Source organism: Paenibacillus periandrae (assembly GCF_022458865.1).
GTDB lineage: Bacteria > Bacillota > Bacilli > Paenibacillales > NBRC-103111 > Paenibacillus_S > Paenibacillus_S periandrae.
This window is the reverse complement of record NZ_JAJNMU010000020.1, coordinates 113,844-171,514: the sequence shown is the minus strand read 5'-3', so window position 1 is coordinate 171,514 and position 57,671 is coordinate 113,844. Positions and strand designations below refer to the sequence as shown.

Sequence of the window (57,671 nt, the reverse complement as noted above, 5' to 3'; positions counted from 1 at the left end):
TAATCCAACCGTTTAACATACCCATATCCCTTGTAAAGCTCATTGAATTTCCTGTTAGAAATTCTTCTTCATGCCCACCAATGTAAGCCTTTTCAGGGAAAGAAATGATCTTTTGATTTTGATCGACTATAAAATTGAACCCATTTTTCTGTTTAACATTTTCTAGGGTACCGTAGACCCCATTGAACGCATCCGATAAAAGCTGTTCTTTTAAACTTATAACAATGACACCAAGAGTAGTTTTATCTAGTCTTTCTATATCAAACATTCTTTTTGCCATATGAAATAAATAAAGTGCCTTATCTTCGTACTGATCTGCAAATGAGGTTGGAATCAGTACTGTGTGGTCTGTTTTTTCTGCTTCCAAGTAAAAATCCGTTTTTGTTATGTCATTATATTTAATCCAAAAGTGCTGAGTCGCCAAACCTGTAACTTTGTCATAGCTAACAACCAGTCCATTTGGACATAAGATCGAGATACCCGATATTCCTTCTTTTGAATTGGCCAAAGTACCAAGCTTTTCCCGAAGCGTTCCAAAAGCGGAAACTTGTTCATCAGCGGAACCCTTGTTCAACTTTTTCGTCAGTTCAACAATTTCGTTATCTGATAATATTTGTAGTAATAAATCATTATATGATTCAATTGTCATGTCTACATTTTTAGCAGTCTGCAGCAGATTAATCTTCAACAGATCATCCACATTATTCTGCATGGTTAGTGTCGTGTTCAAATAGAAGACAAATTGTACAAGCATTAAAGGAATTATAGCCGCAAAAAGAAAAGAAAAAATGAGTCTGACTTTTAAACTCATTTTGTGATTGGTTGACTTAAACAATCCCCTATTCATAAATATTCCAAATAACTTAGTTACTTTTTTAGACTCCGTATCCATACATTGCACCCAGTTTTTACGTATATTTTCTTAAATAAGACTATGTACATAATAGAGTTATGCACATAGTCCCTTATCTTCGTCGAGGTAAGCCTTTAGTTGATTTTCTCCAAATAGAATCTTTGGTTATCGCCGCTCGCTTCGGTATACTGAGTTAATTTAGCTGAATTATTCAAAGAAACCCCTTCAATATCCCATGCCATTCCCGAATGCTTAAAGTACATCTTGAAGCTTCCATCTTGCTGTGGAACAAGTCTTACTTTTTGGTTGTCTCCGTTTAGGTAATCCCACAGATGGGTTCTATGACCTGCGTCCATTGAGACATCAGCCACATCGATTACCTTAGAAGGAGCATTCAAGTAGGTTACCTTGTACCACCCGTCTTCAACGCTTTCGAAACGCCATTTGAACCAATTACTAGTCTCAAAAGACCATTGAATTACCGGAGTATCATTCGCAGTACCAGCACCACCGCCATTTAAATATTTACCGCTGTGTTTCGCCTGTAAATAATAATCACCTTGGGGTTGTAGTCTCCAATACTGACCGTTTACACCTGTCCAATCCCACTGTTGCATTTTGGCATTGTCCACTATAGAATTTTGATCCACATCAAGGAATTTACCGCTTCTCACATTAACAATCTTAAACCATCCATTCCCAGCATCGACAAGGTCCCATTGCTGAGATGTATTTCCTTCTTGATAAGAAGAACTAACAAGCTGAGCTCCGTTTGTAAGCGAATTCCCTTGAATGGTAGCACTTTTGCCGCTTACTACATTAACAATCCTAAAATGTCCGTCTCCTGTGGGAATAATAGACCATCTCTGATTGGATCCATTATAGTCATATGACCATTGGTTAACAATCGCGCCTTCCGCTTGGTTTCCAGCTATCAAATCCATTGATTTTCCATTTTTATTGACCAACATAAAAAGATTTCCATTATACATGTTGTTGGAGGCAAGAATGTCAGTGGTCCCAAATTTAACATCACTTTTACCTGAAGAATTCTTAACTGAAGCAATGATACCTATTGTTGAGTCTCCCATAGGAATTAAAGCTCTACTGTATCCTGTAGGAATAACACAGTCTTGAACCGTCCAATGACCCTGACCATAATTATAATTTAAGAATATTTTATCAGAACGTCCGCCAGAAATAATAACAGTTCCATTTGGACTTCCACCAGGAACCCAAGTTACATATGGTTGTGAGCCCGGAGTTTGCCCCTGATAATAATTCACCTTAATTCCTGGATCTGAAGCGTTTCCCCAATTCTCGGGATCCGAGGATATTTTATAGTGAATTTGATCTTCTTGAAAATTAACCATTTCATAAACAAGCATATACTTTCCATTGCCCATTTTTGTAACAGTAGGCATACCTGGCCTTAATTCACCCAGTGCTACATCTGCTTTCGTATTGCTCCAATCGATCCCATTTGCTGAGGTCCTATGGACTACCATTTGGTTATTATTAGGATCCTGTTCATCCGCATAATAGCAAATAAGCTTATTGTTTGCAACTAACAGGAAGGGCTCCCATATTCCCTGACTTTGCCAATTCATACCTCCTCCATATGCCCCCCCTGTTGCTATAGTAGATACATAAGTCCAACTTCTGCCTAGATCATTGCTTTTATAGAGCTCAATATTATGTATTAGCTCTTCAGCTGGAAATGCATTGACAGCTAGTAGCATAGTTCCTGCCGGCATATTTCCTACCTGCTGCGGAAGTTCGAATAGAAATCCCTGTTCCCTTAGCCCCTCACCTGAATGTACGTCGGCAACATCTGCAATTTTGCTCCATGTTTGTCCTCCATTTGTGCTTTCATAAATCGGAAAAGCTGGTCCGGCTGGATGTGGAGTTTGATTCTCCGTCCATACTTCATGCGTTGCATACATCTTTCCATTGTTAGCACCACTGTACTGGAGCATTAGAGCACGAGCATAACTTGCACTTTTTGTCGATGTGCTAGAAAATACTGTTACCGGACCAAAAGCATACGTACTGGTAACAAGGCATACTAACAATGACATTAAAACAAACGATAGTAAAGTAACTCTTCTAGCGGTCTTCATAATTTTTACCTCCTATTAATTTAATTTTGTAAGCACTTTCATTATAAATGTGGATATTTCCTTGTACTACTCAAATAATTTAATACAGGTGTAAATTTTTAAGAAATTTTTACTCGATTACAATAATCGTTTACTTACGAATAGAGAATAAAAAAGATGACCCCTGTGTAGTACAGAAATCATCCATCACGATATCATCAACCCTTCACAGCGCCGTTAGTCAACCCACTAATAATATATCTCTGCAAGAAAACAAATAGGAGAATAACAGGTATTACTGAAACAACACCAAAAGCCATAACATTATTCCATTGGGTTCCATAGCGCTGCATAAAATTAAAAACTCCGGAAGTCACCGGCCACATATCTTGGTTATTAATGAATGTTAATGCAAAAATCAAATCTGACCATGCAAATAATAGAGAAAATACAATACTTACAATTACGCCTGGAAGGGCCATTGGAACCATTATCCTTATGAAGGATGTGAACGAATTACAGCCATCGATTCTTGAAGCATCGTCCAATTCCTTAGGAATTGTAATAAAATATGTCCTCAGGATCAGTACAGAAAAAGGTATTGCAATTGTAGCATCAGCTATGGCAGGTGCCATATAAGTATTGTAAAGATTCAAACTTTTAAAAATGATAAATAGCGGAGTCAGTATGAGGGATGTCGGCAGCATTTGGGTAATTAAAAAGGACAGAATGAACAGCTTTCTTCCTTTGAATTTGAATCGTGCTAAGGCATATGCTGCCGGAATGCTTAAAGCGACTGATATTAGCGTCGAACTCAGAGAAATAATAATACTGTTTGAGAAGTTTCTGAAAATGTTGTAATCATCTCTTACTTGTTCAGAATATGCATTGAATGTTATTTCATGAGGAATATAGGAAATAGGCGTCTTAAATATTTCCAATTCGTTCTTAAGAGACGAACTAATCATCCAATATAGAGGGAAAAGAAAAATGATACACAAGATAATTGCAGATATATTGAATATGGTATTTTCCTTGTTGCTTTTTATTTCATTCATTCTTACATTACCTCGTCTTCCTTGATCAGCTTTAAATAACCCAAACTGACTAAAAATAAGATCACAAAAAGAATATTAGCAACCGCAGCACCTGTGCTGAAATTAAACTCTGTAAAAGATAATCTGTAGGAAAGTGTCGAGAGAGTTTCTGTTGAATCAACAGGCCCTCCTTTTGTCATAACATAGACTAAATCGAACACCTTAAATGTTGCAATGAATCCCAAGATTAGGACAGCTTCGATCGCTGGCTTTATCATCGGAAGAGTAATATGTATCAGCTTATTCCACCAGTTTGCTCCATCAATATCCGTACTTTCATAGATTTCGTTAGGAATAGTAGTTAAACCGGTTAAAAGCATGATCATTGTAAAGGGAATACCGATCCATGAGTTTGTAATTATTAACGACCACATTGCACTTGTTGGGTGTGTCAGCCATTCTACAGGCTGGCTGGTGATATGCAGGTTCATTAGAATTTGATCTATAATTCCGCCTGTAGCACTGAACATATACTTAAATATAAGTGCAGTGATCGTAGCAGGAATCATCCATGGTATGAGGATCAAACCTCTGATATTTTTCGAAAGTCCAAAATTTTTATAAAAAAATAGAGCTAGCAAAAAACCAAAAATAAACTGAATACATATACTAGCGACTGTATAATATAACGTATTCAAAAGTGACACTCTCAAAATTGAATCTTTTATAAGGCCAATGTAATTGGCCATTCCTATAAATTCTTTATGAGGTAGGTTTACTGTCATTACATTGACATCTTGAAAACTCATGACAATGTTATTGATTATTGGGTATCCAGTAAATACCAACATAAAGATAGTAGCAGGTAACACAAAGATAAAACCAATATTATCTCCTCGAAATAATTTACTTATCACTCTCATAAGATTAACCACCTTTTATTAATAAAAGAGAGTATATAGTCATACCATACACTCTCATAATACAGCTCAATTTTCCTTCTGATTTATTTCATCAACTTATCCACTGTAGCTTGTGCTTCTTTTAGCGCATTCTCAGTTGATTTCGTACCTGTAACGACTGCCTGAACTGAAGCTGATAATGCTGTTGACAACTCAGGCCATTTGGGATGAGGTCCTCTAGGCATAGCAAACTGCATCTGTTCCATCCAAACCTTGAGGGAAGGGTCATCCGTATAAGTTTTGTCAGCTGCAACGTCTTTTCTTGGAGGGAAAGCACCGGAAGCCTTAGTATATGTCCTTATTGCATCTGCACTGCCTGCCCATGAAAGGAACTTCCATGCAGCATCTGCATTCTTACCCTTTACTATGCCAATATCTTCTCCGCCTAGAACAGATCCGCCTTTTTGCCCTTTAGGGATTAAAGCTATATTAAACTTAAGATTTGGGTTATCTTTTTGGATAGACGAAGTCTGCCAAGGCCCATTAATCATCATGGCAACCTTACCTGCCGCGAATTGTTTTTCAATATCAGACATACCCACATTAATGACTTCCCTACTCATCGATCCTTCCTTTATCAAGCCGGAAAGCAAATTAACTGCATTTACTGCTTCTGCACTATCCAGTTTGTTTGGATCTCCACCTGCAGTCATCAACCAGGGATAGAAATTAAATGTACCTTCTTCACCTTTTGCAAGGGAAGTAGCAAAACCAGAAACTCCATCTTTGGTAAGCAGCTTTGCAGTAGTCTTTAATTCATCCCAAGTTTGCGGCGGCTTAACACCCGCTTTATCTAAGAGCTCAGTATTATAAAACATAGCGAGGCAATTGCTTACGAAAGGTAAAGCATAGTTTTTACCCTGATATGTACCGGATTTCATCGGTCCTTCAAAGAACTGGTCTTTATCAGCCCACGTTGAGACTTTATCGGTAATATCCTCCAAAAGGCCCATGGCCGCAAAAGCCGCTACATCCGGGTTATCCATCAAAACTAAGTCTGGAAGATTTCCTGCAGACAACCCTATGGTCAACTGCTTCTTAAAATCACTAAATGGGACAAACTTTGGTGCGACTTCAACTTCATTCTGTGACTCGTTAAATTTTTTAACATGATCTTGTATGTCTTTTTCATAATAATGCCATAAAGTTAATTGAACTTTTTTTGTATTTGCTGTATTTACCGCTGTATTTTTGGATTCTGCAGGTGTTGTACTAGGTTTCTGTGAAGCTTCATTTGTAGCGTTATTTGAACCACACCCTGCTAAAACGCTTACAATCGATAAACTAGTTACGAGAACAGCAATTCCTTTTTTCAAAAGTATCCATCCTTTCATATCAAAAAAATTATTATGTATTGACGCGTCTCAATAATTAGATATTAAAGTAAAAAGGCAGTCTATTAAACTCTAAAATATAAATGGAGGTGTAAAAAATTAATATATAATTTTGGAATGATTTCCCACGTTTCAGTGGAGCACACTAGAAATAGATCAAGGATTCTAAATTACGTTGCGCATATAAAGGAACAGCGTGGTTGCGAGCAAGCTTCCGCGGGTAATGGATCCTCTTCGGTCCCTGGCTCCTGTCAGGGAGCATGGTGCTGCAAGTGAACAAGTACTTCCACTGCCTGTAGGTGACGCATAATAAACAACTTGTAATCCTGCTTCGGCAACCGGAGCAGGCATAAGAAAAACCGAGTAAAACTGCTGCGTTCTTAAGAACTTTCCACATCATAATTAGGGCTTGCTGAACGAAACATTACAGAGCAAAGAGTCTGTAGACGGTACGATTCAGCAACACATTGAGAATGAAGACGAAAAAAAGCCGCAAGCGGCGTTCCAAGTTCATCACGAGGAACTGCAGGGCGATGACGGCCCCGCTCGTTTGCTCGAGTCGCGCCCGGATTCGATTTAGTCCATATTTTCGTTTTCCTTCGCCAAACTTGCCCTCGATCGCATTGCGTTCGCCTGCATCCAGCTTGGCGATTCGTTTCATCTCTGCCGTGTCTGCTTGTTTTGAAGGTCGTCCGAGCGGAGGTCCGCTGAGCCGAATTCCACGCTCCTTGCAGTACGCGCGGTTCTCACGGTTTCGGTAGATTTGATCGGCCATCTTGAAAGTACGCTTACTTACTCGACCAGTCGACATGATAACTTGCGAGTGAGCCTCTTTCTGAATGTGGTTTTCCATCCCCGCTATAGAATTTGCCAAGAGTCGTGAAGCTGACAAGATAGTCTGATCGCTTCATTGCGCTTGGCATGACTGTTTAAAATTCTGTTCCTTTCATAATGCAATATATGATGGCGTTAGCTTGGACTCGAGTGCCTTGCTCCTTAGGCGCAAATTGTCCACCTTCCAACCCGTTAATAACACATGTCTGGGATAATTGAATGTCACACCCTCTGCATAACGAGCTATATCGGCTCGATCCGTGAACGAGGCGGATTCCCTACCATTGGCTTGTGTCAGATCGGCCTTCAAATATCTCCTTCGGATGCAGGAATGAAATTGTCCGCAGGAGATGCGGTAAGCACCAATGCATTAACCGAAGCAGTAATGATGCACAGCTCAAGGTTTTCTGTACTGCCGGCAATGTAATCACAAATGCCTCCACCATTATTGCCGTCAGCTCTCTCGCTTACTGCAAGACTCACGGTACCGGGACGCAAGACCGATGTGTCCGATGCTGAATGGATTGCCAAACTGCTTCGTCACGGTTTAATCGAGCCGAGCTTTGTCCCTCAGGCAGACCTTCGCGAACTCCGCGAGCTTACGCATCTACGTAAAAAGCAAGTTGGCGAACTGACAGCAAAGAGGAACAGGCTTCAAAAGGTTCTGGAATGCGCCAACATTAAACTCGGAACGGTCATTAGCGATGTTTTTGGCGTTTCGGGTCGTAATCTACGTAAGCGATTAATGGAATAAGGATTTATTGATCCCAGTGACATTGAAGAACGAGTTAAAGGCAACGTGAAGAAAAAAATTCCTGCTTTGGCAGACTCCCTATTCGGTACACTCGATGAGCACCAACTATTTATGATCCGCTTTCTTTGGAACGAAATTGCATTTTACGAAGAATCAATTCGCCAGTTGGATGAGCGAATTGATGAGTATCTTGCCAGCTACAAGGAAGAAATGGAGATCATACAAACGATGCCTGGCGTTAAACGAACAACAGCCGCCAGCATACTCGCGGAGATGGGGAATAACATGGATCAATTCCCAACGGCAGCTCACCTCACTTCTTGGGCTGGTGTAGCGCCAGGAAATCACGAAAGCGCTATCAAAAAAAAGTACCCGTACGGTAAAAGGAAATCCCCATATCAAAACACCCTTGTGCGAAGCTGCTTGGGCAGCCTCCAAAACCCGTAACGCCCGGTTGTCTGCTAAATTTTGGTCTTTAGCTTCTCGACGAGGTAAGAAAAAAGCACTTGTTGCACTCGCGAAAAAGATGCTCGTTATTCTCTATCAAATGATCATATTCAACCGCCTGCTCGGAGGCAGCCGGTGTACTGTGCAACACCGCATTGCCGTCATATGTCTTCGTCACGCGGCCGGTCGCCAGCTCATACGTGTAGCGCTGCTCGATCGTTTTCGGCGCGTTGTTTACCATCAGGTGCTGCTGGATGTTTGTCGGATACGCGACTTTGTAGGCTGCATCGTAAGTGATGTCCGTCTGCTGCGTGCTCGTTCCCTCCAGCTGCCGGCTGACCTGGGTGACATTGCCGTAGCTGTCATGCGTATAAGTCACCTGTTCGGTCGCCGGCTGGTTGGCCGTCTCCACATACGATTGCGTCACCTGATTGGTATGCGGCTTTGTAGTGTCGACGGTGTATGCAAAATCGTTCACCAACACTCCGGATACCGTGGTCTTAGCCGTGACCGGCAGGCTGGGGAACGTCGAAGAATAGGTGTATTCGCGCAGATGACCGACCGGATTGGTCGTGCTCAGCACGTTGCCGTAGTTGTCATAGGTGTAAGAGGTTGTGTTCGTTCCCGCATCAACCGGCGTGGCAGTGTAATCTGTGTTCGTCTCGGTGATGCCAGTCGCCATTTTTTTCGTCGTATCATAGGTGGTCGCGATCTCCCGCTTGTATTCGCCTGTTTTCTCAGCGGTTGTGTTCGTCAACAGATGCTGGTTGTTCAGCGTACTTGTGACGACGATTTTCTCATCGACCGGGGCGCTGCCCGCATTCGGGTTGCTGATCATCGTGCGCTTCGTCGAATAGTTGGTAAGCGACGGATTCGTAAAATCCGTATTGCCGGTGTAATCGAACACCGTTTTGTTCTTCACGCTGCTGCTTACTTCATCGTAGCGGCTCGCTATCCGGTAATACGTCAGGCTGCCGCTTGGGCCCAGGCGCTTGGAAACCGGGGATGTGGTGTACGTATAGACGGTCCGTGGTCCGGTCGGGTAGGTCACCCGCGTCAAGTCTATTACCGGAACGGCAGCCGCGCTCGGGCCGGAAGTGGTGCCTAAGTCGTAGGAGGCGGCGTGCTTGTCGTATTGATAGCTGATCGTTTCGCCATTCTCGTTCTCGATCGAGGCCAAGTAGTGTTCCTTTTGTTCATTTGAAACCAGCGCTTTGTTGTAGACAATCTGTTTGCCCGGCGCGTAAGTCACGGTCACGTCATCAACCGTATACGCAAACGTAATCTCGCGGTTGAGCGTATCGATGATCTTGCTGATCACCGGGTAGGATGTGCCGTCGAAGATCGGCTGGCTCGCATACTGGATGAGCACGACATTGCCGTAGGCATCCTTCGTCCCAATCCATTGGCCGGTGCTATTGAAGAACTTGACCGTGCCGACGGTGTTGGTCAGCTTGTACGCTGCCGTAGCGGATACACTCGCCCCCCCTGCATCCAGGGTGCTGATCGTTTCGGTTGTCGCCGCAAACGTCAGATCCTGCAGCGGATAACCTTCCAGACCGTTGCCGGTACCGGTCGTGCGGTACACGGTACCTCTGGACAAATGAAGGAACGACTCGCTGCCACGCTGCTCCACGGACGGGCAAAAGCACTCTATTTTTCTAAAAACATTATTTCCGGGGAGATAGGAGTCTCAAAAGGCTTCTATTTGTAAACCGCCTGCATATGGCGGTAGGCGGTACAAGCCATCGCAAAAAACAGGGTCAGTGAAACTGACTTCTGATCCGCCCCGCTGCTTCCCTGCAAAAGCAGGTACACAAAAAGGCTGGATAGAAAACTTTACGTCTTCTCGCCCAGCCTTTTTGAACGCTACAGAAAGTTTAACTTCGCTAAAGTGCTAAAGCGAAGAGCGACTTTCTGTACCAAGAAAAGCCACCGCTTACGCAGGGTCATTCATCGTGGAAAGGGATTCGTTTAGAAGCTTTTCTTATTTTGGGAACTTATTGGAGAGCCCGGAGCAGGTTATTCACTTTTTAACTTCCAATTGCTTGAAGTAATAGGCGGCGCCTGAATTAAAACCGAGCCCGAAGCCTACGAGGTCTCCGCCAAGCTTCACCTCTTTGCCTAATTGAACCTCTTCGAAATACTTAGCTAAATGATCGAAGTTGGCATCGCTCAGCTTCACCTTGAGGGGAGACATGCTGTACTCCAATTTAGCCAAATCCTTATTGCTCATCATATCGCTCAAGAAGGTGCCGATTGCAGCTGTATACGCTTTTGCCGCCTGCACAATCTGATTGTAATCATCCATGATGAGTGAAAAGGCGCTTACGCTCCAGACGGAGGAGTCTATGCCGATAAATGCGCCTGCAAGGAATCCCAGATAATCGTCTCCGGTCGGTGCTACAGGCTCCAAAGCCATCAAATATTCGGCCATGCCGCCATGCTCGCCGGTATCCATGACCGCAATCGTCTCGAAGGTCATCGGATCGACTTCCAGCCAGATCCAGCGGTCTTCTCCATAGATTCTTGTCGGTTTATTGGGGATCAACATCGCCTTCTTGGAATCAGTAACCCTCCGAATCAGAAAATCCGGGTATCCCTGCTGCTTCATATAAGAAAGATCGCCTTTGCGATTATCGGTAACGCTTATGAATAATTTGGTGTCCTCCGGACTTCTCGACCACACCTCCACGAAATCCGCCTTATCCCCGGGCAAGACGGTCCCTTCGAGCCGTGAAGCATAAAGTCCGCTCGCAATGTTGAAGGCACGAACAGCCTCCGGCACGCCGCGATGCAACTGGTTGGCGGATTGCATCAGGTCGATACTGGTACGCAGTGGTGATGCGGAATCTTTGCGCCGCACGGTGACAACCAGGACGCGACTTTGCTCGGTGCGCCCCGCCGTAACATCAAGCGTTTCCGCAAGCTGCTTCTCGTAGGTCGTTTGATTGACAACAAAACGGTAAAGGATGTTCCGGGTATACCAGGCAAGCGTCGATTGCACATCCGGTCTTACTGCCGATCGATAGACGCGATCCGCTGCCTGCTGCAAGGAAGCCGTCGCTTCCGCCGACAGATCCGGAAGGTTGACGGTAAGCGTATGGAACACCCCCGTACTATCTTCCCCTTCCTGCAAAGCGGTTTCGTGCACCAACTTTTTGTCCGGCAATTGCACCTCTAGGCGGACACTCGCGATGTTAAACTTGGAAAGGTTCACGCTGCCATTGCCGACGATTTGGATCGTCTGATTTTCCAGAACCGCTGTATATAAACCATTTTTCCCGCCAATGCGGATATCCACGGCCTCATTGCCCAATTGGTCCATCGGGAGCTTGCTGTCGAGCATGAGAATTTCCTGGATGTCGGGGCCGCTCGTGCCCGTATCGCCAGCTAAAGCGTCGGAAACCACTCCCGCAGCGGAACCAACATTCTTATTGCCTTTCGCTTTAACCTTGAAATACACTTTGACCACGCCCGATTCGGCGGTCAAGCTTCGGACTTCCTGACCGCCGGGCAGGTAGACTAAACCGCTTAATTCCGAGAGATCCTTCATAAAAGGCACAACAAACAATTTGGATGTCCCCTGCTCGCCTGTGTACGCCCAGGCCGGCAGCGAAGCCGTTTTCGCTTCCGCCACATTCCCCAGCTTTTTCAAAGCTTCTCTACCCTTATTGGTCACCGTTACCACTCTTAGCGCAGGGCTATAACCCAGATTCGCCAGCATCCCTCCCGTCAGATGAGCCAGATCCCCCTCCGTTCCCCAGCCTTGGGTCAATACGGATTCCGGCGAATAGCGATAGCTGCTCCAACTATTTTTTAACGAAGGCAGCCATTGAAGTTTCCCGATCACCGTCTGAAAGTCCGCCCAGGTTTTGACGGTTTTCAGCTGCGCTAAACCGTATAAGGTCGGCAGCGGCGCAGGAATGTTATTTTTCGTCTGCTTGCCGGCATCGAGATCGTCTTTCGGCATAGTGTTCGGTGCCGTATTCATCGCGGATACGGCTTTATACTGGTTAATGACGCGTATAAGCGCCTCCGCCAGTTGGTTATCGAACTTCTTGTCGACATCGGGCGAGACCTGTTTGACCAAGAGCCCCTCTTCCGCATAATTCCCTTGACCGACAGCCAGATGCAAGTCGCCGAAAAGGGAAGACTGCAAAACCCAATTCCCACCGGCTTGTTTGGACGGTATGTTAAAGACGAGAAGTCCGCGCCGCGAAGTACCGTCAAACACAGGCCAGTCATTAGCAATGCCCAACAGCAAATCGTCGGTTACCGGGTCTGGCCGCAATTCGGAACGCTCCTGCCCGGAATCGGCATTGCCCGAGGTTAGGGTGAAGGACTGGCGAAAACCCGAGACGCCCGCCCCGTCTTTCGTATCCGAGAAGGTAATGTCCGCAATGACGTAATCGCTGCTTTTTTTCTCAATCGATTTTACTCTTGCAAGCGCATTAACCGTCATCGACACTCCATCCCCTTGGTACGAGGAGCCGCTTCCCGCATGATCTACCGCTTCGCTGCGAACGGGCAAAAGCATCGCCCCGTCTCTCAGATCACCGTACAGTTCCATCGGCGAGTCCTTTAACACATTCGGCGTTTGGAAAGCCAACCTTACTGTATTGGAAGTGCCAGGCCCAATGGCGACAGGCCTCAAAAAGCCATAAGGCAGCAGCGCCGTGGTGGTGTTAACGGGAATCAGGAACGGACCGTTCGTTGTCCCGACTTTTAGAAAAAACCGTTCTTGCGGGTTCACATTCAGCAATGTCTGAACGTTGGAATTCAACCGGGCTTCGATCACTTTAAACACGCTTTTTTCCGAAGAACTGACCCGATGGATTGTATTCATATCGCCATTAGCCGTCAACGTCATGCTGAACGTATCGGAAAGCTTGCCCGTCACCGTCTTCGGCAAGGAAGCCAGCGGGAGGTCGCCCATCTTCCCGGCCTCTCCGATGAGAGATAACGCGATATGACCGTTCTCCGTGTCGTAAAAATTTAGCGAAGCTCTCTCCGTATCTTCGTCAGCCACAAGGAAAACCAGCACCCCTCGAACCGTTTCATCGCGTTTAATCGCCAGTTCGCTTTTCCCGGGCGGAACCAGCGGCGATTCCGCCAGCCATGTCGCTGTCGAAGCGGGATAAGCTCCCGATTGGTTCATGTCGATGAAGAAATGGGAGGCAAAATCCGGAATCAGGTACGTTGCCCCTTCGGGATGAATGTTTTTCATTTCCACATCGACGGCCATGAAGCTTTTTCTATCCGGCGCTGTGACTCCTCCGAGACTTTTCAGGAAAAATAGGTCTTTTGCCTTCCATTCCACGGCCTTGTTTTTCCCCTTGACGTTCAACGGCAGCCGTTTATAGATTTTCACATCGGTGCCGGGCAAATCACGGCCGTACAGCAGCGAAGCCGTCGCCGCCTCATATTGGGCAATAGGCGTTCCCGTGCGGTAACTGATCGTATTCAGCGCTACCTTCTCGGTCGAGCTCTGCAAAGCATGAAAATTCGTCAACTGATTGACTGTATATTGGCGAGCCTTGCCTTCGACCTCATCGTTGTTGATGGAAAAGGTCACCGCCACCTTGTCGGGCTCTTTGGCCTGCATGCTGTCCAATGCATCCTGGAGCGCTTTGGCCAGCATTCCCGGGTCTTCGGAGATGATATATTTGCCTCCCGATTTTTCCGCTGCCCATTTGAAAGCCGCTTCGGCCTTTTCCGTTCCCAGGCCGACCCAGAGGGAGACAATGCCTTCCTCTTTAATCCCGGTCAGTATTTTCTCAAAATCCGCTTTACGAGAGGCATCCACATCCAGAGCAGCGTCTGTTAAATACACGATAACTCGCTTGCTGGAGGGAATGGCCCTTAGCGATCGCAAGGTTCTCTCGGCGGAATCGATAATATTGGTTCCCCCTTCCGCGGCAAGCTGGCCCAGCGCCTGAATGATCTCGGTCTTGCGCTTGGTGAACACCTGCTCGACGGTGACATTCGCCGAGAAGCTCATAAGCTGCATCAGACTATCGTCCGGAATTTTCTTGATAAACTCGTGGTACAGCTTTTTCACCTTATCCAACCGGTAGTCGCCGTTGCCAGAGGAGGGATTGATGTCCATCGACCCGCTGACGTCCATTGTCAGGGCAATGACCGGTACATCCGAAGGCACCGCTTCGCGGGGCCGTTCGTAAACGACCTCAAAGTGATTGCCGAGCCGCTCGTTGATGGATGCGAATACACGTTGCACAGCTTCCGCATCCATTGCCGAATAATAGGTTCCTTCCGACATGCCGGCCAGTTCAAGCAGGGTTGCCGCATCATGACCCTCGCTGAAGCCAATCGTGAACACGGGGATGCCGGCATCCGCGACAGCCTTCCCCACCTCTTGCTTCGTCGCCTTGCTCCCCGAGCCGTTGCCTTCTGTACTGCTGTCGACTCCATCGGTAAATATAAGCAGCGTCGGGCGTTCCAGCCCTTTGAGCAGATCAAGCCCCTGAACGATGGAATCGTATAAGGTTGTTGCCCCTTCCGCCTTGACCTGACTGAGACTTTGGAGAACTTCGTCCTTGCCGGTCCCCTCCAGCAGCCGGATTTTCGAGTCGAAGTCAATGACCTGAATATGCGTTCTGTCCGGAAGCCCTTGAATAAAGCCGCGTGCCGCCTCCAGCACCTGGTCCATAGAATCCGCCATAGAGCCGGAAGAATCGAGGGCAAGCACAATGCTCGGCGGTGTCTGAAGCCGATCAAGCTTGACGATTTTTCCTTCCTGCCCGCCTTCCCGTATTTGCGTATTGGAGAGGGTAGGCGTGAACCGGGGGGACTCGGAATCCAGCAGCATAAACGAAATCTTCACTCGATCCCCGTCTTCGCTCAAGTCCGTAATCGATAGTTCGCTTTCCGAACCGTTCGTTTTCCCCATTTCCTTGTTCAAGTAAGAGCGATTGACAACAGGATCGATGTCCAGCGTCGTCATTTCTCCTGTGCGGACGGGGATTAATCTCGCATTCAGATCGGATGTGTACGCCTTGTCGCTGCCGGGCTGAATGACGACATTCCAGTAGCCGGATGGAAGCCAGAACAAAATATCCCCTTCGGGAGTCAGATTGCCTTTCAAGCTCAGTTCAGGGTGCCGAACCGTAATCCCGGATGGCGCCTTTACAGTGACATGTCCCATGGGGACCCCATGCACCTTCAAAGCCCCCAATCGTTCCCCGTCGGCAAGCGGGGTGATCTCCTCCAACTCATCAAGCGTTAAGGAAATCTCTTTCGGTTCGGTGCCCTTTCTCCAATTCACTTCCCACAAAATGGGCGTCGAAGTATCCTGCGGGATGTCATCCAACGCGTAATGTTCCGTTTTATAGGCGTACAAATATTTCACGTAACTAAGTTGTCTGGCATATTGCCCTTGCGAATAAGCTCCTTTACCGACAATCTGCGCCTCGCCTTTATTCATCGCAGCCTGGATGCTCTGATAGCGATGTCCGTCATTTTCGGTCATAAAATAGACGACTTGGTTTTTGTAATCTTTGGTATGGAATACGACGGTTTCTCCAGCGCGAAGGCGCAGTTCCTGGTAAACGGTGAGCAAGTAGCCGCCGTTTTTTTTGGCGGCAGTCCCCCACCAATCGTTCCCGTCGCTGTCCATCGCATGAAAAACCCAGCTATCTTCTCCGGGGCCGCGGAAATATTCGCCGCCAAGCTCGGAAACGTACTGCAACAGATCGGCGAAAGGATCAAGCGCCGGATCTTTCCAGCTCACAGTCAGCTTCCATTCGTTCCCGGCCGTATCTCTGGAGGTTTCCCTGTTGTCCTTTGTAATGTAGGAAAGCTTCGCATACTTGTTGGCGGCAAACTCGACAGATTGATAGTTGCCCTGAGAACCGAAAGGGTTCAAGTAGGGAATGTCCGTATTCCATTTGCCCACGGGATACGTTTTTCGTTTGGGCGCCGCTTGAACCGTTTCGAGGACATCAAGCGACGATGGAGATTGAATTTGCGTGCCTTGAGCGTTCTCAACGGGAGGCTTCTGGTTATGTTGGCTAAAAGACAGAACAACAGCGCCGCCCGCCACCCCTACACCAAGCATCACCATCAAGAGAATCTTGGTATTGATTTTGGCTAACCAACCTTTCATTACATTCAACATCCTTTCTACGAAATCGGGCCGATCGACCGCAAAGGGCCACTCAAAAAGCAAAACCCTTCCTGAGAAGAGTTTGCTTGAGAGTATACGATTAATGTGGAAAAGCTTGCGCGGACGAAGCCTTGGACTTCTTGCAATGCAGGCTCCGATAGCTTACGGCAGCTTCAGTTCGATCTCGATACGGTAGAAGGCTCCTATAATATTCTCAAAATCGGTTACAAGCGACGCAGCATATTCACCTTTGTCCAGGGTTCGGACCAGCAAATTTTGCGCAGGCTTCCCTTTGGGCAACAGCCGGGCCGTGATCTTGTACCGGCCAATCGGCACCCATTTTATTCCGAAGCCGTTATCGGTTACCTCGCCGTGCCGGACGTACGTATGATCCGTGCCTCCAGCCGATTCGCCAACCAGCTCCAACGTCAGTTCGACATCTTCCCGGTTTGGAGGGGGGAGCGTGATATCAGCCGGGTCCCATAAGTCGCCCATATGGAATATGACCGAACCGGTGGCCGTTTTCATCACAAAGTTGCGGATGGCGCCTGTATTGCCCGCGAACGGATCATCGTTGTCCGGTGTCAGTTCGACCGTGGACGATACCCCGTTTAATTCGATCGTCGCTTCCCCGCTGGCGCTCCAGGTTGTCGCCATCCGGCTCAGCTCGATCCGATAGCGGCCATTCGCGTCGGTAACGGCAATCTCGTTGCTGTTGTAAAGCAGCTGATTGTCGGCATAGATCGTAGCTTTGCGAATCGGGCGGCCGGCCGAATCGACGGCAACTCCTTTCAGCACATAAGGCTCGGCCATGTCGTTCCCGTAGTTAGAGGCTGTTCCATTTTCTTTCACCGCATCGTTCTTGTCGGAAATGCGAATCACGATTTTATCGTTGTTATCGGCATAAGCTACCTCATACCCGCTCTCCTCCGATACGAATCGCAGCGGAACCATTGTCCGCCCATCCACAATCTGCGCAGGCACATCAAGCTCCACCTTGCGTCCATTGACAAGCGCGGTTTTATGATCGATCGTCAGTTCGATTACGAGTCCTTCTTTCGTGCCGGTCGCTTTCGATACCCCATCGGCGCTCCTCCAGCCCACCTCGAAGCCTAGCGTCTCCAGCAAAGAACGGAACGGCACGAGCGTCCTGCCGTCCAGGAGGATCGGCGGAGCTTCCTGAAACGTCACCAATTGGTCCTTGTAATATATGCTTATCTCCTTCGGGGCCGCCGATGCTCCTGTTTGAAACATAATCGCGATCACTAGCGATAAGACGGTCATCAGACTAGCCGCCTTAGCCGATAGACGATATCCGACATCTGATGTTCTGAACAAGCTAAACAGTCCTTTCCATGTTGATTTTCGACCGCCAATTCATGGCCGTTTCTTCTTAGCCAGTGTAGCATCACGGATTTCATTCCGATATTATACGATCGTATACTCTTGAATCATTTCAACGCTGCCCCCTACCGAGTGTCATGCTTGATCGGTGTTCGCATGAGAGAGCTTCGAGCGCTCGGTGCCGGGATTGGCGTGTTTCGTCATGCCCCAGAGCATGGGAAATGTCCCGGAAAGCAAACAACCCTCCCTGCTTCCTACTTGGAAAGCAAGTCCGGAGGGCCTGGTTTGTATAAGAAAACCCCCAGTTCGACTGGGGGTTCAGGAAAGCTTATAGCTATGAGTGGTCCATCTGCACGCGCTTATGGTATTCTGGACGAAGCTACAGGCTCTGCGCACCGTGGGCTGTTCATCATTTATCCAGAGGGTGTGCTGCGTTATCAAGTCGTCACCGATATGAACGTGGGCCTCAGTGTCGAGGAAACGCTTCGTATCCTGCAAGCTCTGCAGGCAGACGGCTTATGCCCGGCCAACTGGAAGCCGGGACAGAAGCTGTTAGGCTAAACTGCAGGTCCGAAAGGGCTTGCGATCGTTTAATCAGATAAAAGCAGAAGACCGCCGACACCCTAATGTTTGGGAAGTCGGCGGTCTTTGCATTTATAACAATGATCTTACGGTGAACCGTTATACAGACGATACAACGCGCTGTGATCCTCCGAACCGTAGCCCTGTTCGCTTAACGTCTGAAGCTGCTCCGCCATCAGGAGGGTAAGCTGCATCTCAGCGTCCACGCCCAGACCTACCGCAAGCGCGTTGCGCAAATCCTTTCGATGCAAATCGATTCGGAAGCCTGGCTTAAACGAGCCTTCAATCATATTGTTTTTCTTCGTCTCCAGCACCCGGCTTCCAGCCAAGCCGTCTTTGATTGCCTGATAAGCCAATTCCGGATCAACCCCTGCCTTTCGCCCAAAAGCAAAAGCTTCGGATAAAGCTGCGATATGGATGGCCACGATCATCTGGTTCATCAGCTTGACCGTATTGCCGGCGCCGGCAGCTCCGACACGGATTACGGATTTGCCCATCGTTTGCAGCAGCGGCAGCTGCTGCAGGAAGATGTCCTCATCACCGCCGACCATAATCGACAGCTTGCCTTCGATAGCGCCGATCTCGCCGCCGCTGACCGGAGCGTCGAGCATCGCTGCTCCTTTGGCTGCCGCGATATCCGCGATGCTTCGGGCCACGCTCGGATCAATCGAGCTCATATCAATGACGACCTTGCCGGGCTTCAGCCCTTCCGCCAAGCCGCCGGGTCCCGTGATAACCTCGAGCACCTGCGGGGAATCCGGCAGCATGGTGATGATAACGTCCGATTGCTCGGCGATTTCCCGGGGGGACGCAAGCGATGCTGTGCCGAGCGAGACCAGCTCATCAACAGCGGCATGACTGCGATTGAAGACATTCAAGCGGTAGCCCGCTTGTAAAATATGTTTGGCCATCGGCTTTCCCATAATGCCCAGACCAATAAATCCAATACTCATTCTAAACGATTCCTCCTTAAGGCCTTTAAGCCTTCTCTCTGATTAGGTCGGTCAGCCTAATCGGGAGCGCTTGCCGCAAGCCATGTGAAGCGCTGCGGCAAGCCGCTTATTTTCCGGGCGTCTCCACTTGCACAACGAATGCGGCAAAATCGCGGAGCTCCGGCAGCGTAATCATTACATCGCCGGTTGTCTGGGCGGCTTCCGGTTGCCCCGCTGTATTCGTATGGGCTGATGGGGGGCCAATCACGGCGCTCGATTCGGACGCAAGCACCTTCAGCGAGGCAGCTTCACCTATTCCGCGCAGCGTGATTTGAATACCGTGAACCGGAACCGGCTCGAAATACGTAATCCCGTTAAAGCCGGACAAATTAAGCAAATGAACGATATGCGTCCGCTCATCAAGCCGGTGAACGAACAGCTCCACATTGTGCGGAGCATTGGTAATAGCTTTCGGACCGTTCGTCATCAGCTGCTCCAGCAGATCGAGCACGATATGCTTATGATCTTCATAACCGTAGCGGTAGTACAACTCGCCCGGCGACCAGGGCACATAAACCGAAGCACGGGGGCCATCCGTGCAGATGGAAGCGCCGAAGCGTTCCGTCGACAGACGGTGTCCGAATGCGCGCTCCGGCGGGCCGAACGTGGACGGCTCAACGAAAGGTAACTGAGCCTTCGCATTCGAACCGATCGACATCTCCATGAATGTCCCCTTGACGATTACCCAGTCCCGTTCAGGGAAATGGCGGAATACGGTTTTATCCGCAGTTTGAAAATAAGCGGCTTCCCGTTCGAACGTATGCCGGCTTCCCGCCCGAATATCGAACACGCGCTCCAGAAAATCGCGGTTCTCTCCTTCCGCCGTCAAGGCGCTGCCCGTTGCAAGCAGGCGTACGCCCTGCCGGTATGCTTCCTCAAGCGCCCGCAGCTGATCTTCCGTCAGCTCCTCGATGGCAGGCACGATAATCGCCTGATAGTTGCCGAGCCGTTTGGCTTGATCGGCCAGCGCATTTTGATGAAGCACATCAAACAGCAGATGGTGCTCCTTCAACGCCTTGTACCATCCCGAATATTCCTTCATCCCGCTCGCAATCGGTCCGCCCGGCTTGATCAGCGCTATATCGGCGGCAGATAGAAAACGGCCGTAATACGCTTCGTTCCTGCGGTGATAATTGAATACTTCAGCCACCGTTGGCAAATTTTCGCGATCGGGGTACCCGTCGAATACGCCGATGATGCAAAAGTCGAGTCCCGAGCCGCTCGCTATATTTTGCTTGAGCCGGATATTCACTTCATGACTCGACACGCCGGTGAAGCGGTGAATCAGATCAATCGCGTTGATGCTGCAGTTGCTGACCAGCTTATCGTCCCACGAATCCTCCAGTGACTGAATATTCTCGGAGGCGGAATACAGCCATACCGGGTGGGGGCGGATCGGATCGGTATTCGATTCCTTGCGAACGATATCGACTTTATGCTCATTGTATGTGGAAATGGCGATATCCTTAGGTCTGCTTTTCACCAGCGTATGAATACGGTCGAGCATTTCGCGCGTCGTTGCCTGTTGAAACTGCTTGTAGGAGCGGTAGGTCGGGTCGAGCAGGCTTTCCGTTTCGGGCAGCTCCAGTCCGCCGCTCCAATCGCGGAAGCGGGTCCGGCAGCTGTCGCAGCAGCAAATGCCGTAATCGTGACCGCTGTAATCCTGTGTCTGGTAGCCGAACATATTGAAGAAGATGCCGTCTACATCGTAATTGGAAATCACTTCGTCGATCAGCTTGAGCGAATACTCTCGCTGGTATTCCCCGTTGATGCATGTATGAACGATGCCGTGGTAATTAACCGCTTCCCCCTTTCGGGTCCGGTAAAACCATTCCGGCTTCCTGGCATAGATGCTTTCGTGAGCCTTGCTGAAATCGAACCGGGCGATCAGCTTCATCCCGGCCTTATGAGCCTTCTCGATCGCTTCGGCGAGCAAATCCTTCTGCTGTCCGGCAGCCCGGTAATGATATTCGAGCTGTGTCGGATAAAATGCTACGATGCCTCCTGCATTGATCATCAGCACGTTCGTGGACAGCCGCTGAAGCTCGCTGATCAGCAGGTCTACATCCAGATTGGCATCGCTCTCCCGCAAATTATTTTGAATCAGACGCAGGTTATTTCGTTCCCACCATGCCATTAATCGGTTCCTCCCTTAAAATGCCTCGAACGGCTCATCGTGTCCGGGGATCACGATATCCGCCAGCGTTTTGATCTCATCGATCGTTTGTTTGGCAAGCTCCTGATCCTCGGAAATGACATGTACCTCGCGGTGCTCATAATATTCCTTGACCAATACTGCATCGGCAGCTACCAGCACCCGCCGTCCGTCATGCCGGAACAGCACGGACGTGTGCGCAAGCGTATGTCCCGGAGTCTGCACGATGTTCAGCCCGCTGACAATCTCGTCCTCAACCGGCTCCAGCCGCTCAAGGATATCCCGGTCCGCCTCGGGGATTTTGACGCGCCAGTTGTCGATTTCCCGGGGGCTGGCCAGCCAGCGGGCACCGGGAAACAGACGGATCGAACGAATATGATCGGCGTGCATATGGGTCACATACACAATGTCTATTTGCTCCGGCGCCACCTGGGCTTCCCGCAGGCTGGCGAGCAGCGGCTCGTCGCGCCAGCCCGGATCGATGATCACATTCAAGCCGTGTCCGCTGAGCAGCGTCGTCGTGCAGATGACTTCCTTTTTCTCATTCGGATAACGGTATTTGTTGGTGGACAGCTGTCCGGTAATCAATATCCGGTAATCAAATTCCCGCATGGTGCGTCCGCCTTTCGCGTTTTATTTTTTGGCTGCAGATTTAACCCGTTCCTGATACGCCTCGTTCATTTCGGTAATGATCTTCTGGTATTCGGTATCTTCCTTCAGCTTGGCCACATAAGCGTCCCAGGCTTCAAGCGGTTCCTTGCCCATGATGACCTTTGTTTTCAGATCGTCGATCTTTTTCTTATATTCCGTCCCGACGCGCGTTTCCGTTGCCGATACGAGTCCGATCGATACGTCCGGAGTGCTGATTTTTGCTTTTTCGTCAATAATCTTTTTGTTGCGCTCGAACACCTCGCGACTCATGCCTGGCGCATAAGCATACAAGTATTTATCATAGCGCTCAAAAATTTTGCCGAAGGAGCTGACGGAAATGCTGTCCGTATCGGCCTGCTTCGTACCGACCTTGAAGCCGTCGACTTCCTTGTAGTGAACGTCCTTGATGCCGTTGATCGCCAGATTAAAGCCTTCTTCAGTAGCCCCGAAATCCATCAGCGCCAAAATCTTCTTCACTTTCGCTTCCGGCACTTTTTTCGGAATCAGGTACACCCCCAAAAAACCTGCGGATTGCGGCGAGAAGCCATCAAGCGAGGTCATCGCCATAAAATCGGCCTTAGGATCGGTTTTCATCGGGTTCTCAATCTGACGCCACAGGCCCAGCATCCCATCCGTCGTAAGCCCGGCCCGGTTTGACGTGGCCAGCTCCTCCAGCTGCGAAGTTTTCATGACCATATAATCCTGCGGGATTAGCCCCTCCTTGTACGCATTGTTGAACCAGACGAGCAGATTGCGCGTGCCCGGCTCCAGTACGGTATCAACTAGTTTGCCGTTGACAAGCTTCCATTTGCCAGTGCTTTTGTTGAATACGTTCGTGAAGACAGGGTCCATATCGCGCATATTATAGCCGTATGTGTCCTTTTTGCCATTCCCGTCGGGATCGTTGTTAACGAACGCCTTCATCACCTCGTACAGCTCGTCGGTCGTCTGGGGCATCTTCAGGTTCAGCTTATCCAGCCAGTCCTTCCGAATTCCGATAACACTGCTCGCGTCGAGCGGCCGTACGGACGGAAGCACATAATTTTTGCCGTTGATTTTGGTATTGTCCCAGGTGCTTTGCGGAAATTCCATCAGATGGGGATAGTCCTTGATGAAAGGCGTCAGGTCCCAGAATGCGCCCTGCTTCACCATCTGCTGCATAAGCGGATTGCGCAAGTCGGCTACCTTCATCAGATCGGGAATATCGCCCGAAGCCAGAACGACATTCTGCTTTTCCGTCCAGTTATTTTGCGACACCCACGTAATATTCAGCTTCGTATTCGTACGTTTCTCAATTTCCTTCAGCACCGGATTGTTGGCTCCGGGCGGCTCGACCGTATTAAATTCAGTAATGATGCTGATTTCAGTCGGCGGTCCCTGCTTGTCATCGGCAGCTGTCGTTCCGGTCGGAGTCGTTTTGCCTCCCGAGCATGCGGTTAACAATGAGGCCATTACCAGTGAAGAGATCATAGCGGAGCTGCCGAAACGATTGATTCTGGATTGCGTTTTCAAATAGAATACCTCCCTTTTTATTTGATTCAAGCCATTGTTTTTCCACATTCGTTCTCCTAATCAGCCTTTCACCGAGCCGAGCATCACCCCCTTATCGAAATGCTTTTGCAGAAACGGATAAACGACCAGGATCGGGAGCGTGGCGATGACGACGGCCGCCATCTTTAAGGTTTGCGCTGGAATTTGCTCCTCCGACATCATTTCCATCGCCGCCGAGCCGCCCATCGTGGTGGACGATTCGATCAGCATATTGCGCAGCACCAGCTGAAGCGGCCACTTCGTATGATCGTTGATGTACAGGATCGCGTTAAAGAACGTATTCCAGTACGACACTGCATAAAATAAACCGAAGGCGGCCAACGCCGGAAGGGAAAGCGGCAGGATGACCCGAAAAAAGATACCCATATCGTTGCAGCCGTCAATCATCCCGGCTTCCTCCAGCTCGTTCGGGATGCTGTCGAAAAAGCTTTTCATCAGAATGACATACCAGCCGCTCGTTAGCACTGGCAGGATCAGCGACCAGGTGCTGTTGATAAGCCCGAGGTCGCGTACCAGCAAATACGGGGGAATGATCCCGGGACTGAACAGGATCGTAATCAGAATCAGCAGCTGAATGGCTTTGCGCCCTTGCAACCGTTTGCGGGATAATCCGTATGACAATGCCGCAGTAACCAAAAGGCTGAAAAAGGTGCCGGCGACAGCCAGAAAAATACTGATCAGGGAAGCGTCCTTAAAGGAATTGGTCGACAGCAGGTATTCGTACGATCTTAGCGTCCAATGCTCGGGGAACAGCACAAACCCCTGCTTCTGCAAATATTCCGCCGGACTGGTGAATGAAACGATAAATACATAATAAAGCGGAAAAACAGTTACGATACAAACGAGCGTCAGCAGCGTTAAATTGAAGCCGTTAAACAATCGGTCGCCCATGCTTTCTTTCATAGGTAATCCTCCTAAACACCCATTCTTGATGGCATTTTCAATCTAATACACGCCTTCTTCACCGAAGCGTTTGGCCAGCTGATTGGCAATAATAACGAGAACAAGGCCAATCACGGATTTGAACAATCCGACCGCCGTACTGTAGCTGAGCTGACCGCTTTGAATTCCGACGCGATACACATATGTTTCGAATACGTCCGCTACCTCGGAAACCGCTCCGTTCATCATCAGGAACACCTGCTCGAAGCCGACATCCATAATTTGACCGATACGCAAAATCAGCAAAATGATAATCACACTGCGGATCGCCGGCAGTGTAATGTGCCAGGTCTGTCGCAGCCGGCTGGCTCCATCCATCTTGGCGGCTTCGTACAGCTGCGGATCGATTCCGGCAATGGCCGCCAAAAAGATAATGGTGCCCCAACCGGTTTCCTTCCAGATGTTCTGCACCGTCAGCACGCCCCAGAATAAATTCGTATTCGCCAGAAAGTCGATTCTCGGCAGCCCGATAAATTCAAGCACGATATTAACGATACCCGACGATTGGGAGAACAGCAGGAACGTAATGCCGACGACGACGACCCAGGACAGGAAATGCGGCAGATAAACAATGGATTGCACGATCCGGCGCAGTGCCATACGCGATACTTCACTCAGCAGCAGCGACAAAATAATCGGCACCGGAAAGAAGAATGCGAGGCTCAGCAGGCTGATCATCATGGTATTGCGAAACAGCAGCCAGAAATCCGGATTGGCGAAAAACCGCGTGAAATGATCGAAACCAATCCACTCGCTGCCCATAATACCGAGGTAAGGCGAATATTCCTGAAAGGCGATGACGATGCCCCACATCGGCACATATTTGAATATAAGAAAAAACAATAGCCCCGGCAGCATGAGCAGGTAAAGAAATTTATCGCGGGCCAGTCCTTTCCATACCGCGCTCACCTTTCTTTTTCGGTTCGCTTCGATACTGCTGCTCTTCCATTTCTCACTCTGTGTGATCATCAAGCGTGCCTCCTTTTTACGTAACCAGTGGGTTGACCTCAATGTAATGGGAGGCGGCATTTTGCGCAATAATAACATTTTTCAGACAGGTTTTGTCCGACTTCCGGGGATAGTATTATTTTTCCGGATGCAAAAAAACGCGGCGTACAGCGGGTTTGCCCGCTCGCACCTGCGTTTCGTTGTAAAGCGTTGTCTTTTTTTGCGTGCGGGTCCCTCCACAGCTTTAAGAGTCCGGTTTAGGATTCGAAAGGATGCACCGTATGCTTTTCCCGATATTGTCCTGGAGTCATACCCTCGCTTTTTTTGAAAATACGAATCAGATAGGATGGCTGGTAGCGGAGCAGCTCGGCAATCTCGTTAATTTTCATATCGGTGGAGCAGAGCAGCTCTTTGCATTTGTCGAGCCGCAGCCGGATGTTGTAATCGATGAAATTTACACCGGTAATTTGTTTGAACGCCTTGCTCAGCTTGGACGGACTCATCTGCAGTTCATCGGCATAATGCTCAAGCGAAACATCGGTCAAATATTCGGTTTCGATCCTCTTCAGCAGATCCTCAATCGTTCCCCGAAGATCGGCATCATAGGCGATAGACAGCTCCTTAATAAACGGCTTGATCAGCTTATGCTCAAACCAGTTTATCATTTCATCCGGTTCACTGAGCGCCATCAGCTGATCGTACAGGTGACCGTCTTCATACAAGGTATACGGGTTGATATTGTACTTGATCATCGCGTCATGTATGGAGCCGAGCAGCTTCATCATGCCCTGATGGACCATCCATTCGGTGCTGTCGCCGCTTTGCAGCGCCAGCATGAATTCGCGGACGAGCCGAACCGCTTCGTCGCCCAGACCCATGCCGATCGCCTGAACGATTGCCCGCTCCAGATCGGTTGGGAAACGGGTTTGTCCGCTGCTTTTATGAATAAAATCGCTCATATCCAGCAGCTGATTCGAGGTGCGCACATCGCGAAAGCGCAGCGCCTGCCGGCTCTGCTCCAGCACCTGCGGCGCTTCTGTTACCTTGTCCGTCGTTTTGCTGATGACGATGGTTGCTTTCATCCTGAGTACGTTGTTGAGCGCTTCCGTGAAATCGCGGGCCAGCCCGTTTAAACGTTCGTCCTGCGCGGTCTCCTCAAGGTCCCTTGGCCGGTCAAGCACCAGAAAGGCGCCTACGGTCAAATCCTGAAAGTTGATGACTTGAACCATCGGAATGCTTTCAGTACACAGCTCGAGCAGGATGTTGGACGCGGCGAACGTCAGAAGCTGGTCGTCACGCTCCGAGTATTTATCACCCAGCTCAGCCATTCCATGCAAATGGGCGACGAGAAATGCGAATCGTTTGTGCTCGATGTTCCATTGGAGCTTACGCATTTTTGCTGTGATTTCTTTCTCGGTATGGGTATATAAATGTCCCTGGATGAACTGCAGCACGAAGCTTTCGCGCAGCGCAGGAATGGCTTCGTCCAATCGCGCAGCCAGCGCCTGCTGTTCCTGAAGGTGCTGGGACCACTGCCGTTCTATATAGTCAATTTCGTCGTTTCTGATCCCGCTTTCCGCGTCCCCGGGCTTATCGCGGCGTCCCGCTTCGAACATGCGCTTGAGACGGCTAATCGGCGCGTACAGCCGCTGGGAGGCGAACCACGACAGCAGCAGGCCGATCAGCAGGCCGATCCCGCTTATCGTCAGAATGAAACGGGACATCGAGGTAACGGGCACCGTTATTTGCGAAAGCGGTGTAGCCGATACGACCGTCCAACGGCCGCCGAGCTTGGCTATTTTGCCATAAGAGACGGAGTACTGCCGGTGGTCCGCTTCGAGTATGAACGTATGCTCACCGAGCTTCTCCTGAATAATACGGCTGCGGATCTGCTGCGCAAGCTTCTGGTCTGCGCTAGAGGAGGCTTCGATTTGTGCGGGCGACGTCAAGTAATGCCCGGTTTCGTCCAGCAAAAAGGAAACACCATTGCCTTCACCGGAGACCAGCTTCTGGGCGAGATCATCCAGCCGGGCCTGGTCAAGGTAAATGAGAAATGCACCGAACGAGCTGTGCATTTGTCCGCCCGGAAGCCTTACTACGACCGCCTTATGGGAGCTTCCCGGCTTGTTCAGCTTTTTCAGGCCATAATTCCAGTAAATTATTTCTTCTTTATCGAGCAGCGATAACAGCAGCTTGCGGTCTTCCTCGCTTTGAACATAAACCATGCCCGATTCATCGCCGATAATCAGATTGGCATCCTTCAAATAAACGGCTACGCTCTGGATCAACGGATTCGATTCGGTCATCAGGTTGAGCGATTTCATCAAATCCTTCGTACGCTGGAACTGATCGATAAAGTCCATGCGCGCAAGCGAATCGTCAAACCCAGGGTCAAAGGCGATACGAACGGTAAATTTCTCAAGATTGGATAAATAGTCGTCGATTTGCTGAATTGACTGCGACAGTTGGGCCTGATGTGCCCGATTAGCCTCGATGCCGATCCGGGTCGTTCCAACCTCATACAGAATGACCCCAATAAAAATCATCGGGATGCATGTAATCAAGAGAACCAAACCTAAATTTTTCCAAAAAACAATGCCCCTATCCCCGGTTTTTGTCGTTGCCATTCTCATGCTTACCCCCTATTTGGAAGCTATTGGTCTCATTTGCAGCGCTTACAAAAATCATGGCTTGAAGCCCTCTGCGGCGTGTGCGACAATAGCAATAATTTATTATAACATCATCCGGCTGGCGTGGGATGTGGATACGCAATGCGGAAAAGATATCGATCGTATCGATAACGAATCGTGTGAATAACCTTCCACTTCGATATGGCTAGATTTGAATGCGAACGTATGTGTGGTATACCGGTAACATTTCCGTAGGTACATCTATTTTTACCATGTTTGTACTGGAGAAAGAATTATCCACGGTGTACCCTGAGATTGACATCGTGGCTACACCTGATGGCAGCCCTGTCGGCATGGTTCTTGCTAACAACTGCTCCAGCGATATTAATGCGTGGCTCGGCTTGTTCCGTGAATTTTGTGATGCAATGGGGCTGCAGCCCAATATGAACCATTTATTCAACGTCCTGTTCAACCAGGCGCTGGAAGCAGACGCCGATGGCGGCGGATTGCTGAGCTACGGCTACTATTCAGGCGAGAACATTACTGGGCTTGCAAAAGGTCGTCCGCTGTTCGTTCGTTCTCCAGAAAGCCGCTTCAATCTGGCTAACTTTATGAGAGTACATCTGTTTACCGCGTTTGCTGCACTAAGGCTTGGGATGGATATTTTAACGCAGAAGGAGCATGTAACGATTGACCGCATTTTGGCGCATGGCGGATTGTTCAAAACGCCGCTAGTCGGTCAAAAAATGTGTGTCGCAGCACTGAATATTCCTGTTTCGGTCATGTCTACGGCTGGTGAGGGCGGCGCATGGGGGATGGCCATTTTGGCATCCTATATGGTTAAAAAAGAGCAGTACGAGGGTTTGGCTGATTACCTTACCACTAAAGTGTTTAATGATGCAGAAGGACAAGAGGTTTATCCTGACAGCGCAGATGTAATTGGCTTTGCCTTATTTATGGAGCGTTACACGGAAGGGCTTGCAATTGAGCAGGCAGCGGTAGACCATTTTATAGAAAATTGGAAGAAATGAGAACGGTGAAAATGTGGCAAGGTGTCTGCCGCGAGGCAGAATCTGAAAGAAGTCTTGAAGTCAAAGACAAACCTCGAAGACAAAAATGCGGGAAATGACTATGCATCAAGGTCGGTGCTTTGATCAAGACCATAAATTTCGCCCTACTTATGATATGGTTCCCCGTATCAGCTCTAAAGCGAAATATCAGCGCGCCGCGGCATTCTGATATTTCGCATGTTATATAGAGTGAGCGCCAAAATTTTTAAGGTTGCTGCGGCACCAAGCCAATTCAGGCTCACGAACGTTGCAGCCCGGTTATTGGCCTAACGTGTTTTTGTTAAAGTGTCAGCACTTCCCCTTAAACCGCTCTTCCAAAATCAAGCGCAGCTCATCAGGAATCCGTTCAAACTCGACCACTTTCCCCAAAAACAAAAGCCAATCCGCATAATACTCTAGCGCCTCAATGTAATAATGATAATATCGATATGATAATAAACAGCATCCTCTGTCGTGTTCCCTGGTCAGCTTCATTGCCGCTTGTATGCCGCGTCTATTCCAAATAAGCATCGTTCAGCTCTGTTCCATCCAATACGGGGTTATTCGGTGTTCCTTCAATACTCGTGTTTCTTGATAATAAAATCGTTTAAATGGAACTCTTTTTTGGGATTGCCCTCGGCGGACATTGAACTGATATGAACAAGGCGGTTAACACCCCATTTTTTGGTAAGGTTTCCTTTCTCCTTTACTTTTTCAGCCTAGAGATCTACAGATCCTTTCACGAAGTGATTGTCAAGGACGGCGTCTTTGCGTCCTTGACAATCAAACGGAGAGAAAGGATACAATGATCCCACTGAAAAAGAGGCCGTTTTAAGATCTTGGCACGAAGGCAAAGTAGTTGACGGTGGTTAACAGTCTGATATGCGCGGGTTGGTTACCGCATTTCATTCCATCCGTCGGGGAGCTGCCTCGGACTAACGGCGCACATTCGGTTATCTAACAGACCTAGTGCATAGTTCAACATGAGGATTCTCCTTACCAGAGCTTTGCCTCCGAGCCAAAACCTCAAACCATTCCTTTAAACCAATGCGCTTCTAATGGGGGGACTAGGCTGCCGAATTAGCTTCCGTTTGCTTCTTTTCAATTTCACAACCCATTGCCCAAATGAACCCCATGAGTTCCCTAGCCACAGCAACGGCGGCCTTCTTTCCAGCATTCCCTCGAGATGTGATTTGATTATATTTTTTATGCAAACGATGTTGAGCTTTCCAAGCAATGCGCCTAGCTTCGGAGTCCTGCCCTTTCTGACGAGCAAGGAGTTGCCCTTTTAAGGAAGGGGAGTAACGGTATGCCCAGGCGGATTCTACGACGACATGGCGAATGTGAGCATTGCCAACCTTGGTGATGGACCCTTGCCACCTGGTAGCTATTCTTTAGGAACAAGCCCAGCGTAAGACATTAATTGCCTGGGGCTTGAGAAACGAGAGAACTGTCCGATTTCGGCTACTCATGTTGTGGCAGTTACTTCAGCGACACCGCGCATGGTTTGAAGAGCTTGGATGACAGGAGCGTGAACACTGCGCAAGGCCTGCTCATGAATTTCAGCTTCTATATGCTTCATTCTCTCGGTCACCTCATCGATAGCATGAAGATACTCTTGAAAAACAATCCGTAACGAAGATTTTTCAAAATGTAGACTGTTCAACCATTCGCGATGTTTAACCGACCCATTTCGAACCCCTTGGGGAGAACGCAGATCATGACGAAGCAAAAATTGGACGAGGCGAAGACGAGCGCGCTGCAAGTCTTCCTTTGCGTCATGTCGAGCGCGGACAAGGTCTCTTAATGCTTCATGATCTTCATCTGGAGTCCAAACCGCTGTAAGTTCACCGGCTCGAAGAAGTTTTGCAAGTTTTAAAGAACCCCTTCGGTCCGTTTTAACGCGGTCTCCTGCGCGCTTAGGGGTAAGTGTTGGTGCTACAACGACACAGTCAATTTCGAGGGAGATGAGAAGTCTGAAAAGACCATTAACCTGTCGGTCCTGCCTCATAGCATACATGCAACTGCTCAGGAATGCCTATTTTTTTCATCAACTTGCGAATAGCTTCAGGTGTATGTGGAATGTTTCCGAGGAAACGTGGCTCCCCTCGACCTGTATCTGCAACAGCAACAGCAACAGAAATTGAATCTTTTGAAACGTCAAAACCAACGAATTTTGTGTAATCCTTCATAGTAGCGGCTCCTTTCGAATGTAGCTCTGCATTTGGTTTTAGTAGAATCCACTATACATTTTTGCCAAATGTAACCTACGTTAAGCGAAATGGGGCCGCCTCGTTCATTATGACTATCGTATCCGTTGCGTAATGTTTTACTGCGATACGATTCACCGCGCTGTCTCTAACGGCAAGTTTAAGGAGCATCCCTCTACGGTGATATGCTCCCCATACGGTAGAAAGATGAAAGAAAAAAGCGGGGTGTCCCTCGGATCACTTTCGTGACCTTGGGACTGCCTCTTCTAATTTGCTAATCGGCTTTGTCTATTGTCTGCTCCGATCCCCGTCCTCCAGCATATCGAGCAGCAGACCGGCGAGCGGAGCAGGGAATTGCACGTTTTGCGCCGCTGACAGGAAGAGGCCGACATCCTTCTGCGGAATTTTGCTTTGGGAGATGGTTGTTGACTTCTCTGCAATCATTTTGCCATAGCTTTGATAGATTGGGGCGGTAAACAGAGTGCTCGTAAGCATGTTGACCGCCGCTTTGGGATCGACCCCACCGCGCTCGGCCATTCCTAGTGCTTCCTCCAGCGAGCGTGCGGCGGAGACGATGAGGAAGTTACCGATCAGCTTGACTAGCACGGCGGTACCGGCTCCTTCGCCGAAGTCAAAGATCCCTTTGGCTCCCATAGCCTCCAGCACCGGCCACACCCGCTCTTTCGCTTCCTGCGGACCCGCAACGGGAATCCACAACTGCCTGGCAGTTGCTGCCTCAGGCCGCCCAAAGATGGGCGCCTCAACATATACGGAGCCGTGCCGCGCGTGCAAGTCCGCCAGCTTCCTGCCCTTATCCGGCGACACCGTACTCATCGACACATGAATTCCGCCCGGCCCCAGTCTCTCCAGGAAACCCTCGCTCCTGACGACGTCTTCCAATGCTTCATCGTCCCACACCAAGGTGACGACGATGCCACCGGCCGTCACGGCGTCAGCGGGACTTCCCGCCTGCAACGCGCCCTGAGCAACGACCGGCTCCGCTTTGTCCGCGGTGCGGTTGTATACGGTCAGCGCATAACCGGCTTGGAGCAGATTGGCAGCGATGGGTAGCCCGAGCTGGCCGAGTCCGATAAAACCAATGTTTTCTCTCATGAATATAACCTCCTTCGAATTTTTAAACATGACGTTTACGTCATGTTTTTAGCAAAAAAAATAAAAAAATTAGTCACGATCATTGGCCTCGAGCCACCGCTCGAAGCGTTCGATATGAGACTGTAGTTCGGCGTGGAACTGCCCAAGCGCTTCGAGCTTCTCGTCTGTGTCGGCCATATGCCGGCGCAGCAGGCCGAGAACCTTCCGCTTCGGCTGCACCCCGCTTGGGTCCGTGAAGTAGAGCTCGATAACGTCCCGAATCTCTTCGAGGCTTAAGCCCAGCTTTTTCAACTGATCGATCTTCCGCAGACGGGCGATCGTTTCTTCCGTGTAGTAGTTATGACCGTTGCCCTCGCGCTCGCCTGAAGGAAGCAGTCCGATGCTCTCGTAGTAGCGCACCGTGCGCTGGGTAACCCCGGCCCGTTCTGTCAACTCGCCGATGCGCATGCGGTCCATGATCAATCACTCCTTCCAAGATAGAATATAACGTTAACGTCATGTTTGCATCATAGCACTTTGATTGGGCTATGTAAAGGCACCTGAAATTCTGCCCGTTAGCATCCCATGCCGCGCTTCGCGGCACCACAGATGATGAAAATGGGGCTCGTTTTCGACGATATACTTCTTACGGCTGGCGAGGAAGGTCGTTCAGCTATGGTGTCGCGAACCCATCCGTTAGTCTGACTCCGACGACCACGGTGCACCACGGACTGTCGCACCCTTTAGGGGTAGCACGTAGGGTAGAATAACCCATTTGGTTGTTGCACCAGCCCGCAATTTCATTGCCGTAGAAAGGTGACTTTTAATGGAAGTACTCATTGAACGAGCATGCGGACTTGATGTTCACAAGAAGTCCATCACGGCCTGTATCGTTACACCGGACGGAAAGGAGATTAAAACGTTTCGTACTCACACGGTTTACCTGATGGAGCTAATCGACTGGATCAACGCGCGTGGTTGTAGCCATGTGGCTATGGTAAGTACAGGTATTTTCTGGAAGCTAATCGTCAACCTGCTCGAGGCCGAGGATATCGAATTTCTTGTCGTCAATGCTCAGCACATGAAAGCCGTCCCCGGTCGTAAGACGGATGTGAAAGACGCCGAATGGATCTGCGATCTTTTGCGCCATGGGCTCCTCAAAGCCAGTTACATTCCAGATCGCATTCAGCGTGAACTGCGGGAATTGGTTCGGTATCGCCGAAGTTTAATTCAGGAACGTGCTCGTGAGCATAACCGCATTCAGAAAGTGCTCGAGGGCGCCAACATTAAGCTCGCTTCCGTCGTGTCCGACATCATGGGGCTCTCCAGTCGGGATATGTTGGAAGCCATGGTCGAGGGTGAAACCGACCCGGAAAAGCTTGCCGGCTTCGCACGTCGAACCTTGAAGCGTAAGAAAGAAGAATTGGAATTAGCGCTTCGCGGTAACATGAGCGCCCATCAACGTCTCATGTTAAAAGCGATGCTGACTCACATCGATTTTCTTAATGAACAAATCGTGGATCTGGATACGGAGGTAGCCAAACGGCTAGACCCTTTTCAGGAGCAGTTGGATCGACTGGACACCATCCCCGGGATCGCTCGTCGCACCGCTGAACAAATCCTTGCTGAAATCGGAACGGATGTAGGCGCCCGATTCCCAAGTGCAGCTCACCTTTGCTCATGGATCGGACTTGTTCCCGGACATAATGAAAGTGCCGGTAAACGCAAGCCTTCCAAGACTCGTAAGGGGAACAAGTATCTCCGAGCAGCTCTCACAGAAGCGGCCCAATCCATACGAGGGTCGGACAACTATCTTGGTGCCCAATACCGACGTATTGCAGCCCGTAAGGGAAGGCAACGTGCGGCCATCGCGGTTGCCCATTCGATGATGACGATCGCTTATTACCTGCTTACGCGTGGCGAGAATTACCGTGACTTGGGTTCCAATTATTTTGAGACGAGGCAGCAAGAGATGATCGTTAAACAATCTGTGCGAAGGCTCGAAAACTTGGGCTTTACTGTTACAATATCCAACCCCGCTGCATCATGACACCACCACCCCATATTAGAATGTAGGCGCAGCTAAAAAAAAACACACTAGCCGCGCTTAGTTTCGTGCTGCAATTTTTAGCTACTCAGTGCATTTGATTTTCAGGGTAGTTGAAAAACGAATTGAATTTCATAAGACTTTCCGTCTCCTGATTAAGCTCACGCATCATGTTAATCGCTTGATTTAAGCCATCTTGATCTTCGGTGATTAAAGTGAAAATCTCATTTATTCTATGCAAGTATTGGCTTGGCACTATGCGGAATGAATCGGCAATGGCAGTAGCTCCCTTTTCATTCATCAAATACGTTTCGTTGATTGCAAACAAAACCTGATTCAAACAGGATACTGACCTGAAGCAACATCCAGAGACATAAGATAAATCTTTTTTGTAAATACCTTTAGCGCCATTATCGAGAGCAAAGGTTGCCTCCCAAAAAAATTTTTGGACGGTAGCTTTTTGAAAAACGGGCGGAAATGGGGTTGTTCTGCTTTTCATTTTTTCTACAACTCTCGAAGGATCCCATAACACTTTGCATAACGCTACCTCAGCCAAATAAATCGAGTTGGTAAATCCGTGGGGATGTCCGGGTTGATAATCCATTGTGATAGTCCCCCCGACACATTCTTCAATTACATGCGACACTTTATTTTGATCGCGAAATAACAAATCAACCGCAAACTGATTCACTTTCAACCAGCCGCCGCCATTGATCCATGGTCCCCAACCGCCTATTTCCGTCACTAAGTTTTCTCTATGGTCGTCATCCAATTCAGCCGCAAACCGACGAAGCTGGGTAATGTCCAGTGCTTTTTCGGAATCGTAGTAAATGCCGATATCAATATCGGAGTTTGGGCTTTCAGTTCCTCTGGCTCTTGAACCGCCGAGAACCAGAGCACTTACTCCGCTGATTTGTTTAAGACTGTCAACAATGTTCGAAATGGTGTATGCCTCATTCATAATTCGCGCTCCAATCTTAAGTTTGATTATGTCCAAAATAATGAATGACTGTCTCAGCGTCAAGAGCGAGGATTTATTTAATTATTCTCCCTGAATAATGAAATAGATGTCGTAACAGAATTGTTACGTCTTAGTGCCAGCATTAGTGATTATGACAATTATTTTCGTGAGACGCCTCTTATGGCTGCATACAGAGTGGGTGCGAAAGATTGCGTAAAAGCCCTCCTTGATACGGGGGCTCAAGAATAAGTTTTGGAGAATTGTTGAATCAGCCGAGACCAAGACCTTCTCTCTTAATTTTTGCAACAAAACCGGTATGCGGAGATTGAGCCGCCATTGTTTCAATAGGCATTGTTGTAATGTATAATCTATCTATAAAAAGTATCCTGTTATTATAGCTCCATCCATAAATATTTTTTATGAAAGGATGTCCTTATGGAGGAAAAAGATTGGTATCTTCTTAAAATGCTTTACAAAGAAAAAAATATTACCAAAACAGCCGAGCATCTTTACATTTCCCAACCAGCGTTAACGTATCGTATCCAACAGCTTGAAAAAGAATTCGGCATCCGTATTGTCTCCCGCGGAAAGAAAGGGGTGGAGTTTACTTCCCAGGGCGAGCTTCTCGTCGTCTACGCGGAAAAAATGCTGCTCGAACTGTTGAGGGTAAAAGAAATGATTCAAAACATGAACGATAGAGTGGAAGGAACTTTGCGGATCGGAGTTAACTCCAGCTTTATGAGATACCGCCTGCCGAAGCTGTTGAAGGAGTTCGCCAATCTTTATCCCAACGTGGAGATTAACGTGAAAAGCGGCTGGAGCTCGGAGGTAATAAATTCCGTGTATAAGGAAGAAGTCCATGTCGGCATATTTCGAGGTGACCATCATTGGCAGGAACAAGCATTCTTACTGAGCAAAGAGCCGTTCTACATCGCCTCTAGGGATCCTATCGATCTTGAAGACCTGCCCAATCTTCCGCGAATCAATTACAAAATAACGGATTACAATTTAAGGCATATCATAGAAAAATGGTGGCATCAAAGGTTTACAAAGCCATCGTTAATCACTATGGAAGTTGACAGCGTTGAAACGTGCGTTGAGCTTATCAGAAACGGTCTGGGTTTCGCATTCGTTCCCGGTATCAGCCTGCAGGATCAGGACACTCTGTCCACCATTCATTTGTATTCGAGGGATGGCCAGCCCATTATAAGGGAGACATGGATGATTTACCGTGATGCAACCCTCGATCTTTCCGTCGTCAAGGCTTTTGTCGACTTCATGAAAAGCCGTTTTAACACTACCTGAGGATCTCATTTCCCGCAGCTTGCTGCGGGAATCATTCATCCATGCTTTTCGTTATTCACGTAAGAGGGTACATACGAAACTCCATCCATCAGCCTGCGTGCGGTTCTGCCGACTGCTGCGCGGGTTACTTGGTACAGTCCTCCTTGTTCTTTGACTTGGACGTCTACCGCCATCGTCCCGGAAGGATGGCCTATCGTAAGCATTCCTCTTTTGTTAAGTTTTAGTAAGCCTTCCACGATCGTACCCGGAATTTGCGAACCCGTTGCCACTGTAATACCTCCGCTGACGGCAAACGCCTGATGAAGCTGTCCCATCGCCAAATACAGACCAATAATGTCGACTTTATCCTCACAGATTTTGCGCCCCGTTGCGGTATGGTAATTTTGTGCTTTGGCCAAAACTGCGATTTTGGGCAAAGCATGAGAGCTTGGAGTCACCTCCTTATTATTTTCGATCAAACCTATCCGTATTCCGGCTTCCACCCTGATTAATTCAAGTGTATCCAATAGCCGGCGACTTTTGAATGCTTCAACGAAATCGGGGCCCTTTATTCCAAGCTCTTCCGCGCTGACAAAAACGACGGCGTTGGCGGAATCGATGACCGATACTTGAAACCGCTCTCCATTGTCCAAAGTAATGAGGTCTTTCACATTGCCAGTAGGCAAAAGCTTGCCAGTGATGGCTCCTCCGGGGTCTAAAAAGTTGACCATTATTTGTGAAGACGTTCCGGGAACACCGTCTATCGCAAAATTTCCGTTATAATCAATCGATCCGTTTTTTACATGCACCTCCGTCTCAATGATTTTATTCGTGTTCGTATTAAATATGCGGACCACAGCAACCGGATCTGTCAATGAAACGTAGCCTTCCTCGGCGGCAAACAATCCGACAGCCGTCGCCATATTGCCGCAGGTCGGTTTATAATCGATAACATTTTGTTCAAGGCTGACCTGCCCGAAAGTATAGTTGATATCTGCATCGGGATGGGTTGACGGGCCCACAATAGCCATCTTGCTGCTGAGCGGGTTCCCCCCTCCCAACCCGTCGATTTGACGCAAGTCCGGACTTCCGTAAATCCGGGTGATTAATTTGTCCCGCAAGACAGGATCTGATGGAAGATGCACACTTTTAAATATAAGGCCCTTGCTCGTTCCTCCTCTCATAAGCACAGACGGAACTTTAATAAATTGATCCATACAATCATTCCTCCATCATGTTGTGATTTGAACCGCTCGGTTTCGATGTAATGAAAACCGACCCTCCGACCAGAAAAGCTCCGCTAATATAGAACACTGAAACCACTCCGGTCCAAGAACCGATCAGACCGAAAAATAAAGGGGCAATCAGCTGCGACAGTCGATTAGCAGCAATGCGAAGCCCGAGCACCTCCCCTGTCCTTGAGATTGGTGAATGGTTATAAATGGTAGTCATGGAAAGTGGCTGCCCGCATCCTAGGCCTGCACCCATAAAAGCACTTAAAACGATAAGCTTCCATTCACTGTCGGCAGCGGGGATAAGCAAAAACGAAATTCCCGCTACTATGATCGAAACCAGCAGGATGTGGTTACGGTTGAACACTTCCGTTAATTTGCCCAGGAAATAGCGAACGGCGACCATTGTCAATCCCTGGAAGGCGATGACCAATCCGATAGTCGAGTCGGAAACATCCAATTGATTACCAAATAAAGGAAAATAAGCTATAAAAATGTCACGGGAATAGGTCACGAGTACACTGGATAGCAACGCTTTGCGCAACAGCGGCATTTTCAACAAATGAAACGTGCTTCCAACGGGCTGTCGCTTCACTCGTTTCCACCGCTTCGCGAATGGAATTGAAAAGGCAAGGGCAATTGGAACAAGTCCCATAAATATGGATGTAAGAAAAACGGATGGATAGTCGAAATGCTCAGCCAGATAGCCTCCCGCGATGGGACCGATGACCCCGCCCAATGAGACGGTCGTAGTAAACATGCCGAAATAATGATCTCTTTTTTCTTGAGGTGAGGCATTCCCCAAAAGGTTTTGCAGCGAAATGGCAAGAAAGATTTGCGATGAGCCAACGGTAACCTGTGACAAGTAAAGCGCCCACATCGTTGGAAAACAATACGGGAGCGCCACTCCTGCCGTCAACCCGATAAGACCTGCTATGATAGGCAATTTGTCTCCGGCACGATCCGCTATTCGCCCTGCATAAACGGCCAGAAAGAGTGGAAAAACCGCGAAACTGGCAGTCAAAACGCCGATTTCAAATATGCCTGCTCCCATTTCGACCGCAAATAAGGTGACGACCGGTCTTGTCATATTCAGTATGATCTGAAAACCGAGCACGAGGACAAGAACAGTTCTAATGATCATGAGCAGTTTACATAGCTACTATATTGGTTTCGGATTTTGAAAGCTGTCTGAGAAACTTCTTCGTACGCTCATTTTGCGGATTCTTGAAAATTTGTTCTGGTGTTCCCTCTTCGACAATCATCCCATCCGCCATAAAAATAACTCTGTCTGCGACTTCGCGCGCAAATGACATCTCATGTGTGACAATAATCATCGTTGTTTTCCGGTCGGCTAATGATCGGATGACCCCCAGAACTTCCTCGATTAATTCGGGATCCAGAGCAGAGGTCGGTTCATCGAACAGCATGACATAAGGATCAACCGCAAGCGCTCTGGCTATTCCCACCCTCTGCTGCTGTCCTCCAGACAATGTTGATGGATAACTATCCGCTTTATCGCTCAATCCGACTTGTTCCAGCAGCTTCTCGCCAATAGCCCGGGCGTCCTTCTCCTTCATTTTCTTCGCGATGATCAGCGATTCGATGACATTCTGCAAAGCGGTTTTATTTCTAAACAGGTTATAGCTTTGAAATACCATCGCCGATTTTTTTCGTAAACGGTACATGTCCTCCTTCGTTAGCTTTTGAACGTCGACCTTTACATTGTCTATTTCAATCAAGCCTTCCTCCGGCATCTCCAACAAATTCAGGCATCTTAATAAAGTTGATTTGCCCGATCCGGAAGGGCCGATCACCACAATAACCTCCCCCTTATTTACTTTAAATTGGATATCATTCAGCACTTGAAGGTTTTTGAAGCGCTTTCTTAAATGCTCAATTATTATCATGTCTGCCTCCTAACGGTACGGTTTATTTACCTTTTCTTCGATCTTTTTTTGTAAAATCGTCCATATAATCGTTATAATCCAATACATGATGGCGACCGCCAAAAAACTTTCAAAAAATTTATAGGTCGCTGCGGCGGACATTTTAGCTTGTGCGAATATTTCCGCGACCCCGATCGTGAACGCCAGCGAGGTTTCTTTCACCAGAATGATAAAGAAGTTCCCTGTCGGCGGTATTGCTATTCTCATCGCCTGCGGCAATACTATTCGTCTTAAGACTTGCCATTTCGTCATTCCTACAGACAAGCCGGCTTCAAGCTGGCCCGGATCTACAGAGGTAAGGGCTGATCTGAAAACCTCGGATAAAAATGCAGAATTCCGGACTCCCAAAGCAATAATAGTTGCCGTTATCGCATTTATGATGCTGAAACCAGGGATCAATTGCGGCAGACCAAAGTAAAAAATAAAAAGCTGTACGATTGTCGGGGTCCCTCTGAAGAAAGAAATATAGACATTGGCTATCGGATTTAAAATTTTCACTTTATTTTTCGTAATAATCGCCAATACTAAGCCAAGGATAATGGCAATAATCATGGCGACAATGGCGATTCCGAGCGTAATGTGAACATACTTCAACAGATTGGGGAAGAGGCCTAGCATAAATTCGAAATCAATTTTCATCTACTTTGTTACACCACCCAGATGTTATTTAGCCAAGTTGGCCGTTATTTCTTTTTGGTTACATCCTGTTTGAGATGTTTCATGGAAAGCTTAGATAATGTGCCGTCTTTGGCCATTTCTTCGATCGCTTTATTGAATAGTTCAACCAATTCTTTATTTTTTTCATTTTTCACAAAAGGATGGGCTATGATATAGTCTTCAAATGGCTTTCCAACCAATTCCAACGGCAAGCCTGACACTTCAATTTTAATAAGTCCGCTCGCCCCGTCCACTATATAAGCATCGACCCGGCCGTTCGCCACATCATATACAATACCGCTTGGATCTTCGTAGGTGACGATGGACATGCTTACCTTCTTATCGGTATCAAATTTTCGCAGAAACTGTTCTTTGTTTGTCCCAAGTCCCACAGCTATTTTTTTTCCTTTTAAATCCTCAAGTGATTTAATAGACTCGTTCCCTTTCTTTACAGCTAACTGCGAGCCGGAATATACATACGGTGCGCTGAATAAATATTTTTCTTTTCTTTGGTTCGATGTTTCGACCTGATTGGCTATCGTATCGATTTTGTCGGCATCAAGCATTCCGAACAATCCGCTGAATTCACCCGTGGTCCATTCTACCTTATAGCCGATTCTTTTGGCTATTTCGAGCATAACCTCAACGTCGTATCCATCTAACTGCTGCTTGTCGTTTTTGTAAGACATCGGTAGGCTTCTTCCCGAAGTGCCCACTCGCAGCACCTTTTCCTCGACTTTTACCTGCTGCCCGCCCTGCTGGCTGGCCACCACAGCTTGCTTGCCGCAAGCACAGACCAACAAAATTACCATCGAAAGAATACCTAGCAGCATACCTGCTTTTAACTGTTTCAAAGAAAACCCCTCCTCTTACTTGATGACGCCGTTGTTATATTGAGGCGCCCCCGCCTGCACCAAACCCCGCAGCCGGAAGCGTTGACCTCTAATAGATTAAGGCTTTAGCAAAGCGGTAAGTTGTGAGATGTCGGATACTTCCTCAAGGTTGAATATCATATGGATAATCTCATCCATTCGAGATTCGGGCAAAGCAACTCCGGCCAAGCTCTTGAATTTCAGAATCAAGTCGTCCCTTGTCAGCGGTTTATCCACACCTCCTTTTCCATTCCACACGACCTTCGTAATCTCTTTTCCGTCACGGGTGTAAATCTTCATCTCGCAGCCCCAGTTGCGCGGATATTCCTTTGTGTATTTCTCCGTGCTGTAGACATTTACCTTCCCGGCCAGCTCCAAAAGCTTCGGATCCGTAATTCTTTCTTCTTCAAACTGCCTGATCGAAGCTGCTCCATCATATAAGGCAACGGCAATGCCGTAAGGAATCGAAAATTTCGCTTCAAACACATTTTGCGGTATTTGGAAAATGCCACACTGCTTCACCCCTATTTCATAAGTGAAAACGTCAATTTTGACAATATCCTCCGGCTGAATAGCGTACTCCTTGCGTACCTCCAAAACCCCGTCGATGGAGAGGTGCATGCTTCGGCAGCATGCGTACGGCTTTCTTCCTACCCGCATAAGCTCGTAATTTTCCCCAAGTCCTTCGGTAACGATATCGAAGTTATATTCATCTGAGGTAGCCCGGTAAAAGCCGCCATCACTTGCCTCCAGAATCGCCCTTGGTCCGGTCATCCCTCCACTTGCCAACAAAGCAGACTTGATCCCGCATTCGGCGGCGTGTCCGGCGTGCAGCTTTTTGTTGCTTGCACCGTCTTCCATAAATGCCCACAAGCCGCTCGATTGAGTACCGGCTATACCTAAGGCGCTTACGGTTTGCTCCACATCCATACCGATAATTTTCGCTGCACTAAGCGTCGCCCCGAATATTCCGATCGTCGATGTGGCGTGCCAGCCTCTCATCCGGTGAGAGGACGTTCCTACGCCCATACCGATCCGAATACCGATTTCGTAACCCACAGCCAAAGCTGCAAGCAATTGTTTTCCTGATATCCGGTGAAACTCGCCTAAAGTGATTGCCGCCGGAACGACGACTGTCCCCATATGGATCTTGGCCAACGGATGAAAGTCATCCATTTCAAGCGCATGAGCTGCAATCCCGTTCAATAAGGCTGCATTTGTTACGGAAGTTTTCTTGTCCGTTCCCCAAATCGTACAGTCGTTCGATTGATCGTAACGATGAAATACGTCCACATTCCCTTTAACATCCGGAACCATAATAGCGCCGATAGCTCCTCCTAAATTGTCGATGAGGTTTTCCTTCGATTTTTCAATGACGGCTGCCGGTAGATTGTCGTATTCCATTTCCGCAAAAAATTGAGCTAGCTTGGTCGTTATTGACATACATTCTCCTCCATATCCGTTTTATGCTCAATGAGCAAATCGTTCAACAATTCTGTTATATTTGCAAGTTGATCAAACCGTTTCAATTTATCCATCAGCCTTTCGGTCCTCTCCTGATCCAAATGAACGCTAACATTATTTCTGAATTTGGTAATAACGTCATATTCGCTGATCGGATTTTCGGCGGCTCCCCGCTCATACTTCTGAATTTTCAAATATTCAGCGCCGTTTTTGAGCATGATCTTGACCCAACCCGGGAAGTGGCCAACGTTATGAGTCGTTTCATCCGTGATGCAGTCAAATTTATCTATAAGCTGCTTAACCTTTTCGTCATCGAGATATTTCATATCTATCTGCATTGGGCTCACATTTCCTTTTAAAATCGCCATGGAAACGATATACGGCAAACTAAATCGCATGGCATAATCGGAAACGGGCCTCTTTTTCGCCTCCTCGGGTTGGCAGACGACTTTCGCAAACCGCTTCTCTGTCCGGCATTCTATCCGTTGTATTTCATCTACGGCAAAGCCGTGCTCCTCTTGCAGGTATTTTACGCAATCAATAAAGGAGTGGATAAAATGGCAGCACGGGTACAGCTTTACCGATATTTCCGTAGTCCGCCACGTTTGGCCCAAGTCATCAAACGCCTCCATTACGCCTTCAATTGTTCCTAGGTGGGATGCATATAACCCGTAATTGCCCTCGAATATTTTGTGCGGCCCTCTGATCCCTTCCTTCGCCATCATCAAGGCATAAATGGCACTATGGCTAGCCCAGCCTGGATGCAGCTTTTTTACTGACGAGCCGTCGTGTAAAAATTGCTGCAAGGCGGCGGCCTGACTGCCGCAAATCCCCAATGCATTCACCAATGCATTATGGGGCAGCTTCAGGAGCTTAGCTGCTACACACGCGGACGCGAATGGCGCCACTATACCTGTAGCATGGAAGCCGTGATCGTGGAACTTCCCTTTGGCCGCAAGCGCAAGCCTGATAATAATTTCCCAGCCGCAAATGATTGCGCTTAACATATCTTTTCCATCAGCGCCCACCGCCTCGCCCACAGAAAGTGCTGTGCTAACCACGCTTGCACTCGGATGGACGACACCGGCCACATGGGTGTCATCGTAATCCAAGCCATGGATCATGGCACCGTTTGCCAGAACGGCATCAGCCATGCTCACTTTTTGCTGTGTACCCCATAATGTACTTTCCAGCTTGCCACTAAATCCAGTTACCACCTTTCTGACAATTTCGGTATCCTCCAAATGATGGGAAGCAATCGCGACTCCCATGGAATCAATAATCATCAGCTTGGCGTAATCCTGTACCTCCTTAGGGACAGCATCCAAAGTAAAATTTAAAGTAAAATCAGCTATAATTTCGGAAAGCGACCTATTCGACATCAACATTTTCCTTTCAAGACAGTTAGTTTATGGATCCTATGTTTTATTCACTTGCATATTTGTCGCCCAATAGTTGCTTGGTAATGTATACAACCTGCCCTGTATGCTCCGAGTAATGCACCGCACACTGGTGAAGCAATTCCAAATTTGTGATTTCATTCCCCTTGTTTTTTTGTTTTTGTTCCAATTGCTCAGTGGAAAGGTGCTCGACGGAATGTATCGCGAAATCGAAATAATAACTAATTATCCGTTCTAATTCCATTTTTTGTATATTTAGTTCACAAAATTCTAGGCTCCGGTTTCTTTGTACTTCTTGGTGGAGTATTCCTTGCTCGATTCTTTCCTGAATATTCCCTTTCATATGGAGAATCAGGTTGGATACGCTGTTGCTGCTAGGGTTCGGACGCCAGTTGAGCTGTTCGTCATTAAGCTGGCGTACGGTGACAAGAAGCTTTCTTTGTATTCCGGCAAACCTACCAGCCAGCCAGCTTTGGTTCCATTCATATTTCATAAGTTCCCCCTCGACGTAAGGCTGTTTCAACTCAATTCGTTGACCGCATTCTCAATCCGCTGTAATGCATCCTCTAATACAGCCCTTCTGCAGCCAATATTCATGCGCATAAAGCCTCTTCCTTCCTCGCCAAACAAAATACCGTCGTTTAAGCCAAGTTTTGCTTGTTCAAGCATAAACCGATTCAAGGCTTCCTGCGTCATCCTTAAATCTCTGCAATCAAGCCAAATCAGATAAGTCGCTTCCGGCTGTATCACTTTAATAGCGGGGATCTTTTCCTCAAAATACTTCAGTAAATAATTCACATTTTGCTCCAAATATTCGACGATCTGATCCGCATAATAGCCGCATTCATTATAGGCAATTTCAAAAGGAAGCGTGCCGAACACGGTGCGCCCATCCACCCTGTTGCTGAGAACTCTTTCACGGTACGTTTCGCGCAAGAAACGATTGGGTGTAATGACGGCTGCCGTGCGCAACCCTGCAAGATTAAAAGTTTTGCTCGGATTAATAAAAACAAGACTGATTTGCTGCAATTCCTCAGACAAAGTCGGAAACGGGATATGTTTATGGCCTGAGTAAACAAGATCCGAATGAATTTCATCCGATGCTACTATGACATTATGCTTCAAGCATAGCTCGCCAATTTTCAGTAATTCCTCACGGGTATACACCCGACCGACCGGATTATGCGGGTTGCACAATAGCATCAGCTTCGTTCGCGGATCCTTTAGTCGATATTCCAGATCTTCGAAATCAATAAGATACTTTCCGTCTTTCAAAATCAATTGATTGACCGCCTTAATCCTCCCATTATTAGTTACAATGGAATGAAACGGATGATAGACGGGCGTCTGGATAACAACTTTATCACCTGGATGTGTGAATGCTTGAATCGCAGTGACGAGCGCCGTCACGATAGCCGGAGCAAACTCAACCCATTCCTCCTCGATTTCCCACTCAAACCTTTCCCCTTGCCATTTTATTACTGCTTGATTAAAGCTTGTGCTGTTTAACGGATATCCGTAAATCCCATGCTCCGCCCTATTGACCATTGCATCGATGATTGGCTGAGGGCATTTAAAATCCGTTTCCGCAATCCCCATTGGTATGATATCTTCCGGGTAAACGTTATGTTTTTTTGCGTCTGTGCCTCTGCGTTTGATCACCTCTTCGAAATTATGCTTTGAGGGTAAATCTTCCATATGCACGGCTCCTTCCGTTACTTCGGCGAGCGATCAAGCCACTCATTCCACCGCTCTTCGTCCCTACTAATGTATGCGCTTTCTCTTTCACTTACAATGATAGTACAGACAGAAACATAAATATAATACATTTTTCTTATTTGTTCTCATAGAAAAAACTTATGGATACCTGTATGGTTGGGCAAAAGTAAAACCTTCCCGTCATGCCGATCCAATGCTTTTCTAAGATCTTCAGGTTCTGGTGCAAAAATAAAAGCGGATGAAAGTTATTACTGCTCCTGCAAACATTTACGGAGGTGTACCCCATGTCCGGTAGGGCGTTATTTGAAGCTTTGTTAACCTTTTGGAACCCCGTATGCGTACCCCGCATGTACGGTGGTGTGAGAGGACGGGGGTTAGCCGCCTCCCCCTACTCGATAAGTATGGTTTACATCTCCGTGTAGATTGAGGAACCTTCGTGCCCTAGGTGTACTTGAATGGGCAGCATGGAAGATGGCGAATTCACGCCGAGGATGTTGGGAAATGTCCCGAAACATAAATAACGCCCTTAACCTTTCCTACTGGAAAGATCAAGGGCTGCTTAGTCTAACGGCTCGTTATCTGGAAATTCGTTAACCTTTAGGAACCGCCGTATGCGGACCCGCATGTCAGACTGTCTAACAATTGATTTCTGAGCACCCTTAAACACATGGATTTAAGCAATTTTGCTCAAATTAACGTTGCGCATCATAAAAATCGAATAAGCTCGGTCTCTAAAGAGACGTATGAGCTCCTTCACTCCCTTTATTTTGATCATTCTCTTAAGATTATAGGCAAGACAAATTAGATTGGTCTCAGTGCCTACTGATGCCAACCCTCGTGTTAAAAAGTAAGTATACCCCCAGTGACGTTTTATCGTCCCGAAAGGGTGCTCAACAATTGCTGCTCTTTGTTTATAGACTTGACTTTGACTACGTGTATTTTCAGCAACCTGTTCGATCAATTCTTCGTTCGTCAGTCGGGTTACCGACCTTCCGCCTTTGGCAGTCGTGCAGGGATCCTTTTGCCCGCAAATATCGAAGGCTTCACAGGTATAACGCTTGTACTCTTTCCCATCCTGTTTTCCATTCCATCTGAAAGGCAATTCATAACCCAATGGGCAGATATACCTATCGTTTGTGGCATCATACTCAAAGTTTTCTTTATCAAATCCGTTAGCTATTTTGTCGTGCTTTCCCTTCTATGGTTTTATTAAGAGTTCGGTGTTTTCGTCGACAACGTCGATAATTTCAAGATAATTATAATAACCTGTATCGGCCAGAATTGTAATTTTTTGATCACGGAAAACTTGCTTTGCCTTCTTTGCCATGTTGGACAGTTGCCCTTGATCGTTAACATCATTGACCGTATCGCAGTCCACGATCAATTTATACATGCTGTCCACCGCAGTTTGAACATTGAAACAAACTTCGTGCTTCCCGTTGGTTTTCATTGATTTGGCATCGGGATCAGTAATGCAGAGCTGGTTTTCCCCGGTTTCCTTGAGTTCTTGTTTCATTACCTGCAGCTCGTGCATTCTCTCTTGATAGACCTCTAATTTTTCAGTGATTTCCTGTTTTTTGAGGCGATTGTCTTCTGTTAGAAAGGCGCGCAAATAGGCATCGATTTTTTCATCGATATACTCAAGTTTCCTACAGATAATGCTGTCATTATAGTGTTTCTTTTTAGAGCAATCCGCCTTTAATTTTGTGCCGTCAATGGCGACAAGTTGACCATTGATTAACCCGAAACCTTTTAACATTAAGGTAAATTCTTTAAACAGTTTTTTTATGGCCATTTGGTTACTCTTCATGAAAGCAGATAAAGTGCCGTGGTCCGGCTGGAGCTTACCAATGAGCCACATCAATTCCGTATTTCTTTTCGTCTCGATTTCCATCTTGCGAGAGGAACGAATGCCGTTCATATAGCAGTAAAGATAGAGCTTGAGAAGCTCTTGTCGACGGTAAGGTTTTTGCCCCGCTTTAGAGCCTGAATACACCTGGAACCCCAATTCTTCTAGGGGCAAGCTATCCACATAAGCATCGATAACTCGAACAGGATTTTCTTCTTCTACAAAGTCTTCCAACGTATAGGGCAGTAAATGAATCTGATGTCTATCTTCACCTGAAATAAAAGGCATATGCGCTCATCTCCTTAGATACAGAGATTCGATAAAGGAAATCCATTTTCATGCCCAAAATAGATATTTTTAATAATTGTTAGACAGTCTGATGTACGGTGGTGTGAGAGGTCAGGGGCTAGCCGCCCCTATCTACTCGATTTCACTGTTTATGAAGGCGTCGGCGGCGCTTCCTTCGCTTTTTTCCGATGGAACAGACGTCCCGCGCTAAGCTTCATATTTTCGATCATTCCATAAACGATCGGCACAATCAGCAGCGTGAAGCTGGTATCCATCATAATTTTCGTATTGTAGGTTACATTATCAAACTTCAAATCGCCGAGTTTTTGCTCGGCCAGCCAGGAGTGCATGGATTCGATAATTTGTCCGGAAGAGAGGCCGTACATGCGGGCTTTGTTCTGGTCGACGGCAATTTCCACTTCCTTGTTTGTTACGCTCAAGTTGTCTTCTACATCAAGAAAGCCCGGAATTTCCTTCATCTTCGCTTTTACTATTCCGCCCGCCTTAATGAGCTCATCCACGTCATCGCCTCTCAGCATGTAAGAGAAGTCAATGCCGCTTCCTCCTCCGCCAAAGCTGACAATGCTGCCACGAACTTCACTTTCTTTCGGCACCATAGCGGCGATCTTTACCTTCATGTAATCGACAAGTGCCCTCGCATTCGTCCCATCGGTAGCCGAGGCATTAAACAAGAACCGATAGCTGACCGCTTCGCTTCCTCCGCCTCCGATGAGCGACTGCATGTATTCGAACGCAGGCTCGTCCACGCCGTTCTTCGTCTCCCTCATCATTGCTTCGATACTTTTGACGATTTGGTCCGTCGTATCCAATGAAGTTTCTCTCGGCAAATGACTCTAAGGCTCAGCTTCTTATCGGAATTGCTGGTGGGCATGAACTCCTTGGCAAGAAACGGAACGGTGCCCGCAATCGATACCACAAATGCTAATAAAGCAAGAAGCATACTTTTTTTACGGTTGTTAAGCGACCATTGCAACGCCTTCAAATAACCGGCCTCTACTTTGCCGACCTTGTGCTCATCGTTATGCTTAATGTTCTTCGAACGGAGTACAAGCAGCTTGGCAAGCATTGGAATCACGGTTACTGCGACGATCAGCGACGACAGCAAAGCAGCCGACAACGTGATCGGGAACGGACGGAACATATCACCGAGCTCTCCTCCAACGAAGGCAATCGGAGCGAATACCCCTACCGTAGTCAATGTCGAGGACGTAATCGCGGATGCGACCTGCTCCGTAGCTTTAATAATGACCGATTCGCCTCGCTCATGCGTTTTGACCAGCTCGCTGTATATATTCTCAATAACGACGATACTGTCGTCCATAACACGGCCGACCGCGATAGCCATGCCGCCGAGAGTCATAATATTGAGCGTAATGTTCAAAGGTGCCATGATCAAAAGCGTAATCAGGATAGATAAAGGAATGGAGACAAGGACAATGATCGTCATACGGAAGTTTTTAAGAAATACGAGAATCATGATGGAGGCTAGAAGAGCTCCAATGGCCCCTTCTTTGACCATTCCGTTAATCGATTCCTGAACGACTTCGGAGTTTTTCGAGATCGACATGAATTCAATGCTTGGGTATTGCTTCTCCCATTGGGCCGTCATCGCATCCGCATTTTTCGCAAACTCAACCGAGTTCGTTCCATTCGTTTTGTACAAAATGACCCCGATCGACGGTTGTCCGTTCAAACGCGAGATGAACTTGGACTCGGTGATCGCTTTGATCTTGACGATTTGCTTGAGCAGCAGCGTATCCCCGGCTGTTGTGTTGACCTTTATGTTTTCCAGGTTGTAAATGCTGTTGATATCGCTCGTCACACGAACCATTCGCATGATACCGTCCACCTTCAGTGCACCGACCGGGCTCGTGCGAAGGGCTGACTGGATGACCCGCGTTACATCGGCAGGTATCAATCCGTAGTTGTTCATCGCATTGCCGTCCATCTCGAGCGTCAATACCGCTTCCTCATTGCCCATAGACTCCACATGATCTAACCCTTTAATCGTGGTGAATCCAGGCTGAAACACATCCTTGCACAGCTTATCCAACTGTTGCTGATTCATGCTGCCATTGAAGGATTACTTTTTATTTACCCTATTGTAGTCTTCCAAAGCTTTGTTGGATGCTGCGGCCATATCTTTAATTGCTTGGTCGATATCTTTTTTGCCTGAAACATAGGCCAGTGTTTCATCCTTTATCGCGCGGTTGAATTCACCAGAGACAGGATTCATTGGTTCCTGAGTTTCCGGAGACGAGGCGTGCAGTTGTTCGATTGCTGTTACAAATAAAGGATTTTTATCCAAATGCTGCTTCATTTCAGGCAAATCATAGGTTTTTTTATTCACCGGGAAATAACCCGTACCTGTATGCCATGTAAATTGTGTTTTTGGAGAAGTGCTGTATTTAAGATATTCCCATGCAGCATCGATGTTCGATTTTTCGCCTCTATCCACCAAGTACAGCGCCGAACCGCCGACAGCTACTCCGCCTTTGTCACTTTCATGGACGCTAGGCAAGAACGCGGTACCTACTTCAAATTTATCGCCCACCGCAGCTAACGTTCCTTTTACTCCTGATGTAGAATTAAGGAACATGCCTAACTTTCCTGCAGCAAAGATCTCGTTCGTTTTTACTTCAGGACCAGTTTGGATACCGCCGTATTCAACAGCCTTTTTCCAAGTGGTTAGAAATTCTTTCATCGTACCTTTCGAATCAAATTCTACTTTGGTCATTGTATCTTCACGACCGTTTTTGTTATTACCAATATAGCCTCCCTGCATACCGATCCAGCTCGATAAGTGGTATTGGTCCGGCGTTACGGAAAGACCCCATTGCGATACTTGATCTCCGTTTCTCTTCGTCATCTTAGCGGCGTATTGGCCCATTTCATCAATGGTTTTAGGAGGTTTATTCGGGTCCAACCCCGCTTCTTTAAACATGTTTTTATTGTAGTACAACAGAACTGTAGAGTTGGCAAACGGAACTCCCGCCAATTTGCCTTTGAAGCTGAAGGAAGAAACGCTATTTGGTTCTAAATCCGCTATATTGAAAGACCGGTCTTTATCGATCATAGATTGCGCCCAGATGATACTAGGCACGTCCTTGATATATGCAGTGTCCGATGCAGGAACTTGTACGATATCCGGCAAGTTTTTGGTATCCTTCGCCTGAACGGCAGCTTTTACTTTTTTCAGCAAATCTTGGTAACCGCCTTGAAATACCGGCGTAATTACGATACCCTTTTCCTTGCCTATCGTGTCGTTGAAATTTTGTACGACTTCTTTAACCACACCTTCATTCGTGCCACCCATGGCATGCCAAAATGTTAAATTAACAGATCCGGAATTGCTGACTTTAGTCACCGCGCTGCTGCTAGCGTCCTTGGTAGATGCGACTGTGTCGGTTTTCGCCCCACACCCAGCCATTAGTATGGTCGATGCGGCTAGTACTGCAATGGTTTTCTTCATTCCTAATTCCTCCTAAATGTTATGTGTGTTTTTTTATATTAACCTATCAGGGCTTGGTCTGCGTCTGAGTTGGCAGGTTAATCTTCTTTCATTTCCATATGCGCCACTATCGGATAATGATCCGACGGGTACCCATTTTCAACCTTGTCTCTCACAATCGCACTGGATTTAAAGTCAATACCTTGACTACTCATAATGTAATCGATAGGGCTGCCTTCCGTGCCCCCCTGATAGCCATGAAACGTTCTGCTATGTTTCTTCTCCTCCTCAGACATGAGGTCGAAGCAACTTGTCATAGGCTCGAATTCATTGATCACTGCGAGCAATCCACTCTCTGGAGTATCATTGAAATCGCCAGTTAGAATGACTGGCAATGGCATATCCAGGTTCTGTTCCCGAATATTATTCAAAATCAGTCTCAACCCTTCCGTTCTAGCCACCTTGCCTATATGATCCAGATGAGCATTGAAAAACCTTAGCGCGGACTTTGTCTCGCCGTTAAAAGCAAGCTCTGCCCAAGAACAAATCCTTTCACATTGGGCATCCCAACCCAAACTTCCGATCACATCCGGAGTTTGCGACAACATAAACGAACCGTTTCGTAGGATGGAAAAGCTGTCTCTTTTAACAAAAATAGCGCTGAATTCCCCCGTCTCTTCCGAACGGGCTCGGTTAACCCCATAGACGTCATAGGTTCCGTGGAATTGGCCTTTTAGCCAATCTAGCATGGGAACCGTCGCTTCTTGCGTACCGATCAAATCCGGCTTCCCGTCCTCAATGATTTTGGTTACCCAATGCTTTCTTTCCTCCCACACATAAGGGTCTGTAGATACTGCCATACGCAAATTGAATGTCATAACTGTAAAAGCTCTGCTCACTTAAACTCCTCCTATCCTTTAATTGCGGTATATGTAATTCCTTGTACCAATTGCTTCTGGAATACCAGGAAAATAAATACCGATGGAATCAAAATGACCGTAACCCCCGCCATTACCGGACCATACACCATGCTTTCTTCGAATTGGAGCATCGTAATTCCAACCTGCACGGTTCTCATATGCTCGGTGTTGGTAACCAATAAAGGCCACAAGTAAGCATTCCACAGCCCGATAAAAGAAGCGATAAATATGGATGCCAATACCGATTTAGACATAGGCAGCAGAATATTCAGAAAAAAACGTAGATCCCCGCAGCCATCGACAAACGCAGCATCCCTGAAATCCCTCGGCATTGTTTTGAAATGCTGCCGCAGCATAAACATAAACGTAGCCGAAGCGATCATGACAATCATAATGCCTGCGTAGGTGTTGATTAATCCCATATTCGCTACTGTAATGTAATTGGTAATAATGAGCATATCGCCCGGAATCATCATTGTTCCAAGAATAATTAAAAACCAAAAATGTTTGCCCTTAAAATCGAAGAAAACAAAGGAGTACGCCGCTAAGCTGCTTGTAATCAATCTTCCAATCGTTCCGATAAACGCGATCAAAAAGGAGTTCCACATAAACATGAGAATAGGCGTAGACGTAAACACCGTCTTGTAATTATCCCAATATAAGGTGCTTGGAAATAATTTGGGAGGATAGGAGCTTAGGTCAGACGCGCTCATAAAGCTTACTCCCACGCAATAAATAACTGGAAAGAGGACAATCAATCCTACAATAAGACAAATAATGTTCATTAACGGCTCGCGTACATACCTGGATCTCATCATGTGTAATGAACTCCTTTTTTCTCATATACAAAGCTCAGCAAAGTAACCAGCATAACAATTACGAATATTAAGACTGCTACAGCGCATCCGTATCCGTATTTCGCATTCTCAAACGCCTCGATATACATCCAGTACATCATCGTTTCCGTAGATCCCATAGGACCACCTTTCGTGGTAATCCATACGGGACCGAAAACCATTAATGAACTGATCAAATCCGTACAAATCAAGAAAAAAATAGTGGGAGATATTAAGGGCATTTTTATGCTTACCAGCTTCTGAAAATAGTTGCAGCCTTCCATATCTGCTGCTTCCAGCAATTCTGACGGGACATTTCGGAGCGCCGCAAGCAAAAACAAAAAGCTGAATCCGAGTCCCATCCACACGCTAAGTATCGAAATGCCTGCCATCGCATATTTTTCATCGCCAAACCAGTCGATGCCTAAACCTGTCAAATAGTTAAACATACCGATTGTCGGATTCATAAGTAGCTGGAATATCATGACTGCCGAAGACATGGATACAGCCATTGGCAGTGCGAATATAATTTGATATATGTGGTTTCCTTTTCTCTTCTTTTCCGCTAAAAGTGCCAAAGCCAAACTGATAAAAAATGTAGCGGGAATCGTTATCGCCGTATATTCCAACGTATTTTTCAAAGTATTGATCAACATCTTATCTTTGAAAAGATTAATAAAGTTTTCGAAACCAACAAACTCAACCGGGTTTCCATTCAGATCAACCAAAGTAAATCCCAAGTAGACCGTCTTGGCGAACGGATAATAGGTGAACAAAATAACAAACAGCAAACATGGCAACATAAACAAGTAAGGCTTGATTATTTTTTTTATTTGTTTGCTTGTTTTTCTGTAATTTACTCTTTTATCGAGCTTTTTGATCGTTTGAGTTACAGCACTGTCCATGCTACCCATCCCCTTATCGTTTATTTATATATTCAAAACAATTGAGCAGATCGTTGCTTTCTGCAGCTGCGGTTCCGAGACAATGAATTTTCATGTAAAGCCTCCCAATCATCTATAATGAACATTATCTTTCTATTTTTCAAAGAGGTATAGACATCTATGTCAATATCATAGCGTAATAGTATTCGCCGATTGTCAAATAGATGTAAATGTTTTGTAAAAGCAAAAGAACCCGCTCTGTAGAAAAAGAACGGGCTCTTCGCGGTCAAATCGGCTAGATCATGCGTCTTATACGGAATGTGAAGACATCGTTGCGCAAATAATCCAGCGAGTACAAGACAGGCTGATTGACTTCGTCATAATGAGTCTGCTTCAGCAGCAGCACGGTCGTTTGCGGGTGCAGGAGAAGTCGCTGGCAATTGCGGTCGATGTGCAGCGGCGCGCTGATTTCCGAATCGGCCGTCACGATCTTACGGCCAAGCTGCTTCTCGAAAAATTCCATCAGCGAGCCTCCGAACTGACCGTTATCGAAGCGATCCCCCGCGATCTGCCGGGGTATGACGTTGATCGAATAAGCAACCGGCTCTCCATTAGCCGAACGAAACCGCTCCAGCATAATAACCGGATCATCCGGCTGAATGCTCAGCGCTTTTGCAGCTTCAGGCGTGCATCTTTCCGTCTTGAGCCGAACGCGTTCCTCGCCCTCATCCAACCCGGCGGCCTGAATCATCGAGCCGATACTAGATAGCTTCTCAAGCGAGCTTGGGATGAGCGGCAGCGGCTGGATCACGAACGTTCCCACTCCGTGCTTGATGAGAAGCCTTCCTTCCTGCTCCAGCACGCCAACAGCCGAACGAAAGGTTTCGCGGCTGACGCCGAACTCCTTGGCCATCACCAGCTCCGAAGGCATCCGTTCGCCGATTCGCAGCTCCCCGCTGTTGATCATTTCCTCCAGCTTCTGCTTAACTTGATCATATTTAGCCTGCATCACAACGTCAACTCCTCTAGACAACTTTATTATAGATTTTGCTCGACATCCTTATCAGTTGTCAAGTGGGAAGTTGGAACCTGTTTGGAGTAAATATATAAAGAAGGGGCAGCCTGTTCTTTCTGTACGCCGATGAAGTTCGTGACTTGGGTTTTCAATCTGCTCTCCAACAATTAATGGCTCTATTTCAGAAAATGGCCGACGCGACTACAAAACGGAACAAGCGGTCTGTATTCTGTCAACTACAGGAATGGATTGCTGGTTTCCCCTGTTATATCAAGTGTTTATTCAAGGAGTTAAGCTGCGAAAGTTGAGTTAATTATTAAACTATCCTCCCGTTACTTCAATTAGTCTGCCCGCCGATGTACCCCGCGGCAGTCCTCGAATTGTTAACATTCTGGATAGGGCGCTGTACGATAATTCGGTTGAGCAGCACATAAACACGCTTGTCGCCAAAACGGCGAGTCATCGAAGTAACTTTTGTTTGCAGCACCCAATGGCGGTTTAGAATCTACACCTGAATGTCGATTCTGAGGGACCTACCCTCATCTCTTGTAAAGCACGAAAAGCTGCGTATTCCCTCCTGTCATTGCTGCTTTTCTTCAGGACACACTAAGCGTCAAATAGCCCACACCTTGCTATCAAGATGAGGGCTATTTGACGCTTACGGTTCGGAACCGTTTATGCAATGATTAAAGGGGCGCCTGCACTATTTTTCTTCGGCGGCGGATGAGAGCTGTGGATCCTGCTTACAGCAGAGCACTGACCTCCTCGACCTGGGGGGCGTATTTTTTGCACAAACGCGATTTGCTCAGGTTCGATTTAATGATTTTTTTCATCCTTTTGTCATTCGACACCGCATATTTTTTCAACAAAGCGAAGCCTCTCTCCGGCTCCTTCTCCACAAATAGGCTGATGGCGTACTCCAAGCCTGTGGATAATATGCGGGCCTCCTCGTCGGTTGCTGCCGGCTTGCGGTCGGCAAAATCGTCCAAAATGCGCTCGGCTATCGATAGGCAGAAATGCACGTGATTCCGGTCTTTCAGAAGTGGAGGATGAGCCAGTGCCGCGACGAAAGCGCGCCTTTCCAGACAGTTTGCGTCCTCCAGCCACTCCTCGAACCAGATTTGAAGCTGCTGGAACGATTGCTCACCTATAGACTGCAGGGCGCTCGCGGCGCTCTCGCGAATTCTCCACCTTGAATCACTCATTGTCTCTTTCAGTACGGCAACGATTTCCAGCTTGCGCTCTCCCGCAGCTTGGAGATAGTACGCTCCTAGCGCAAGAACAGAGCAGAAGGGTAAGAACTCTCCCGAATTGTTCGTCGGAGCTTCCGCTGCCGACAGATTTGCCCATTCCAGCAGAAGCTTCCACATGGCTTCGCTGGGAGGTTGCTTAACGAAGCTATTGGCAAAGGATTTCGCCAGCCCGAGATTCGCCCGTGGACCCGGAAGTCCTGAACGGTCCAGCAAGAAATTTCGCAGCTTCGCAAAATGCACGCAATCGTTTCTCCACTCTAGCCACTCGGGCGAAATCAGTTGTTCTTTGCCATTCCTCGCATGGATCTCCACGCTAATCACTCCGAACGCATTTTCATGTATTTTCACAACTCTATTGCTAGTACTTCCTGTTTCCAATTTTACCATTTCAGCATAATTAAGTCGAATTCCTGGAGTAACGGAAAGAGCCAGTTCAAACACAACGCAAATACAGTGAGCTTAGAATGTACAATTACATTTTGCACGCCCCCAGTTTGCCCAGAGCGACAGTGCTTTCGTGTGCTTGCTGCTATACGTACCGTAATACATCTGGACCACATTGCCTTTCGTGGTCTCCATGGATACGCTGCCGTTATGGCTAAGCGGAGTGGACTCGAACCGCACCGTCGTATAGCAGCCTTCCTCGCTTGCTTCCAGCTTCCAGCGCCCGTCGAGATCGAGCCCGCCCCCGCTTTGGTTATACCAGACATATCCAGCTTTCATTTCTTTTTTCAATTCATGGTCGCTTGAATAACCATCGACATCACCCCTTCTTTCTTAGTAATCTTGTTATTTTATTCCTTACTATTCTTCTTAAATTATACATGTGCTCCAACCGTTGGCGATCTATGACAGCAGCCGCGTCTTAGTTGTTTATTGAGCTATAGTGCCCGTTCGTAATCGTCAGATGTCCAATGAAACAAATTCCTCCCCCATATTTGTTACACGTATGCGTCTTTTTTCATAATGATA

General features: G+C 47.5%; 49 protein-coding genes and 7 pseudogenes (2 of these 56 cut by a window edge). 10 read left to right on the top strand and 46 right to left on the bottom strand.

Going from position 1 to position 57,671, the window contains the following annotated elements; translation table 11 throughout:
• The 6 genes and pseudogenes from LRL21_RS30460 to LRL21_RS30435 form a co-directional block, all read right to left on the bottom strand.
• Positions 1–892, bottom strand: the 5' portion of a protein-coding gene (locus LRL21_RS30460) for a cache domain-containing sensor histidine kinase (protein WP_240419518.1). The gene continues 998 nt to the left of window position 1, outside the view; 892 of the gene's 1,890 nt are visible here — the first part of the coding sequence; the start codon lies at positions 890–892; its stop codon lies off the left edge, out of view.
• A gap of 95 nt (positions 893–987) precedes the next feature.
• Positions 988–2,976, bottom strand: a complete 1,989-nt coding sequence (locus LRL21_RS30455) for an RICIN domain-containing protein (RefSeq protein WP_240419517.1) — start codon at positions 2,974–2,976, stop codon at positions 988–990.
• 197 nt (positions 2,977–3,173) lie between these two features.
• On the bottom strand, positions 3,174–4,013 hold the full coding sequence (locus LRL21_RS30450; protein ID WP_240419516.1) for a carbohydrate ABC transporter permease: 840 nt from the start codon (positions 4,011–4,013) through the stop codon (positions 3,174–3,176).
• Between the two features lie 2 nt (positions 4,014–4,015).
• On the bottom strand, positions 4,016–4,915 hold the full coding sequence (locus tag LRL21_RS30445; RefSeq protein WP_240419515.1) for a carbohydrate ABC transporter permease: 900 nt from the start codon (positions 4,913–4,915) through the stop codon (positions 4,016–4,018).
• 83 nt (positions 4,916–4,998) lie between these two features.
• Complete coding sequence (locus LRL21_RS30440; RefSeq protein WP_240419514.1) at positions 4,999–6,270, bottom strand: sugar ABC transporter substrate-binding protein; 1,272 nt, start codon at positions 6,268–6,270, stop codon at positions 4,999–5,001.
• Between the two features lie 442 nt (positions 6,271–6,712).
• A pseudogene (locus LRL21_RS30435) lies at positions 6,713–7,063 on the bottom strand (transposase); the annotation flags it as partial.
• 261 nt (positions 7,064–7,324) lie between these two features.
• Here LRL21_RS30435 and LRL21_RS30430 point away from each other — a divergent pair.
• From LRL21_RS30430 to LRL21_RS46415, 3 genes are read left to right on the top strand one after another with little or no spacing between them, the layout of a single operon-like run.
• Entirely contained in the window at positions 7,325–7,549 is a 225-nt protein-coding gene (locus LRL21_RS30430; RefSeq protein ID WP_240419513.1) for a hypothetical protein, read from the top strand.
• Between the two features lie 6 nt (positions 7,550–7,555).
• Positions 7,556–7,876: an IS110 family transposase gene (locus tag LRL21_RS30425; RefSeq protein ID WP_240419512.1), complete on the top strand. Its 321-nt coding sequence runs from the start codon at positions 7,556–7,558 to the stop codon at positions 7,874–7,876.
• Between the two features lie 45 nt (positions 7,877–7,921).
• Positions 7,922–8,323 (top strand): transposase, encoded by a 402-nt coding sequence (locus LRL21_RS46415; protein ID WP_240419511.1) that lies wholly within the window; start codon positions 7,922–7,924, stop codon positions 8,321–8,323.
• 28 nt (positions 8,324–8,351) lie between these two features.
• Here LRL21_RS46415 and LRL21_RS30415 read toward each other — a convergent pair whose 3' ends face one another.
• The 3 genes from LRL21_RS30415 to LRL21_RS30405 form a co-directional block, all read right to left on the bottom strand.
• Entirely contained in the window at positions 8,352–9,911 is a 1,560-nt protein-coding gene (locus tag LRL21_RS30415) for a hypothetical protein (RefSeq protein ID WP_240419510.1), read from the bottom strand.
• Between the two features lie 438 nt (positions 9,912–10,349).
• Positions 10,350–16,451 (bottom strand): vWA domain-containing protein, encoded by a 6,102-nt coding sequence (locus LRL21_RS30410; protein ID WP_240419509.1) that lies wholly within the window; start codon positions 16,449–16,451, stop codon positions 10,350–10,352.
• Positions 16,452–16,613: 162 nt separating this feature from the next.
• On the bottom strand, positions 16,614–17,789 hold the full coding sequence (locus LRL21_RS30405) for a copper amine oxidase N-terminal domain-containing protein (RefSeq protein WP_240419508.1): 1,176 nt from the start codon (positions 17,787–17,789) through the stop codon (positions 16,614–16,616).
• A gap of 300 nt (positions 17,790–18,089) precedes the next feature.
• Between LRL21_RS30405 and LRL21_RS30400 the strand changes: the two are divergent.
• Positions 18,090–18,356: pseudogene (locus LRL21_RS30400) on the top strand (thioredoxin domain-containing protein); the annotation flags it as partial.
• A 107-nt stretch (positions 18,357–18,463) separates the two neighbouring features.
• Here LRL21_RS30400 and LRL21_RS30395 read toward each other — a convergent pair.
• The 7 genes and pseudogenes from LRL21_RS30395 to LRL21_RS30365 form a co-directional block, all read right to left on the bottom strand.
• Positions 18,464–19,333 (bottom strand): annotated as a pseudogene (locus LRL21_RS30395) (2-hydroxy-3-oxopropionate reductase); the annotation flags it as partial.
• Between the two features lie 103 nt (positions 19,334–19,436).
• Positions 19,437–21,506 carry an alpha-amylase family protein gene (locus LRL21_RS30390; protein ID WP_240419506.1) on the bottom strand — a complete coding sequence of 690 codons (2,070 nt, stop codon included), beginning with the start codon at positions 21,504–21,506 and terminating at the stop codon, positions 19,437–19,439.
• A gap of 15 nt (positions 21,507–21,521) precedes the next feature.
• The gene (locus LRL21_RS30385; protein WP_240419505.1) at positions 21,522–22,136 is read right to left on the bottom strand and encodes an MBL fold metallo-hydrolase; all 615 of its coding nucleotides are present in this window, start codon (positions 22,134–22,136) and stop codon (positions 21,522–21,524) included.
• A 21-nt stretch (positions 22,137–22,157) separates the two neighbouring features.
• On the bottom strand, positions 22,158–23,687 hold the full coding sequence (locus tag LRL21_RS30380; RefSeq protein ID WP_240419504.1) for a type 2 periplasmic-binding domain-containing protein: 1,530 nt from the start codon (positions 23,685–23,687) through the stop codon (positions 22,158–22,160).
• A gap of 60 nt (positions 23,688–23,747) precedes the next feature.
• Entirely contained in the window at positions 23,748–24,629 is an 882-nt protein-coding gene (locus LRL21_RS30375; RefSeq protein WP_240419503.1) for a carbohydrate ABC transporter permease, read from the bottom strand.
• A 42-nt stretch (positions 24,630–24,671) separates the two neighbouring features.
• On the bottom strand, positions 24,672–25,637 hold the full coding sequence (locus LRL21_RS30370; protein WP_240419502.1) for an ABC transporter permease: 966 nt from the start codon (positions 25,635–25,637) through the stop codon (positions 24,672–24,674).
• 236 nt (positions 25,638–25,873) lie between these two features.
• Positions 25,874–28,243, bottom strand: a complete 2,370-nt coding sequence (locus tag LRL21_RS30365) for an AraC family transcriptional regulator (protein ID WP_240419501.1) — start codon at positions 28,241–28,243, stop codon at positions 25,874–25,876.
• A 239-nt stretch (positions 28,244–28,482) separates the two neighbouring features.
• Here LRL21_RS30365 and LRL21_RS30360 point away from each other — a divergent pair.
• Positions 28,483–29,277: pseudogene (locus tag LRL21_RS30360) on the top strand (FGGY-family carbohydrate kinase); the annotation flags it as partial.
• A gap of 327 nt (positions 29,278–29,604) precedes the next feature.
• Here the strand turns inward: LRL21_RS30360 and LRL21_RS30355 are convergent.
• The 7 genes and pseudogenes from LRL21_RS30355 to LRL21_RS30325 form a co-directional block, all read right to left on the bottom strand.
• Positions 29,605–29,826, bottom strand: coding sequence for a hypothetical protein (locus LRL21_RS30355; RefSeq protein ID WP_240419500.1), 222 nt, complete (start codon positions 29,824–29,826; stop codon positions 29,605–29,607).
• A gap of 856 nt (positions 29,827–30,682) precedes the next feature.
• A complete protein-coding gene (locus LRL21_RS46410; RefSeq protein WP_240419576.1) occupies positions 30,683–30,754 on the bottom strand; it encodes a transposase in 72 nt (23 codons plus the stop codon).
• A gap of 9 nt (positions 30,755–30,763) precedes the next feature.
• Entirely contained in the window at positions 30,764–31,027 is a 264-nt protein-coding gene (locus tag LRL21_RS30345; protein WP_240419580.1) for a hypothetical protein, read from the bottom strand.
• 54 nt (positions 31,028–31,081) lie between these two features.
• Positions 31,082–31,306: pseudogene (locus LRL21_RS30340) on the bottom strand (hypothetical protein); the annotation flags it as partial.
• Complete coding sequence (locus LRL21_RS30335) at positions 31,284–31,487, bottom strand: hypothetical protein (protein ID WP_240419499.1); 204 nt, start codon at positions 31,485–31,487, stop codon at positions 31,284–31,286. The pseudogene LRL21_RS30340 and the gene LRL21_RS30335, both read right to left, overlap by 23 nt.
• A gap of 306 nt (positions 31,488–31,793) precedes the next feature.
• On the bottom strand, positions 31,794–32,618 hold the full coding sequence (locus LRL21_RS30330; RefSeq protein WP_024630035.1) for an NAD(P)-dependent oxidoreductase: 825 nt from the start codon (positions 32,616–32,618) through the stop codon (positions 31,794–31,796).
• A 69-nt stretch (positions 32,619–32,687) separates the two neighbouring features.
• Entirely contained in the window at positions 32,688–33,074 is a 387-nt protein-coding gene (locus tag LRL21_RS30325) for a MerR family transcriptional regulator (RefSeq protein WP_240419498.1), read from the bottom strand.
• A gap of 349 nt (positions 33,075–33,423) precedes the next feature.
• Between LRL21_RS30325 and LRL21_RS30320 the strand changes: the two genes are divergently transcribed.
• Positions 33,424–34,647 carry an IS110 family RNA-guided transposase gene (locus LRL21_RS30320; protein ID WP_240419497.1) on the top strand — a complete coding sequence of 408 codons (1,224 nt, stop codon included), beginning with the start codon at positions 33,424–33,426 and terminating at the stop codon, positions 34,645–34,647.
• Between the two features lie 85 nt (positions 34,648–34,732).
• Here LRL21_RS30320 and LRL21_RS30315 read toward each other — a convergent pair whose 3' ends face one another.
• Complete coding sequence (locus tag LRL21_RS30315) at positions 34,733–35,605, bottom strand: nucleotidyltransferase domain-containing protein (RefSeq protein ID WP_240419496.1); 873 nt, start codon at positions 35,603–35,605, stop codon at positions 34,733–34,735.
• Positions 35,606–35,725: 120 nt separating this feature from the next.
• Between LRL21_RS30315 and LRL21_RS46920 the strand changes: the two genes are divergently transcribed.
• Both LRL21_RS46920 and LRL21_RS30310 read left to right on the top strand, forming a co-directional pair.
• The gene (locus tag LRL21_RS46920; RefSeq protein WP_420832506.1) at positions 35,726–35,854 is read left to right on the top strand and encodes an ankyrin repeat domain-containing protein; all 129 of its coding nucleotides are present in this window, start codon (positions 35,726–35,728) and stop codon (positions 35,852–35,854) included.
• Between the two features lie 186 nt (positions 35,855–36,040).
• Positions 36,041–36,910, top strand: coding sequence for a LysR family transcriptional regulator (locus LRL21_RS30310; RefSeq protein WP_240419495.1), 870 nt, complete (start codon positions 36,041–36,043; stop codon positions 36,908–36,910).
• A 35-nt stretch (positions 36,911–36,945) separates the two neighbouring features.
• Here LRL21_RS30310 and LRL21_RS30305 read toward each other — a convergent pair whose 3' ends face one another.
• The 9 genes from LRL21_RS30305 to LRL21_RS30265 form a co-directional block, all read right to left on the bottom strand.
• A complete protein-coding gene (locus tag LRL21_RS30305; protein WP_240419494.1) occupies positions 36,946–38,106 on the bottom strand; it encodes a 2-methylaconitate cis-trans isomerase PrpF family protein in 1,161 nt (386 codons plus the stop codon).
• Positions 38,107–38,110: 4 nt separating this feature from the next.
• Complete coding sequence (locus tag LRL21_RS30300) at positions 38,111–39,265, bottom strand: MFS transporter (protein ID WP_240419493.1); 1,155 nt, start codon at positions 39,263–39,265, stop codon at positions 38,111–38,113.
• A gap of 7 nt (positions 39,266–39,272) precedes the next feature.
• Positions 39,273–40,031: an amino acid ABC transporter ATP-binding protein gene (locus tag LRL21_RS30295; RefSeq protein ID WP_240419492.1), complete on the bottom strand. Its 759-nt coding sequence runs from the start codon at positions 40,029–40,031 to the stop codon at positions 39,273–39,275.
• Positions 40,032–40,040: 9 nt separating this feature from the next.
• Positions 40,041–40,709, bottom strand: a complete 669-nt coding sequence (locus LRL21_RS30290; protein WP_240419491.1) for an amino acid ABC transporter permease — start codon at positions 40,707–40,709, stop codon at positions 40,041–40,043.
• A 44-nt stretch (positions 40,710–40,753) separates the two neighbouring features.
• The gene (locus LRL21_RS30285) at positions 40,754–41,581 is read right to left on the bottom strand and encodes an amino acid ABC transporter substrate-binding protein (RefSeq protein WP_240419490.1); all 828 of its coding nucleotides are present in this window, start codon (positions 41,579–41,581) and stop codon (positions 40,754–40,756) included.
• A 96-nt stretch (positions 41,582–41,677) separates the two neighbouring features.
• Positions 41,678–43,042, bottom strand: coding sequence for an MmgE/PrpD family protein (locus LRL21_RS30280; RefSeq protein ID WP_240419489.1), 1,365 nt, complete (start codon positions 43,040–43,042; stop codon positions 41,678–41,680).
• Positions 43,033–44,445, bottom strand: a complete 1,413-nt coding sequence (locus tag LRL21_RS30275; protein ID WP_240419487.1) for an MmgE/PrpD family protein — start codon at positions 44,443–44,445, stop codon at positions 43,033–43,035. Before LRL21_RS30275 ends, LRL21_RS30280 begins: the two co-directional genes overlap by 10 nt.
• A 43-nt stretch (positions 44,446–44,488) precedes the next feature.
• The gene (locus LRL21_RS30270; RefSeq protein ID WP_240419486.1) at positions 44,489–44,956 is read right to left on the bottom strand and encodes a DUF1572 family protein; all 468 of its coding nucleotides are present in this window, start codon (positions 44,954–44,956) and stop codon (positions 44,489–44,491) included.
• A 26-nt stretch (positions 44,957–44,982) separates the two neighbouring features.
• Complete coding sequence (locus LRL21_RS30265; protein WP_240419485.1) at positions 44,983–46,161, bottom strand: MalY/PatB family protein; 1,179 nt, start codon at positions 46,159–46,161, stop codon at positions 44,983–44,985.
• Between the two features lie 438 nt (positions 46,162–46,599).
• Between LRL21_RS30265 and LRL21_RS46405 the strand changes: the two are divergent.
• Positions 46,600–46,776, top strand: a pseudogene (locus LRL21_RS46405) (group II intron reverse transcriptase/maturase); the annotation flags it as partial.
• Between the two features lie 79 nt (positions 46,777–46,855).
• Here the strand turns inward: LRL21_RS46405 and LRL21_RS30260 are convergent.
• The 9 genes from LRL21_RS30260 to LRL21_RS30220 form a co-directional block, all read right to left on the bottom strand.
• Entirely contained in the window at positions 46,856–47,296 is a 441-nt protein-coding gene (locus LRL21_RS30260; RefSeq protein WP_275900971.1) for a transposase, read from the bottom strand.
• 84 nt (positions 47,297–47,380) lie between these two features.
• Positions 47,381–48,319, bottom strand: a complete 939-nt coding sequence (locus LRL21_RS30255) for a transposase (RefSeq protein WP_240419483.1) — start codon at positions 48,317–48,319, stop codon at positions 47,381–47,383.
• Positions 48,320–48,468: 149 nt separating this feature from the next.
• The gene (locus tag LRL21_RS30250) at positions 48,469–49,149 is read right to left on the bottom strand and encodes an efflux RND transporter permease subunit (protein WP_240419482.1); all 681 of its coding nucleotides are present in this window, start codon (positions 49,147–49,149) and stop codon (positions 48,469–48,471) included.
• A complete protein-coding gene (locus LRL21_RS30245) occupies positions 49,107–50,408 on the bottom strand; it encodes an efflux RND transporter permease subunit (RefSeq protein ID WP_240419481.1) in 1,302 nt (433 codons plus the stop codon). Before LRL21_RS30245 ends, LRL21_RS30250 begins: the two co-directional genes overlap by 43 nt.
• A 15-nt stretch (positions 50,409–50,423) precedes the next feature.
• Positions 50,424–51,812: an ABC transporter substrate-binding protein gene (locus tag LRL21_RS30240; RefSeq protein WP_240419480.1), complete on the bottom strand. Its 1,389-nt coding sequence runs from the start codon at positions 51,810–51,812 to the stop codon at positions 50,424–50,426.
• A gap of 77 nt (positions 51,813–51,889) precedes the next feature.
• The gene (locus LRL21_RS30235; protein WP_240419479.1) at positions 51,890–52,690 is read right to left on the bottom strand and encodes an endonuclease/exonuclease/phosphatase family protein; all 801 of its coding nucleotides are present in this window, start codon (positions 52,688–52,690) and stop codon (positions 51,890–51,892) included.
• An 11-nt stretch (positions 52,691–52,701) separates the two neighbouring features.
• Positions 52,702–53,529, bottom strand: a complete 828-nt coding sequence (locus LRL21_RS30230; RefSeq protein ID WP_240419478.1) for a carbohydrate ABC transporter permease — start codon at positions 53,527–53,529, stop codon at positions 52,702–52,704.
• On the bottom strand, positions 53,526–54,452 hold the full coding sequence (locus tag LRL21_RS30225) for a carbohydrate ABC transporter permease (protein ID WP_240419477.1): 927 nt from the start codon (positions 54,450–54,452) through the stop codon (positions 53,526–53,528). Before LRL21_RS30225 ends, LRL21_RS30230 begins: the two co-directional genes overlap by 4 nt.
• 274 nt (positions 54,453–54,726) lie before the next feature.
• The gene (locus LRL21_RS30220) at positions 54,727–55,440 is read right to left on the bottom strand and encodes a GntR family transcriptional regulator (protein ID WP_240419575.1); all 714 of its coding nucleotides are present in this window, start codon (positions 55,438–55,440) and stop codon (positions 54,727–54,729) included.
• A 107-nt stretch (positions 55,441–55,547) separates the two neighbouring features.
• On the opposite strand from LRL21_RS30220, the pseudogene LRL21_RS46915 reads away from it, so the two are divergent.
• Positions 55,548–55,754: pseudogene (locus LRL21_RS46915) on the top strand (IS4 family transposase); the annotation flags it as partial.
• A 29-nt stretch (positions 55,755–55,783) separates the two neighbouring features.
• Here LRL21_RS46915 and LRL21_RS30215 read toward each other — a convergent pair.
• From LRL21_RS30215 to LRL21_RS45830, 4 genes are all read right to left on the bottom strand, one after another.
• Positions 55,784–55,933: a hypothetical protein gene (locus LRL21_RS30215; RefSeq protein WP_240419476.1), complete on the bottom strand. Its 150-nt coding sequence runs from the start codon at positions 55,931–55,933 to the stop codon at positions 55,784–55,786.
• Positions 55,934–56,189: 256 nt separating this feature from the next.
• On the bottom strand, positions 56,190–57,086 hold the full coding sequence (locus LRL21_RS30210; protein ID WP_240419475.1) for a hypothetical protein: 897 nt from the start codon (positions 57,084–57,086) through the stop codon (positions 56,190–56,192).
• Between the two features lie 72 nt (positions 57,087–57,158).
• Complete coding sequence (locus LRL21_RS30205) at positions 57,159–57,422, bottom strand: hypothetical protein (RefSeq protein WP_240419474.1); 264 nt, start codon at positions 57,420–57,422, stop codon at positions 57,159–57,161.
• 238 nt (positions 57,423–57,660) lie between these two features.
• Positions 57,661–57,671 carry the final stretch of a hypothetical protein gene (locus LRL21_RS45830; RefSeq protein ID WP_275900979.1) on the bottom strand. Its footprint extends 274 nt past the window's final position, so 11 of the gene's 285 nt are visible here — the last part of the coding sequence; its start codon lies off the right edge, out of view — the gene reads right to left on this strand; it ends in the stop codon at positions 57,661–57,663.

Coding starts and splice junctions, on each gene's coding strand:
- LRL21_RS30455 (WP_240419517.1), bottom strand. CDS start 2,976: ATGAAGACCGCTAGAAGAGTTACTTTACTATCGTTTGTTTTAATGTCA.
- LRL21_RS30450 (WP_240419516.1), bottom strand. CDS start 4,013: ATGAATGAAATAAAAAGCAACAAGGAAAATACCATATTCAATATATCT.
- LRL21_RS30445 (WP_240419515.1), bottom strand. CDS start 4,915: ATGAGAGTGATAAGTAAATTATTTCGAGGAGATAATATTGGTTTTATC.
- LRL21_RS30430 (WP_240419513.1), top strand. CDS start 7,325: ATGTCTGGGATAATTGAATGTCACACCCTCTGCATAACGAGCTATATC.
- LRL21_RS30425 (WP_240419512.1), top strand. CDS start 7,556: ATGCCTCCACCATTATTGCCGTCAGCTCTCTCGCTTACTGCAAGACTC.
- LRL21_RS30410 (WP_240419509.1), bottom strand. CDS start 16,451: ATGAAAGGTTGGTTAGCCAAAATCAATACCAAGATTCTCTTGATGGTG.
- LRL21_RS30390 (WP_240419506.1), bottom strand. CDS start 21,506: ATGGCATGGTGGGAACGAAATAACCTGCGTCTGATTCAAAATAATTTG.
- LRL21_RS30385 (WP_240419505.1), bottom strand. CDS start 22,136: ATGCGGGAATTTGATTACCGGATATTGATTACCGGACAGCTGTCCACC.
- LRL21_RS30375 (WP_240419503.1), bottom strand. CDS start 24,629: ATGAAAGAAAGCATGGGCGACCGATTGTTTAACGGCTTCAATTTAACG.
- LRL21_RS30370 (WP_240419502.1), bottom strand. CDS start 25,637: ATGATCACACAGAGTGAGAAATGGAAGAGCAGCAGTATCGAAGCGAAC.
- LRL21_RS30365 (WP_240419501.1), bottom strand. CDS start 28,243: ATGGCAACGACAAAAACCGGGGATAGGGGCATTGTTTTTTGGAAAAAT.
- LRL21_RS30355 (WP_240419500.1), bottom strand. CDS start 29,826: ATGCTTATTTGGAATAGACGCGGCATACAAGCGGCAATGAAGCTGACC.
- LRL21_RS30335 (WP_240419499.1), bottom strand. CDS start 31,487: ATGAAGGATTACACAAAATTCGTTGGTTTTGACGTTTCAAAAGATTCA.
- LRL21_RS30330 (WP_024630035.1), bottom strand. CDS start 32,618: ATGAGAGAAAACATTGGTTTTATCGGACTCGGCCAGCTCGGGCTACCC.
- LRL21_RS30325 (WP_240419498.1), bottom strand. CDS start 33,074: ATGGACCGCATGCGCATCGGCGAGTTGACAGAACGGGCCGGGGTTACC.
- LRL21_RS30320 (WP_240419497.1), top strand. CDS start 33,424: ATGGAAGTACTCATTGAACGAGCATGCGGACTTGATGTTCACAAGAAG.
- LRL21_RS30315 (WP_240419496.1), bottom strand. CDS start 35,605: ATGAATGAGGCATACACCATTTCGAACATTGTTGACAGTCTTAAACAA.
- LRL21_RS30310 (WP_240419495.1), top strand. CDS start 36,041: ATGGAGGAAAAAGATTGGTATCTTCTTAAAATGCTTTACAAAGAAAAA.
- LRL21_RS30305 (WP_240419494.1), bottom strand. CDS start 38,106: ATGGATCAATTTATTAAAGTTCCGTCTGTGCTTATGAGAGGAGGAACG.
- LRL21_RS30300 (WP_240419493.1), bottom strand. CDS start 39,265: ATGATCATTAGAACTGTTCTTGTCCTCGTGCTCGGTTTTCAGATCATA.
- LRL21_RS30295 (WP_240419492.1), bottom strand. CDS start 40,031: ATGATAATAATTGAGCATTTAAGAAAGCGCTTCAAAAACCTTCAAGTG.
- LRL21_RS30290 (WP_240419491.1), bottom strand. CDS start 40,709: ATGAAAATTGATTTCGAATTTATGCTAGGCCTCTTCCCCAATCTGTTG.
- LRL21_RS30280 (WP_240419489.1), bottom strand. CDS start 43,042: ATGTCAATAACGACCAAGCTAGCTCAATTTTTTGCGGAAATGGAATAC.
- LRL21_RS30275 (WP_240419487.1), bottom strand. CDS start 44,445: ATGTCGAATAGGTCGCTTTCCGAAATTATAGCTGATTTTACTTTAAAT.
- LRL21_RS30270 (WP_240419486.1), bottom strand. CDS start 44,956: ATGAAATATGAATGGAACCAAAGCTGGCTGGCTGGTAGGTTTGCCGGA.
- LRL21_RS30265 (WP_240419485.1), bottom strand. CDS start 46,161: ATGGAAGATTTACCCTCAAAGCATAATTTCGAAGAGGTGATCAAACGC.
- LRL21_RS30255 (WP_240419483.1), bottom strand. CDS start 48,319: ATGCCTTTTATTTCAGGTGAAGATAGACATCAGATTCATTTACTGCCC.
- LRL21_RS30245 (WP_240419481.1), bottom strand. CDS start 50,408: ATGAATCAGCAACAGTTGGATAAGCTGTGCAAGGATGTGTTTCAGCCT.
- LRL21_RS30240 (WP_240419480.1), bottom strand. CDS start 51,812: ATGAAGAAAACCATTGCAGTACTAGCCGCATCGACCATACTAATGGCT.
- LRL21_RS30230 (WP_240419478.1), bottom strand. CDS start 53,529: ATGATGAGATCCAGGTATGTACGCGAGCCGTTAATGAACATTATTTGT.
- LRL21_RS30225 (WP_240419477.1), bottom strand. CDS start 54,452: ATGGACAGTGCTGTAACTCAAACGATCAAAAAGCTCGATAAAAGAGTA.
- LRL21_RS30220 (WP_240419575.1), bottom strand. CDS start 55,440: ATGCAGGCTAAATATGATCAAGTTAAGCAGAAGCTGGAGGAAATGATC.
- LRL21_RS30210 (WP_240419475.1), bottom strand. CDS start 57,086: ATGGTAAAATTGGAAACAGGAAGTACTAGCAATAGAGTTGTGAAAATA.
- LRL21_RS30205 (WP_240419474.1), bottom strand. CDS start 57,422: ATGAAAGCTGGATATGTCTGGTATAACCAAAGCGGGGGCGGGCTCGAT.